The sequence below is a fragment of the Paenibacillus sp. Y568 genome, from assembly GCF_059445545.1.
Genome location: NZ_JCAIUM010000023.1, coordinates 1 through 57,099 on the forward strand (window position 1 = coordinate 1; position 57,099 = coordinate 57,099).

Below are 57,099 nucleotides of genomic sequence, written 5' to 3' on the forward strand. Positions count from 1 at the left end.
CCATCCCGAACACGACCGTTAAGTCCTCCAGCGCCGATGGTACTTGGACCGCAGGGTCCTGGGAGAGTAGGACGCCGCCAAGCACAAGAACCACTATTGATTTCAATCAATGGTGGTTTTTTTTGTCTCGATTGATCACATTTACTGAGTATAAGGAATACTCATTTCAGACTTATCAACATTGGAGTGTATTAGTTAAACCTACATAATGTTAATTGTATTAAAGTAATACACAAATGCTGTCTACTTATACACCATCTGTGCACTAACTGTGAATGGTTTGATAATTAATGTAACTTACCCACATAGTTACTCACAATTGTGCAATAAAAAAGATTAAACAATAGAAGAATATTTTTGTATCCACAGGTCCACACTAAAAATAATCTCACCCCTTGGCAAAATAAAAGAATATGATATAATATTAACAAAGTCAAAGAAAGTCAAAGTCAACAGAAGGTATAACCCTTCGTACAAAGGGTACCCACATAGGACTTAACATTGCAAACTGGTTATTAGTGGTTTGTCGTAACAAAGCTTCGTGATTAAAAGGTTTGGTTAAGATCTTGTGTAAGTATGCATATGTTGTTACCGTGGGTACATCGTTGGCTTAACGTTTCAAATAGTGGAGGATGAGTGATGCGTAATATTTCCGATATTATTGAACAATATCTGAAGAATATTCTGCATGAAAGTCCCGAAGGAACAGTGGAAATTCAGCGCAATGATCTGGCCGAGAAATTTGTCTGTGTTCCTTCACAGATCAATTATGTCATAAGTACTCGCTTTACGTTAGAGAAGGGCTATCTTGTGGAGAGCAAGAGAGGTGGCGGAGGGTATATTCGTATTCAACGAATTGATCTTCCTCAACACTCAGATCTTCATACTCATCTCCGACAGATGATTGGCGAAGGCATCGACCAGACGACAGCGGAAGGGCTGATCTATCAACTGGAGGGATCCTGTTTCCTAAACAAACGCGAAGCAAATCTAATGCGTGCAGCGATATCCAGGGAATGCCTCATGATCAAACTTCCTTACAGGGATGAGATTCGTGCCAGAATGATGAAAGCGATGCTGATCTCTTTATTAGGTAAATGACCTACGAAGAAAAAGGAGGTACATCGACGTGCTTTGTCAAGAATGCGGAACCAAACCGGCAACTCTTCATTTTACGAAAATAGTGAATGGGGAGAAGACGGAATTTCATATTTGTGAATCATGTGCAAGGGAAAAAGGTGAAGTTCTTCCTGGGGCTTCTGGAGGGTTCTCGATTCATAGCTTATTGTCTGGACTTATTGATTTCGACACAGCTAGTAAGGTTCAATCGGGTGCTACGAAGGCTGCTCAACCTCTGCGTTGCGAAGAATGTGGAATGACTTATACACAATTTAGTAAGGCAGGACGTTTTGGATGTAGTTCATGTTATAAATATTTCAATGATCGTTTAGATCCTTTATTTAAAAGAGTACATGGAAGTACAGCTCACGTGGGTAAAATCCCTAAAAGAAGTGGCGGCCAAATACAGGTTAAGCGCCGATTAGATGATCTCAAAGCCGAACTGCAGCAACGAATTATACAAGAAGAATTTGAAGAAGCAGCAACACTTCGTGATCAGATTAGGGAGATTGAGAAGGGATTACCTGAACAGTAAAGTTCTTTCAAGAAGGAGGAATGCGTGATGCCAAATCTCCGGTTTACCGAAAAGGCACTTAGTGACTGGATGCTCGGTAACGCAAATGATTCCGATATAGCCATAAGTAGCCGTGTTAGAGTAGCGCGTAATTTACAGCATATTCCTTTTCCTTTGCTTGCATCGAATGAGCAATCTGTAGAAGTGCTGGACCGCCTTACTGACATGGGTAAATATGATGATCTACAATCATTTGGTGCTTTTCATATGCTTAATTTAAATGATATTTCACCTTTAGATAAAAAAGTTCTCGTTGAGAAACATTTGATAAGTCCTAGTTTAGCTGATGAATCACATTATGGTGCAGTCATACTTAGCGAAGATGAGTCAATAAGTATCATGATTAACGAAGAAGACCACCTTCGCATTCAATGTTTATATCCAGGATTCCAAGTACGGGAAGCATGGGAGAAAGCAACAGCAATTGATGATATATTTGAAGCACATATCGATTATGCTTTTGATGATGTACGAGGGTACTTAACAAGTTGTCCTACGAATGTAGGAACAGGGCTTAGAGCATCAGTTATGATGCACTTACCAGCCTTGGTTATGACGCAACAAATCAATCGTATTTTGTCTGCTGTTTCCCAAGTAGGATTAACCGTAAGAGGAATATATGGAGAAGGAAGCGAAGCAGTAGGTAATATATTTCAAATTTCCAACCAAATCACACTAGGGCAGACGGAGAATGAAATTATTGATAATCTGCATAGTGTCGTATTACAAATCATCGAACATGAGAAAAATGCTCGTGAACGATTGCTTAGCGAATCTAAATTGCGTATGACCGATCGAATAAAGCGATCTTATGGAATTTTAACATATGCTGAAATTATTGATTCGAAGGAAGCCGCACAACGCTTGTCTGATGTTCGCCTAGGTGTAGACCTTGGCATTATTGAGGGTCCATCGACACCAATTATGAATGAACTGAATGTTATGACACAGCCAGGTTTTCTTCAAAAAACATTTGGGGAAATGATGGGGAATGAGGAACGTGATGTCTGTCGAGCGAGATTGATTCGAGAGAAGTTAGGTTCGTAACAAAGATAATGCACAGTCATTCAATATAAGAGAGTTACAAAAATCATGGAGGTGTAGGAGAATATGATGTTCGGGAGATTTACGGAACGTGCACAAAAGGTGCTAGCTTTGGCTCAAGAAGAAGCGGTTCGTCTAGGACACAATAATATAGGTACAGAGCATATATTGCTTGGTCTTATTCGTGAAGGTGATGGCATTGCGGCTAAGGCATTAATCGGTCTTGGTCTAGGACTAGAGAAGATTCAGGATGAAGTTGAGACGTTGATTGGACGAGGACAAGAACAACCAACGAATATTGCCTATACACCTCGTGCCAAGAAGGTAATTGAACTTTCAATGGATGAAGCACGCAAGCTTGGACATACCTACGTAGGAACAGAACATATATTGCTTGGCCTGATTCGTGAGGGCGAAGGTGTTGCCGCACGAGTACTGAATAACTTAGGAATTAGTTTGAACAAAGCACGTCAGCAAGTGCTGCAATTATTAGGTAGCAGCGAAGCTGTATCTAGCCATAATGGTGCACAGGCTAACGTAAATACACCTACATTGGATAGCTTAGCACGTGATTTAACGGCTTACGCTAAAGAAGGTAATCTTGACCCAGTGATTGGTCGTAGTAAGGAAATTGACAGAGTTATTCAAGTCCTTAGTCGCCGTACCAAGAATAATCCAGTTCTGATTGGGGAGCCTGGGGTTGGTAAAACAGCCATCGCCGAAGGACTTGCTCAGAAAATTATTAATAATGAAATTCCAGAGACACTTCGTGACAAACGTGTCATGACACTTGATATGGGCTCGGTTGTAGCCGGCACTAAATATCGTGGTGAATTTGAAGATCGTCTTAAGAAGATTATGGATGAAGTTCGTCAAGCAGGAAATATTATTCTCTTCATTGATGAATTGCATACACTAATTGGTGCTGGTGGGGCAGAAGGGGCAATTGACGCTTCTAACATTCTGAAACCATCCCTTGCACGTGGAGAATTGCAATGCATAGGGGCAACAACACTTGATGAATACCGTAAATATATTGAGAAGGATGCTGCCTTAGAGCGTCGTTTCCAACCGATTACAGTTGATCAACCATCTCCGGAAGAAGCTATTCAGATTTTATATGGTTTACGTGATCGTTATGAAGCACATCACCGTGTAAAGATCACAGATGAGGCAATTATAGAGGCTGTTAAATTGTCGGATCGGTATATTCCAGATCGGTTCCTACCGGATAAAGCGATTGATTTGATCGATGAAGCTGGTTCGAAGGTAAGGTTGCACTCCTATACGATTCCGCCAAATTTAAAAGAATTAGAAAGCCGTCTTGAAGATATTCGTAAGGAAAAGGACGCTTCGGTCCAAAGCCAAGAATTCGAAAAGGCAGCTGCTCTCCGAGATACTGAACAAAAAATTCGTGAAGAGTTGGATGTTACGAAAAATCAGTGGAAAGAAAAACAAGGTAGTACTGATTCTGAAGTCACACCTGATGATATTGCACAAATCGTTGCTAGCTGGACAGGAATTCCAGTAAATAAGCTTAAAGAAGAAGAAACACAACGACTTCTGAATATGGAAGCCATTCTACATGAACGTCTCGTAGGGCAAGAAGAAGCAGTTAAAGCCGTAAGTAGAGCAGTTCGTCGTGCTCGTGCAGGACTCAAAGATCCTAAACGACCTATTGGTTCATTTATATTCTTAGGACCTACAGGTGTCGGTAAGACAGAATTAGCTCGCGCATTGGCTGAAGCCATGTTTGGTGACGAGAATTCCGTTGTTCGAATCGATATGTCTGAATATATGGAGAAGCATTCAACATCTCGTTTAGTAGGAGCACCTCCAGGATATGTTGGTTTTGAAGAAGGAGGTCAATTAACAGAAAAGGTACGTCGTAAACCTTATTCTGTTGTACTTTTGGATGAGATTGAGAAGGCTCACCCTGAGGTATTCAATATATTGCTACAAGTTCTTGAAGATGGCCGTCTTACAGACTCTAAAGGTCGCGTTGTCGATTTCCGTAATACATTAATTGTTATGACATCCAATGTAGGTGCGGAAGCAATCAAGAAGAACTCGACACTAGGTTTCACGGCTGCACAAGATGGTGGTGCAGATTATAGCAATATGAAAGATAAAGTAATGGGAGAGCTTAAGAAGAGCTTCCGTCCTGAATTCCTGAACCGTATTGATGAAATTATCGTATTCCATTCGTTGGAACAGAAGCATATTGCAGAGATTGTAACGTTAATGTCTGAAGAACTTCGTAAACGTCTACGGGAATATGATGTAGATTTCATCTTAACAGATGAAGCCAAAGCATTCTTAGCCAAAGAAGGATATGATCCTGCGTTTGGTGCACGTCCACTTCGTAGAGCGATCCAGAAACATATTGAAGATCGTTTATCTGAAGAACTACTTACGGGCACTATTAGCAAAGGTGATTCTTTAATCATCGATAAGGGTGAGGACGGGTTAACCGTAGAGAAGAAAGATCTCTCAGTAACTCCTGAACAATAACGTAAACAAGTTATGAGTTGAATCTTCAAATGGTGCCCTTCATATATGAAGGGCACCATTTTTTTGATAGGGAATATTACCTATTTTGATGTATTGTAAGAAGTGATGTAAACTTTTCACCTATACTATACGATAAATCTTAATAGATGGTAATTTTATCGGAAGAATAGGGAGAATGATCTGAATAATCGAGGAAGTGAATGAAACATGAAGAAGAAAACAATATATAAGTGTACCAGTTGTGGTCATGAGCATATCAAATGGCAAGGTTCATGTAATGATTGTCGAGAGTGGAATACACTCGTTGAAGAAGAGGTTGGTGGCGATGTTAACGGGGGGCAAAAGAGCATCGCTAAGAAGAAAAATGTGAAAGTAAACCGTTTAACAGATACCGTATCACAGAACAGTGATAGGATCGTTACGAAATATAATGAATTTAATCGTGTGATGGGCGGAGGAATTGTAAAAGATTCTATTACAATTATTACTGCCATTCCAGGAGCAGGGAAATCAACGCTTTTGTTACAGATATCCGATGATATGGCGAAACAAGGGTTAAAAGTGTTATATGCTTCTGGTGAGGAAAGTGACTCACAGATAAAAACGAGAGCAGAGCGTGTTCTGCAAGATATGCATAAAGATGTTTGGGTATACTCAGACAATAGCTTGAATAATGTCTTAGGTTGTATTGATCAAGTTGATCCAGATGTGATTATTATTGATAGTATTCAAACCTTTGTATTGGAAGAATATCCTCAAAGACCCGGCTCTCCTACACAAACTATGGAATGCGCTAATACGCTCTTAAAAGTTGCAAAAAATGCAGAAAGACCCAGAGCGATTATTATGGTGGGGCAGATGACCAAGGATAATGAATTAGCCGGGTTGAGAGCATTAGAACATTTGGTTGATACAGTTCTGATTCTAGAGGGAGAAGAAGGCGAAGAGTTAAAGATGCTATTTTCGTCCAAAAATCGTTATGGAAGTTCTGGAGAAATAGGGTTTTTCTCTATGGGTGAGCAAGGAATGGTCGCTGTTGACAATCCATCAGAATTCTTTATGACGCAAAGAGAAGAAAATGATGTGATTAGTGGAAGTGCACTAACCGTTGTTAAAGAAGGAACACGCCCCATCATTCTTGAGATAGAAAGTTTGGTATCATCCACATTCATGCCGTACCCAAGTCGAATTGCTGAATGTCTAAAGAAAGACCATGTAAATACACTTATAAGTATCATGGAACAAAGAGCCAGCATCCCTTTGCACGATAAGAATGTTGTAGTGAAGACTACGGGTGGTATTCGTTTAAAAGAACAATCCTCTAACTTAGCAGCGATTATGAGTATTGTATCTTCTTACAAGAATAAAGGAATACCTAATGATACCGTTTTTATCGCCGATATAGGATTAACGGGTGAATTAAAGAAAGTACCTACGTTAGAGTTACGCATCAGAGAACTTGAGCGAATGGGATTCAAACGTGTATACGTTGCACTTAATGGATTGAAGAGTACTACGACATTTTCTACAATAAAGGTTATTCCATGTAAAACACTGAGCCAAGTTATTCAATCTGTATTTGGCAGTTCACCTTCTAAAGATAGTAATCAACGAGCTCCATGGGACGAGGAAGAATAATAATAATTCCGTAAAGCTACTTGAACCTTGCCTGAGGGGTTAACAAAAAACCTACAATTGCAGGGGTCATCTTCTTTTAAAGGAAAGAGCTTTCCGTTATACTTAGTTGTAAGGATTTAGGAAGTCCGACGTTATAATGAGTTGGGTCACGGAAGTAATTTAAAATAGCATGAATTGAGATTGGGAAATATATCATATAATATATGATTCCAGTAAGCAGCTGGAGTTTTTTAAAGGGGTGCTAGTGCAACATCCCACATGAATAAGCTTATTGGTGTAACTATTGTGGCACAAGCACTTGCTGTTGCGTTAGATTAGGGGGCATATAAAGATGAAAGAGGCTAATCAAATAGATATCATGAATGATTTATTGAGGCTTGTTGCACCTGGTACAGCTTTCCGTGATGGTCTGGAGAATGTTCTGCGTGCAAAGACTGGAGCTCTAATTGTTGTTGGCTATAGTCCGGAGGTTATGGAGGTTGTCGATGGTGGATTCTCGATCAATTGTGATTTCTCTCCCAACTATTTATACGAATTGGCTAAGATGGATGGAGCCATAATATTGAGTGAGGATCTGAAGAGGATCTTGTATGCAAATACGCAGTTGATACCGGATTCGTCTATTTCATCTTCGGAAACAGGCATTCGACATAGAACGGCAGAACGTGTTGCGAAGCAAACAGGCAAGTTAGTTGTTTCCATCTCACAGCGCCGGAATATCATAACTCTTTATCAGGGTTCATTGCGTTATTCTCTAAAAGAAATCGGTGTTATTCTAACCAAGGCGAATCAAGCCATTCAGACTCTGGAGAGATATAGAGCAGTTCTGAATCAGTCACTTACGAATTTATCGGCATCTGAGTTTGAAGAACTTGTAACGATCCCCGAAGTGGTTAATGTGATTCAGCGGGTGGAGATGGTACTCCGTATTAAGACAGAGATTAAGCGGTACATTACAGAATTGGGTAATGAAGGACGCCTAATTAGTATGCAGATGGAAGAGCTCGTCAGCAATATGGAAGTAGAGGCTTGGTTGTTATATAGAGACTATGCTCGTGTAGACGACGAAGATAAGATTAGAGAAATCATTGCTGGACTTAAAAAAGCAACGGATGAGGAATTGTTGGATATTCTCTATATTACTCGCTTACTAGGGTATCCTTCATCTGCTGCGACGTCGGAGGAATCGATCGTACCACGTGGTTATAGAGTCTTGAATAAGATTCCTAGATTGCCAAATGTGATCATACACAATCTGTTAGAACGGTTCGAACAATTACCTCAAATTATGACAGCAACGGTGGAACAATTGGATGAAGTGGACGGAATTGGTGAAGTTAGAGCTAGGCATATCAAGGAAGGCCTCAGCCGTTTACAAGAGCAAGTATTCATTGACAGGCAGGTTTAAATGCCATACAATCAATTGATGATACGGGGTATAATGAACTAATTGAGGTGAATAAATGATAACGAAGTCAATTCCGAACATGTTTACTTTAGGAAATCTGGCTCTCGGCATGATTGCAATTATGATGGCACTGAATGATAAATTCAGTATGGCTGCGATCATGATTATTATTGCGATGCTTCTCGATGGCCTTGATGGCCGTGTCGCAAGAGCACTTCATGTGCAAAGTGAATTCGGGAAAGAGCTTGATTCCCTTTCTGATGTAATTTCTTTTGGTGCAGCACCTGCACTTATAATGTATATGGTAACATTGCAAGGAATGCCAGATCCAATCGCTTGGAGCGCTACAGCTATTTTTCCTATGTGTGGTGCACTTCGCTTAGCACGGTTTAATGTTCGAAAAGGGATTCCAGGTTACTTTGTTGGATTACCCATTCCTGCAGCAGGTGGAGTACTAGCCACATTATCGCTTTTTCATAATGAAATTTCTGATACTTTTATGATTATTACCATGCTTTTGCTATCATATTTAATGATTAGTACGGTAAGGTATCCCAATTTCAAAAAAGTTGGGCTACCGAAAAAAGTCGTTATAGGCGCACCTTTGGTTATTGTGGTGGCTGTTGCGATAGCTGTAATCTTTCCAGATCAAATATCCAAGTTGATCTTTATACCACTTGTCATATACGCCATATATGGTGTGAAGCAGAGTATCAGTAGATCTATAAGACGTCGTAACAAGAAAAAGGATGAAGATCCACTTCATTCTGATCAATAAATAATGATTCAACCTAGGATACACAAATAAAAAGCATTTATTTCATGCCTTCATGGCCCTGAGATAAATGCTTTTTTTGTTTGATTATACAAAATATTGTTAAGACATATTAAATAGTCCGAGCGTGGAACATTTCTTCGACTCATCTCGAACTACGTCGTCCATATTAATCTCAAGCAGATTGCAAAGAGCAGACAGGTAGAACATATTACGGCCTAATTCAGTACTAATAATCTCTTTACAGTTCTCACACAGTTGCCCATGTACATGACTTCCAACGACTTCTTTCGTGGAGGCTAGGTCTAATTCGGGTTCAAAGGTTTGCTTGGTAGCGTGGAGTTCGATACAGCCACAATCAGTAATAGCTTTGGCGACAGCCCTGTTCAATGAGGCGCTACTCTGTCCATTCTTAGACATTACATCAAGTAGGCTGCGGTGACGGAGCAGTAGGTCGGATATTTGATTCTGGAATTCTTGTAAACTGACTGTACTCATTTTTTCCAATCACCTCTATATTTATGAATTGCTTTCATTATATGTCAGTGGAATGTCTATTTTCAACCTCAAAAGAAACATAAGCCCAAAACAGTGGAGCGTCAAAGCACTTATTTTAAAAAATTGGAGAATATAGGGTTATGTCCACTTGAATTGGATCATACTGGATAAAGATATCTATAAAAGCTATATATTTTGAAGGAGATGTGGGATTTATGATAAAAAAGGCTATTTTAGCATTCATTGGACTATGTGGAGCGTGGTTCGGATATTCGCTACATCAAACGTTAGTAAGTTCATTTCCTGAATGGGTAACCCTATTTGGTGAGAATGATAGCGTTAGAGGAGGTCTAATCTTTGCAGCTTTAGGAGCTATTGTCTTTATGCTTATAGGCTCAATGATTACAAAACCCGTGATTACAAAAGTACAGGTTTTTGTGTCGAATTTTTCAAAAATGCCTATGAGTGAACTAACTGCGGGAACGGCTGGACTAATAGGGGGGCTTCTATTGGCTCTGTTACTGTATCCTAGCCTCGCCTGGCTTGGGAAAGCGGGACAGCTGATAGAAGTAGGGATTACTCTAACATGTGCTTATATGGGCCTTAGAATCGGTATGGAGAAGAAGGATGAATTAGCAACATTATGGACATCGGGAAGATGGAGTCGTGCAGAATTATCAGACGAGAGAAAACTGGAAGAACACAAGATTCTTGATACAAGTGTTATTATTGATGGACGGATTGCAGATATATGCAAGACTGGTTTTATTGAAGGGACCATTGTTATTCCTGAATTCGTACTTGAAGAGCTCCAACATATCGCGGATTCCTCTGATTTACTCAAACGTAATCGTGGACGAAGAGGGCTAGATATTCTTAATAAAATCCAGAAAGAATTAGACATTAAAGTACTGATCTATGAAGGTGATTTTGAAGATATCTCCGAAGTGGACAGTAAACTTGTTAAGCTAGCTAAAGTATTGCAGGGAAAAGTGGTTACGAACGACTTTAATTTAAATAAAGTGTGTGAACTACAGGGCGTATCGGTTCTGAATATTAATGATTTAGCAAATGCAGTTAAACCAGTCGTTCTTCCAGGTGAGGAAATCATGGTACAAGTGATCAAAGATGGTAAAGAGCATGGACAAGGTGTAGCCTATCTTGATGATGGTACGATGATTGTTGTGGAAGGCGGACGTGAATATATCGGTTCTCTTATGGAGGTATTGGTCACCAGTGTTCTTCAGACGTCTGCGGGTCGAATGATCTTCGCGAAACCGAAACTGTTGGAAAAAGCTCAGTAAAAACGGTATGATGGAGATAACTATTTCCTTATACTTGGGATGAAGACAGGGGTATAAACTATGGACAACAGTTTGGGAATCGTTATTGTATCAGCAGGTAAAGGTTCTCGTATGGGTACCCTTGAAAGTAAACAGTACTTGTTACTACAAGATAAGCCCATCATTATTCATACATTAGAAGTATTTAGCCGAATGCCTCTCGTTAAGGAGATTGTTCTTGTCACCGGGCAGGAGGATGTTGAACGTGCGCAGGAATGGGTGCAGCAATATCATTTGGACAAGGTGTGCAAGGTGATCGCTGGGGGAAGTGAGAGACAACATTCTGTATATAAGGGCTTGTTAGAGCTACAAACGGAATGGGTTATGGTGCATGATGGTGTACGACCTTTTGTAGACCCTGTTGATATTCAGGAATGCTATGAGGTGGCACTCCGCACTGGAGCTACAGTATTAGCAGTACCTGTGAAGGATACAATAAAAATTGTTGATGAATCTGGTATTATTGTAGAAACACCAGATCGTCAAAGTCTGTGGGCTATTCAAACCCCACAGACTTTTCGTGTTTCAGATCTGCTCTGGTCTCATCAAGAGGCACAGAAAAGTGGCTTTCTAGGCACAGATGACTCCATGCTTGTGGAACGGATAGGTATACCCGTGACTGTCGTTAAGGGAAGCTATTCGAACATCAAGATTACTACGCCTGATGATTTAGAATATGCCGCTTTTGTAGAGAAACGTAAGGGAGAGGGAAAATGATGATAAGAATAGGACAAGGATTTGATGTTCATCAACTAGTAGAAGGAAGGCCGTGTATTATTGGTGGAGTTACTATTCCTTACGAATTAGGATTAGTTGGACACTCGGATGCAGACGTGCTTCTTCATGCTATAACAGATGCCATCTTAGGTGCATTAGGACTCGGTGACATTGGAAAGCACTTTCCAGATACAGATCCTGATTATAAAGATGCTGATAGTCTCAAGTTACTTGAACAGGTCTGGAAGCTTGCCAAAGAGAAGGGCTATAAACTTGGTAATATTGATTCCACGATTATTGCTCAGAAACCCAAAATGGCACCGTACATTCCTCAAATGATGGAAGTCATTGCAAAGGTGCTTGAAGCAGATCTGTCTCAAGTCAACGTAAAGGCAACAACGACGGAGCAGTTAGGATTCACAGGCCGGGGCGAGGGTATTGCCGCGCAGTCTGTTGTATGCTTAACCCAAGATATGCTATCATCTTGAAATATAAGTAACGGTTAGATATATATGAAGCGGAGGGATTAGATATGACCAGTGGAGTACGCGTGCGTTACGCACCGAGTCCAACAGGACATTTACATATTGGTAACGCAAGAACAGCTCTTTTCAACTATTTATTTGCCCGTCATCATGGGGGACAGTTTATTATTCGAATTGAGGATACAGACCTGAAGCGTAATGTTGAAGGTGGAGAAGAAAGCCAATTGAAATATTTGAAATGGCTGGGCATGGATTGGGATGAAGGAATAGATGTAGGGGGCGCATATGGACCCTATCGTCAGACCGAACGACTCGATATTTATCGGACGTACTGGCAGGAACTTCTAGATAAAGGCCTGGCATATCGTTGTTACTGTACAGAAGAGGAATTGGAAGAGGAGCGGGAGTCACAGATCGCTCGTGGAGAAACCCCTCGTTATACAGGTAAGCATCGTGATTTAACACCAGACCAATGCAGTGCTTTTGAAGCTGAAGGTCGTGTTGCAAGCATACGTTTCCGTGTACCAGAGGATAAGACTTTTACCTTCGATGATATCGTTAAAGGCTCGATTTCCTTCAATACACATGACACAGGTGATTTCGTTATTGTGAAGAAAGACGGTATTCCAACGTATAACTTCGCTGTAGCGATCGATGATCACTTGATGGAAATTTCTCATGTATTACGTGGTGAAGATCATGTCTCCAACACGCCTCGTCAATTGATGATCTATGAAGCGCTGGGCTGGGAAGCTCCACAGTTCGGACATATGACATTGATTGTGAATGAAAATCATAAAAAGCTTAGCAAGCGAGATGAGTCTATTATCCAGTTTATTGAGCAATATGATCAATTGGGTTATTTGCCTGAAGCTTTATTTAACTTCATATCCCTGCTTGGATGGTCACCTGAGGGTGAGGAAGAGATGTTCGTGAAGGATGAACTTATCAGCATTTTCAACGCTGAGCGGTTGTCTAAGAGTCCAGCAGTATTCGATACTCAAAAACTGGCTTACCTGAACAATCATTATATTAAGCATGCAGATCCAGAGCGGATTGCTAAGCTTGCGATTCCACATCTACAACGGTCAGGTTGTCTACCTCAGGAGTTGAATGTAGAACAAGAAGCATGGGCGAATTCACTGGTTGCTCTTTATCAAGAACAATTGAATTCGGCTTCTGACATTGTTGAATTGTCTGAGATGTTCTTCCGTTCTGATATAGAATTGGATGAAGAAGCCAAGGCTATTCTAGCTGAAGAACAGGTGCCAACTGTTTTATCTGCATTCCTTGCCAAAGTGGAGAATACAGATGAATTTACTGCAGCTAATATGGCTGTTCTTATTAAAGAAGTACAGAAGGAAACAGGATTCAAGGGCAAACAGTTATTTATGCCGATTCGTGTAGCTTTAACAGGGCAGACACATGGCCGAGATTTGAATCAGACGATTTACCTTCTTGGATTGGATCGAGTTAAGAATAGACTGAAAGCACAAATCTAAGAGACTTAGCATACGTTGTGAAAAGATAATTGTCGTTCAGACTCCTTGTCAGTTCCTTATCTTTTCGATATAATAACACCCAAATCACTTTATATGTCCTGGTCTTATAGAATATCGTGAGACCTATCAATAATGTTAATAGCTAAGATCAGGAAAAGTACGTTACTTTGGCATTTTTCAGAGAGGATAACCGGGGAGTTTATTATTAACCCCTTGGCTGTGAGTTATCCATATGTCGGTAATCGAAAATGCACCTGTGAGCTGCGCGACCGAGCGAATGAGTCAGCATGATTTTCTTTATCGTTAGGTTGTGCCGGATCGTCTTCCGTTATAGAACGTAAGAGGAGATATAAGCCATGTTAAATGTTAACATGATTAAATATCTCAAGCAGAGTGGAACCACGGTTGAACGTCTCTGCAGCGTATGCTGCAGGGGCGTTTTTTGAGTTCTAAGGCAGATATCCTATAACATTATAAATCTTTTAGAATGTGGAGTCCTACAGTAGGTTAGTAATGAGCTGATTCAATGGGGTCATGACAAGAATTTCGGTGTTATGAAGAGCACTAGGAGAGCTGAAAAGCGTCGAAGAGGAGAATAATATGTTTAAGAACATGAAATCAGATATCCAAGCGGTATTTGAGAACGATCCTGCAGCTAGACGATTATTTGAAGTCATCTTCACCTATTCGGGACTCCATGCTATATGGGCACAACGAATCGCCCATACGTTCTACAAACGTCGTTGGTTTACACTAGCGCGTATCATCTCACAGTGTAGTCGCTTTATGACAGGGATCGAAATCCACCCGGGTGCTAAAATAGGAAAAAGATTATTCATCGACCACGGGATGGGCGTCGTCATTGGGGAAACTTGTGAAATCGGAGACGACGTGGTGATTTACCAAGGGGTGACTCTTGGAGGAACGGGGAAAGAAAAAGGTAAACGTCATCCTACTATTGGGAATAATGTTGTTATTGCATCAGGGGCAAAAGTATTGGGTTCTTTTACAGTAGGTGATCAGTGTAATATTGGTGCGAATTCCGTCGTTCTGAAAGAGGTTCCACCTAATAGCACCGTTGTGGGTATTCCCGGTAGGATTGTTAAAAGAGATGGAAGACGTATTGACCGCCTAAGTCATCAATTACCAGATCCAGTCGTCGATGCCATGCGGTTAATTCAGAATGAAATTGAAGAACTTCGTATGGAACTTGATCTTGTGAAACGTGAAAAATATCAGCGTGAACAAGAGTTATCTGCCAAAGGCGAATAATGAATAGTGAGTTAAGAACAAACGAGAGGATTTGAATACATGGCTCTTAGAATATATAATACGCTAACCCGAAATAAGGAATTGTTTGTTCCACAGGTACCCGGAAAGGTGAAAATGTACGTATGTGGACCAACCGTTTACGACTATATTCATATTGGGAATGCCCGTCCGATGATTGTTTTTGATGTGGTTCGAACCTACCTAGAACAATTGGGTAATGATGTGAACTATGTCGTTAACTTTACAGATGTAGATGACAAGCTAATTCGTAAAGCAGAGCAAATGGGTACCACAGTACCAGAAGTAGCCGATACCTTTATCGGTGCTTATTACGAAGATTTAGAAGGGCTTGGACTAACCCGTGCAACGCTAAACCCACGTGTAACAGAGAATATGGATTCTATTCTTGAGTTTATAAAGGAACTTGAGGAGAAGGGATTTGCCTATGAGAATGGTGGGGACGTATTTTACCGTACTCATAAATTTGAAGAATACGGAAAGCTGTCTCATCAGAATCTAGAGGAGTTACAATTCGGTATTCGAATTGGAGTGGATGAGCGTAAAGAGCATCCAGAAGATTTCGTGCTTTGGAAAGCAGCCAAGCCGGGAGAGATATCTTGGGATAGCCCTTGGGGTAACGGAAGACCAGGATGGCATATTGAATGTTCAGCAATGGCTCGTAGATATTTGGGAGATAGCATTGATATTCATGGCGGAGGCCAGGATTTACAATTCCCTCATCATGAATGTGAAGTCGCTCAGACCGAGGCGTTGACGGGTAAAAAATTCGCAAATTATTGGATGCATAATGGATACATTAATATTAATAATGAAAAAATGTCCAAATCATTGGGTAATGGTATATTGGTAAAGGATCTACGTAAACAGTACAAGTGGGAGTCTATTCGCTACTTTATGCTCTCCAGCCAATATCGTAATCCACTTAACTTTAACGATGAGACGATTGACCAGGCAGAGAAAAGTACAGAACGCATTCGAAATGCCGTGGACAATATTAAACATCGATTGACTGCAATGGTAAATGATGAGACAGTTTCCATCAATGAAGGGTTACAAGCCAAATTAACTGAGATACTAGCATCTTATCATGCCAAAATGCAGGATGACTTCAATACACCGGATGCCATTACGGCTATGTTCGAATGGGTTAATGAAACGAACAGTTTATTGCAGGAACCCGTTGTGAAGGCTAACGATTTACATGCCTTGCTTGAAGCTTTTAATGAGATGAATCAAGTATTAAGACTTTATGTCGACCATGAGGGCGAACTAATCGATGAGGAAATTGAAATGTTAATTGTCGAAAGAGTTAATGCTCGCAAGGACAAAAATTGGAGTCGTTCAGATGAAATTCGTGATCTTCTGGCATCTCGTGGAATTGTATTAGAGGATACTGCGCAAGGCATGCGCTGGCGGCGCAAATGACAGGCGGGCATGATGAAAAGCTAATTGGAGGAGAAAAGGAACTGTGGTTTCCTTTTCCACCTTCCAAGAAGCCCAATTTGATTCCACCGATCGTATTAGCCTATATTGGAGATGCTCTATATGAAGTTGCTGTTCGTCAATATCTGATCTCTAAACCTAATCTTCGACCCCATCATCTTCATCGTTCAGCAACACAAATGGTTTCCGCCAAAGCGCAAAGTAGAATTGTTACACATCTGGATTCCGTATTAACAGAAGATGAACGTGATGTGGTAAGACAGGGACGAAATGCAAAATCGGGTAGTATACCCAAAAATGCGGATGTACTAGAGTACCGTCATGCTACAGCATTTGAAGCACTAATTGGGTATTTGTACTATACGCAACAGACCGAAAGAATGGATGAAATTATTGAATTAAGCATTCAATTTATAGATAAACAAATTTAACTGCAATTCAGAAGGAGAAATAGTCATGGAAGAAGAAATGATCGCAGGTAAGCACTCAGTAACTGAAGCTCTTCGCTCAGGGAGAAGCATCAATAAAATATGGATATCAGAAAATGCACAAAAACACTTAACATTACCAATTATGGCAGAAGCCAAAAAACGTGGGGTTGTTATTCAACAAGTAGACAAACGCAAGTTAGATCAATTGGTTCCAGACGTACAACATCAAGGTGTGGTTGCACAAGTTGCACCCTACGAATATGCAGAAGTCGATGATATCATTGCCATTGCAGAACAAAAGGGTGAAAAGCCATTTTTACTATTATTAGATGAAATTGAAGATCCACATAATTTAGGCTCGATCCTGCGTACAGCGGATTGTACAGGGGTCCATGGTGTCGTTATTCCTAAAAGAAGATCAGCCCAAGTTACGGCAACGGTATCCAAAACTTCTGCGGGAGCAGTTGAATATGTACCTGTCGCACAAGTGACAAATTTAGGACAAACCATTGATAAATTGAAAGAAATGGGTGTGTGGGTAGTTGGTACGGATGTAGAAGGTGTACAGGAAATCTATGATACCGATGTATTTGAAGGTCCCTTGGCTGTAGTTATAGGAAATGAAGGAAAGGGAATGGGACGTCTGATTAAAGAGAAATGTGACGTACTAGTAACGTTACCGATGGAAGGTAAGATTAATTCTCTTAATGCCTCCGTTGCGGCTGGCGTGGTGATGTACGAAGTGCTACGCAAACGTCGTATTAAAGGGTAGCCTTGCATGGTAGATTTGCGAGATGTGCTTCTTGTTGATGCATACAATATGATCGGTGGATGGCCTGAACTTGCACAATTAGCGCCAATCAATATGCAGGAAGCAAGGGATCGTCTGCTCGAAAGGCTAGCAGATTATCAGGCATTTTCAGGCAAACATGTCATTGCAGTTTTTGATGCTTATCGTGTCCCAGGATTGGGGAAGTCTTTCTCTCAGAGTAAAGTCGAAGTGTATTTCACTAAAGAAAAAGAAACAGCAGATGAAACTATTGAGCGCCTGGTTGGCGAAATGAGTCGCAAACGGCGCCAGATTTATGTGGCAACGAGTGACTTAATTGAGCAACACGTTATTTTTGCTAAGGGAGCACTCCGCTTATCCGCACGAGAATTACTTATTGAAGTAGAGAATAGCGAACGTGAAATACAGAAACAGATCGAACGAGATAATAGAAAATCAACACGGAATACATTAGATGCTAAATTGAGTCCAGATCAGCGTAAATTATTCGAACGTTGGCGTCGCGAATAACGTCGTAATTTGGGATTCATGATTTGAGTTCTGGGCAGTATTGCATAAATGACAATTATTGGTGAAATTATGGTTGACGTCCATAGGTTACATAATATATACTATTCCTATATTTCACAGAGTAACGATGTACCTTGCGTTGCAGCCGGGGGGATTCTGGTGAGTGTCGACCTGAAGGATTTAACGTTGTCAGAATATGTGTGCCTCAGTGATGAGGACATTGTCGAAGCTTTCCGTTTAGGGGAAAGTGAAGCTCTAGAATTCTTGATCAACAAGTATAGGAATTTTGTGCGCGCTAAAGCCAGGTCTTATTTTCTGATCGGTGCTGATCGTGAGGACATAGTCCAAGAAGGAATGATCGGGTTATATAAATCGATACGGGATTTCAGAGGGGATAAACAGTCTTCGTTTAAAGCTTTCGCTGAGTTATGTATTACAAGACAGATTATTACAGCGATTAAGACAGCTACGAGACAGAAACATATTCCATTGAATTCATATATATCGTTGGACAAGCCCATATACGATGAAGATTCTGATCGGACGTTGCTCGATGTCATTTGTGGGTCTCAGATTTGTGATCCGGAACAATTAATTATTAACAAAGAAGAGTTTGTTGGTCTTGAAGACAAGATGTCGGAAATTCTAAGTGATTTAGAACGTAAAGTTCTTATGCTATATTTAGATGGTCGATCCTATCAGGAAATTTCGGTTGACCTCAAAAGGCATGTAAAATCTATAGACAATGCCCTTCAACGTGTGAAACGTAAGTTGGAGAGATACTTAGAAGTAAGAGATAACTGAACAGACGCTTTATATAAAGGAAAGACTCCCTGATGAGTCTTTTTTTTTCTCACAAGAATGCCAAATGTTTAGTCACTGCAAGAATGAACCATACTAGTAAATGATTGCAGCAGCTTATCATAGAGAAAATAGGGTTTGAGACGGCCTATAATAAGGAATTGTGTATACTTCTATTACCTGCATTCTTTCGTTGACATGGTATGACCCATGTGATAAAGTGTTTTAGGTAGGCCTAAATTCGCGTGGTTTTAATGAATGAGAAAGCAGAAGTCATCACGTATTCTTTCTTATTCATCTCGCAGAGACGGCTTTTTCCTTTCAGCAATGGAGGGTTTAACTGTTTCTAATTGGGATCAATATAGAGTCTTCAGAAGAAGACGTCTACGGGAGGTGTACATCATGCGGGTAATTATCACTTTGGCTTGTACAAATTGCAAACAAAGAAACTACGCAACCACGAAGAACAAGCGGAATCACCCCGACCGCATGGAGATGAAGAAATTTTGCAAGTACTGTAACGAGCAAACTCCTCATCGCGAAACCAGATAAGAAAGTCTTATTGGAGGTGTAGTCGGTCGTGAAACGCAGCTTCAAGTCTCTTTTTTCCTTTTTCTCAGAAAGCTGGGCGGAACTTAAAAAGGTTCGCTGGCCTAATCGTAAAGAACTGACGAACTATACTCTGATTGTTATCGGAACGGTTGCGTTTGTCACAATTTATTTTTGGGTACTAGACATCGGTATTTCCGCTGTGATCGAAGCGATTATTTAAGAAGGGTCCCAGGTGGCTTGATATGGAGAAAAGATGGTATGTCGTTCATACCTATTCAGGGTATGAGAATAAGGTCAAGGCCAATTTAGAAAAACGCGTTGAGTCCATGGGTATGGAAGATAAGATATTCCGTGTTCTTGTTCCAATGGAAGAAGAAATCGTAAACAAGGACGGTAAGAAAAAGACCGTTATGCGTAAAGTTTACCCCGGTTATGTCATTGTCGAAATGATCCAGACTGATGATTCTTGGTATGTTGTTCGCAATACACCAGGAGTTACAGGTTTTGTAGGTTCAACAGGCTCAGGTTCTAAACCTACAGCTCTGCTTCCAGAAGAAATGGAACAGATCCTTAAACATATGGGAATGAATGAACCGAAACCCCAGATCGAATTCGAACTTAAGGAATCCGTTAAGATTAAAGTCGGTCCTTTTGCGAACTTCGTAGGCTCCGTGGAAGAAATCTTGGTAGACAAAAGTAAGGTCAAGGTACACGTTAACATGTTTGGACGGGAAACCCCAGTTGAGTTGGATTTCACTCAAGTGGAGAAGATTGAATAATCTTAGGTTTCTTGTGGGAGGGCAGCGATGTCCGCTTAACCACTATTGATTCAAGGAGGTGTTTTACATGGCTAAAAAGGTAATCAAAATGGTGAAACTGCAGATTCCTGCAGGTAAAGCGAATCCGGCACCACCGGTAGGTCCTGCATTGGGTCAAGCAGGTGTCAACATTATGGCATTCTGTAAAGAGTTCAATGCTCGTACAGCTGATCAAGCTGGACTAATTATTCCAGTAGAAATTTCGGTGTTTGAAGATCGTTCCTTTACATTCATCACCAAAACTCCACCTGCTGCAGTTCTACTTCGCGTAGCTGCTAAGATTGAGAAGGGTTCAGGCGAACCTAACAAGAAGAAAGTTGCAACAGTTAAACGTGCAACAGTTCGTGAAATCGCTGAAACAAAAATGCCTGACCTTAATGCTGCATCCGTTGAGGCTGCAATGCGTATGGTTGAAGGTACTGCCCGCAGTATGGGTATCACGATCGAAGACTAATTTTAGGTTTTTCTGCGACACGCAGGTCTGAATAAGACCGGCATATGTGGGAGGAATTTCCGCTAAAACCACAAAGGAGGAACATTTCATGGCAAAACATGGTAAGAAGTACCAAGAAGCTGCGAAGCTAATTAATAGCGAAACAGTATATGAGCCTGCTGAAGCCGTTCAATTGGTGAAAAAGGCAGCGACTGCTAAATTTGACGAAACTGTCGAAGCAGCTGTTCGCTTGGGTGTAGACCCTCGTAAACAAGACCAAGCCGTTCGTGGTGTAGTTGTCTTGCCTCACGGCACAGGTAAAACACAACGCGTATTGGTATTTGCGAAAGGTGACAAAGCGAAAGAAGCGGAAGCGGCTGGTGCAGATTTTGTTGGTGATGTAGATATGATCAACAAAATTCAACAAGGCTGGTTCGATTTCGATGTCTGCGTAGCGACACCTGATATGATGAGTGAGGTTGGTAAACTGGGTCGTCTACTTGGTGGTAAAGGTCTAATGCCTAACCCTAAAGCGGGCACAGTTACTTTCGATGTTACTAAAGCTGTTCAAGAAATTAAAGCTGGTAAAATCGAATACCGTCTCGATAAAGCAGGTCAAATTCACGCGCCTATCGGCAAAGTATCATTCAGTGAAGAACAACTGAATGAGAACCTTAAGTCTTTGCTTGATGCGTTAAACCGTGCAAAACCAGCATCTGCTAAAGGTGTATATTTGAAGGGGATTGCTATTTCCTCAACAATGGGTCCAAGTGCACGTGTAAATTCAGCTTCTTACAAATAATATATATTGACTTGTTCAAATATATTTGTTATTCTGTAAAAGTTGTTGTGAAAGACTTGAGATTGATCTTAAAGTTGAATATGCTTACCGTAGACAGTAGGTGCCAATAGGCTTAATTTCCTACCGAGGTGTTGTGATAGAACGTCAGTAATGGTTGGACGAAAGTCCTTGCACATGATGATATATCAGGCCTTCGTAGATTCTACGGAGGCTTTTTACTTGCCAAAGTAGAATAATTCAGTAGTGTTGAATAACGCTGCTGTATAGCAAACTATCAGGAGGTGTAGAGATTGGCAAATGCAAAAGTAATTCAAGCTAAACAAGAAGCGGTTGATGTTGTTACAGCGAAGTTGCGTGGAAACGCAACAACAGTTGTTGCTGACTATCGTGGATTGAATGTTGCTCAAATCACTGAATTGCGTAAGCAACTTCGTGAAGCAGGGATTGAATTTTCAGTATTGAAAAACTCCTTGTTACGTCGTGCGACTGCTGCTACAGATCTTACTGAATTGGATGAAATTCTTACCGGTCCAACAGTTGTAGCATTCGGTGGAGAAGATGTTGTAGCTCCAGCCAAAATTCTTAACGATTTCGCTAAGAAGAATGATGCATTGAAATTGAAGGGTGCCGTAGTTGAAGGTAAGGTTGTTAGCGTAGATCAAATTAAAGCGCTGGCTGAACTTCCTTCTCGCGATGGACTTCTTTCCATGCTTCTCAGTGTACTTCAAGCGCCTGTGCGTAACTTCGCACTTGCTGTTAAAGCAGTTGCAGACAAAGACGAACAAAGCGCGTAAGCACATTGTTCTTCGAGATTTCCGTAACAAACAAAATATTTTAATATAAAATGGAGGTTCACCCAAATGAGTAACGAACAAATTTTAGAAGCTATCAAAGGTATGTCTGTATTGGAATTGAACGATCTTGTAAAAGCAATCGAAGAAGAATTCGGCGTAACTGCTGCAGCTCCAGTAGCTGCTGCTGGTGCTGCAGCTGCAGTAGCAGAAGAGCAATCCGAGTTTGACGTAATCTTGACAAGCGCTGGCGCTTCCAAGATCAACGTAATCAAAGCAGTTCGCGAAATCACTGGTCTTGGCTTGAAAGAAGCAAAAGACTTGGTAGACAACGCTCCAAAAGCTTTGAAAGAAAAAGTATCTAAAGAAGAAGCTGAAACTGTAAAAGCTAAGTTGGAAGAAGCAGGCGCTAACGTAGAAGTTAAGTAATTTCTTCTCAACTTATTTACAGGAAGCTTTTGCTTTCTTATATTTTAAAAAAACAAACCCCTTGAACTAAATTCAAGGGGTTTGTTTTAATTAATAGATTGATGTCTATATTATAGACAATGGCAAAAATAGAATGGATAGACAGATTCGGAGGATTAGGATGCCGCAGCATTATTATTCGAACCAACCGGATGTACAACATGACCGTAGAACAATTGAGGAACAACTCAAGGGCTCGACTTATCGTTTTATAAGTGACGCTGGAGTGTTTTCAAAAAAAGGCGTTGATTTTGGTAGTAAAGTATTAATTGATGCAATGGAATTGTCGCCTGGATCAGAGATACTTGATGTAGGTTGTGGCTATGGCCCGATTGGGTTGAGCGCAGCACGTATGGTGAAGAATGGTCATGTAACCATGGTGGATATCAATAGTCGCGCCATTGAACTTGCTAAAGAAAATGCTCAACTAAACGGGATTACGAATGTTTCGATTATGGAGAGTGATTTATTTGCGGCGGTCGAAGGTCGAAGCTTTGATGTTATTCTAACCAATCCTCCGATTCGAGCGGGGAAAGAAACGGTGCATGCCATTTTTGAAAAGGCTTATGATCATTTGCGTGAAGGAGGAGCACTATGGGTCGTTATACAGAAGAAACAAGGTGCTCCGTCCGCAAAAGAAAAGTTAGAGAAATTGTTTGGAGAAGTACAAGAAGTCACAAAGGATAAGGGCTATCGCATATTTAAGACTTTAAAACCTTTGAAATAATCCGCAATAGGACTATTGACTTGATATTTCCGATGTGATATTATTATGGAATGTCAGTATTAGGATAGGCTTCTTGTCTTTAGTTTGCGCAAATGTCAAGCATTTTGTTAGTGGTGATTAACATAGTCATACATTACCCATTTGTTGTGCAAATGATTGCAAATCTATTGAAAATGAAGTCCATGTGATGTAAGAAACCACTGTAAGATGCTCTTTGTTCGAAAGAATTCGGGTAAGGGGTATTCTTTATATGTGGAAGAACACTCTGTATGGTTCCATTATAATTGTCCAAACAGAGGTTCGCAATGTATTTTTAAAGTGAGTAGACATGAGGGGTGAGTTAAAGTTGGCAGGACATCTTGTTCAGTATGGTCGACGCACTCGGCGAAGTTATGCACGAATTAACGAAGTACTCGAAATTCCGAACCTGATTGAAATCCAACAAAAATCTTATGATTGGTTTTTGGAGGAAGGATTGCGGGAGATGTTTCATGATATTTCGCCGATCCAAGATTTCACAGGTAATTTAGTGCTGGAGTTTATAGACTACAGCCTAGGTGAACCAAAATACAACATTGACGATGCAAAAGAGCGTGACGTCACGTATGCGGCTCCACTTCGGGTTAAAGTGAGACTCATTAACAGGGAAACGGGAGAAGTCAAAGAACAGGAAGTGTTCATGGGAGACTTCCCACTAATGACGGAGACTGGTACATTTATTATCAATGGTGCAGAACGGGTAATTGTCAGCCAGTTGGTTCGCTCTCCTAGCGTCTATTTCAGCACCAAAATCGACAAAAATGGTAAACGGAATTACACAGCAACTGTAATCCCTAACCGTGGAGCGTGGCTTGAACTGGAAACGGACGCGAAGGACATTATGTATGTTCGTATCGACCGTACTCGTAAAATACCAGTGACTGTATTACTTCGCGCATTAGGTTTCGGTAGCGATGCTGAAATTCTTGATTTGCTTGGTAATGATGAATATATCCGTAACACGTTAGATAAGGACAATACGGATTCGACGGAAAAAGCGCTGATTGAAATCTATGAACGTCTTCGTCCAGGTGAACCACCTACTTTGGATAATGCGAAGAGTCTGTTGATAGCACGGTTCTTTGACCCGAAACGTTATGACTTAGCTAATGTAGGTCGTTATAAAATTAACAAAAAACTACACATTAAGAATCGCTTGTTTAATCAACGTTTGGCTCAAAACCTAGTTGACCCAGAAACAGGAGAAATCCTGGCTGAATCTGGTCAAATGGTAGACCGTCGTTTATTAGATGAATTGCTACCTCATTTGGAGAATGGTGTTGGTCTTAAGACTTACCATGTAGCTAATGGAGCACTGGATGCGGGAGAAGTTCCGTTACAGAGCATCGAAGTATTCTCTCCTATTGAAGAGGGTAAAGTTATCAAAGTGATTGCTAATGCGAATATTGATAAATCAGTGAAAAACATTACGCCAGCTGATATTATCTCATCCATCAGTTATTTCATAGATTTGCTGCATGGTGTTGGTAATACAGATGATATTGACCATCTAGGTAACCGCCGTCTGCGTTCAGTGGGTGAATTGTTGCAAAACCAATTCCGTATTGGTCTTTCTAGAATGGAACGCGTCGTTCGTGAAAGAATGTCAATTCAGGATGCAAATGTTATTACGCCACAAGCGCTAATTAACATTCGCCCGGTTATTGCATCGATTAAAGAATTCTTTGGTAGTTCACAGTTGTCACAATTTATGGATCAGACCAATCCGCTTGGTGAATTGACGCACAAACGTCGTCTATCTGCACTAGGACCCGGAGGTTTGACTCGTGAACGTGCAGGGTTTGAAGTGCGTGACGTCCATCCGAGTCACTATGGCCGTATGTGTCCGATCGAAACACCAGAAGGTCCGAACATTGGGTTGATTAACTCATTGTCGACGTTTGCACGTGTTAACGAATATGGATTTATTGAAGCACCGTATCGTTGGGTAGATCCTAAGACCGGTATTGTTACCGAACATATCGATTATCTAACTGCGGATGAAGAAGATAACTATATCGTCGCGCAAGCGAACGCTAAATTGACAGAAGACAGCAAGTTTGAGGACGATATTGTTGTCGTTCGTTATAATAAACAAGCTGATAACATTCTATCCATGCCTAGCGATCGTGTAGACTATATGGATGTATCTCCTAAACAAGTTGTGTCGGTCGCAACTGCGCTTATCCCGTTCCTTGAAAATGATGACTCTAACCGTGCACTAATGGGATCTAACATGCAGCGCCAAGCGGTGCCGCTTCTAATTCCAAAAGCTCCATTGGTTGGTACAGGAATGGAACACAAAGCTGCGAAAGACTCTGGCGTATGTATTGTGTCCAAACATGACGGTATTGTTGAAAGATCTTCTGCAAATGAGATCTGGGTTCGTCGTGTTGAACTTGTAGATGGAAAAGAAGTTAAGGGTGACCTTGTTAAACATAAATTACACAAGTTTATGCGTTCAAATCAGGGAACTTGCATTAACCAACGTCCGATCGTTAAAAGAGGAGACAGTGTTAAAGTAGGAGACATCTTAGCGGATGGACCTTCAACTGAAATGGGCGAAATTGCATTAGGACGTAACGTTGTCGTAGCTTTCATGACTTGGGAAGGTTACAACTATGAAGATGCGATCCTTCTAAGCGAAAAAATGGTTAAGGAAGACGTATACACTTCGATCCATATTGAAGAATATGAATCTGAAGCGCGTGATACGAAACTTGGACCTGAAGAGATCACTCGCGATATTCCGAATGTTGGGGAAGAAGCTCTTCGCAATCTAGATGAACGAGGCATTATCCGCATCGGTGCGGAGATTAGTGCTGGCGACATCTTAGTGGGTAAAGTAACACCTAAGGGTGTAACTGAACTTACTGCAGAGGAACGCTTACTCCATGCTATCTTTGGTGAGAAGGCTCGTGAAGTTCGCGATACCTCTCTACGTGTTCCACATGGTAGTGATGGTATTATCGTCGATGTGAAGGTATTTACCCGTGAGAACGGTGATGAACTACCTCCAGGCGTTAATCAAATGGTTCGTGTATATATTGCGCAAAAACGTAAGATTTCTGAAGGTGACAAAATGGCAGGGCGTCATGGTAACAAAGGTGTTGTAGCCCGCATTTTACCGGAAGAAGATATGCCATTCCTTCCAGATGGAACTCCAGTACAAGTATGTCTTAACCCACTAGGGGTGCCATCACGTATGAACGTCGGTCAATTACTTGAAGTACACTTAGGGATGGCAGCAATGCTCCTTGGTATTCACGTAGCAACACCAGTATTTGATGGTGCTAACGAGAATGACGTATTTGATACGATGGAAGAGTCAGGTATGAATCGTAACGGTAAGACTAAATTGTATGATGGCCGTACAGGTGATATGTTCGAACGTGAAGTTACCGTTGGTGTCATGCATATGATCAAACTTGCCCACATGGTTGATGATAAAATCCATGCTCGTTCTACAGGTCCTTACTCTCTCGTTACACAACAACCATTGGGTGGTAAAGCTCAATTTGGTGGACAGCGTTTCGGAGAAATGGAAGTCTGGGCGCTTGAAGCTTATGGTGCTGCTTATACATTGCAAGAAATCTTGACAGTCAAATCCGATGATGTTGTAGGTCGGGTGAAGACATATGAATCCATCGTTAAAGGAGAGAATGTGCCGGAACCAGGAGTTCCTGAATCATTCAAGGTTCTAATTAAAGAACTTCAATCTCTAGGTATGGATGTTAAGATCCTTAGCGGTGACGAACAAGAAATCGAGATGAAAGAACTCGATGACGAAGACGAGGCGGCAGGAGATAAGCTGAGCCTCAACTTGGAAGGCGCGGAAGTCGGAGTGGAATAAGAGATTGTGATCGGCAGTAAGGCTTACCTTGCTGCCCGTATCACGTCTTCAAATAATATAGTACTAGATTAAGGAGGGTTGCTCCTTGTTGGACGTTAACAATTTTGAATACATGAAAATCGGGCTCGCTTCTCCCGAAAAGATTAGATCATGGTCCCGCGGAGAAGTTAAAAAACCGGAGACGATTAACTATCGTACGTTAAAACCGGAAAAAGAAGGCCTGTTCTGTGAGAAGATCTTTGGACCAACGAAAGACTGGGAATGTCACTGTGGTAAGTATAAGCGTGTCCGTTATAAAGGCGTAGTGTGCGATCGCTGCGGCGTTGAAGTCACTCGGGCGAAAGTTCGTCGTGAACGTATGGGACATATTGAACTTGCTGCTCCTGTATCTCATATCTGGTATTTCAAAGGTATCCCTAGCCGGATGGGTCTGGCTCTGGACATGTCACCAAGATCACTTGAAGAGATCATTTACTTCGCATCTTATGTTGTAACGGATCCAGGTGAAACTCCACTGGAGAAAAAACAACTCCTATCCGAAAAGGAATATCGTAGTTATCGTGAAAAATATGGCTACGGATTCCATGCTGGCATGGGCGCAGAAGCCGTTAAAAAACTTTTGCAGGATATTGATGTTGAGAAAGAACTTGAATTCCTAAAAGAAGAGCTTCGCACTGCACAAGGACAACGTCGTAATCGTGCGATTAAGCGTCTTGAAGTAATTGAAGCATTCCGCAACTCTGGAAATAAACCAGAATGGATGATCATGGATGTACTTCCTGTTATCCCTCCTGAACTTCGTCCGATGGTACAATTGGATGGTGGGCGTTTCGCAACGTCTGACTTGAATGATCTGTATCGTCGTGTTATTAACCGTAACAATCGTTTGAAACGCCTACTTGATCTTGGAGCACCTGACATTATCGTTCAGAACGAGAAACGTATGCTTCAAGAAGCAGTAGATGCTTTGATTGATAATGGTCGTCGTGGACGTCCTGTTACAGGTCCTGGTAATCGCCCTTTGAAATCACTTAGCCACATGCTAAAAGGTAAACAAGGCCGTTTCCGTCAGAATCTACTTGGTAAACGTGTCGATTATTCAGGTCGTTCTGTTATCGTTGTTGGACCTTACCTTAAGATGTACCAATGTGGTCTTCCTAAGAAAATGGCGCTTGAATTGTTCAAGCCTTTCGTTATGAAGGAATTGGTTAACAAAGGTCTTGCTCATAACATCAAGAGTGCTAAACGTAAGGTTGAACGCGTGAGCCCTGAGGTTTGGGATGTACTTGAAGAAGTCATTAAAGAGCATCCTGTACTATTGAACCGTGCTCCTACGCTTCACCGTCTCGGTATCCAAGCGTTTGAACCGATCTTAGTAGAAGGTCATGCTATTCGACTTCATCCACTCGTATGTACGGCTTACAATGCCGACTTTGATGGTGACCAAATGGCTGTGCACGTTCCGTTGTCTGCTGAAGCTCAAGCTGAAGCACGTATTCTTATGTTGGCATCAGGCAACATTCTGAATCCGAAAGACGGTAAACCGGTTGTTACACCATCACAGGATATGGTTCTTGGAACTTTCTATCTGACGATGGATAACAAAGAAGAAAAAGGATCAGGAATGATTCTTCGTACTGTAAATGATGCTATATCTGCTTATCAACGTGGAACAGCGGGTCTTCATGCTCGTGTGGCTATCCCTGCTAAGGCTTTGGGTAAAACTAACTTTACAGAGAAGCAACAAGGCGCGATGCTGATTACAACGATTGGTAAAATTATTTTCAATGAAATCTTCCCAAGTAGTTTTCCTTATATTAACGAAGCAACTCGTGAGAACCTATTCCAAGGGACACCTGAGCGGTACTTCATTTATGAAAAGGGTGCGAATGTTACTGAGATCATTGAAAGTCTTCCAGTTAGTGGTGCGGTAGGTAAGGAATATCTTGGACAAATTATTGCTCGTTGTTTCGAGACATACCATACAACTGAAACATCAATCATTTTGGATAAAATTAAACAACTCGGATTTACGTACTCTACACGTGCGGGTATCACAGTAGCTGTATCAGACGTAATCGTACCTGTGGAGAAGGGTGAGATTCTACACGCATCTGATGCTAAGGTTAGTGTAGTTACGAACCAATATCGTCGTGGTTTGATTACCAATGAAGAACGTTATGACCGAGTTATTGACATTTGGTCCAAGACTAAAGATGAACTTACAGAAGTGCTTATGAAATCCATGGATCGATATAACAATATTATGCTCATGGTTGATTCTAAAGCGCGTGGTAATAAATCGCAGATCACACAGTTGGGCGGCATGCGCGGTCTGATGGCCAATCCATCAGGACGTATCATAGAAATGCCGATTAAATCTAACTTCCGTGAAGGTCTAACCGTACTCGAGTACTTCCTATCGACTCACGGAGCGCGTAAAGGTCTTGCCGATACAGCGTTACGTACTGCCGATTCAGGATATCTAACGCGTCGTCTCGTTGACGTAGCACAAGATGTTATTGTTCGGGAAGAGAATTGTGGTACTGATAAAGGCTTTACAGTGGCTAAGATTCAAGACGGTAAAGAAGTTATCGAGGATCTGTATGACCGTATTGAAGGTCGTTATTGCTTTGAAACGGTTCGTCATCCAGAGACTGGTGAAATTATCGTTAACCGTAATGAATTGATCGACTCTGATAAAGCGAGTGCTATTATCAAAGCTGGAGTTGAAAAACTACAAATTCGTTCTGTACTTAGTTGCCGTGCTCGTCATGGTGTATGTAAAACTTGTTACGGTCGAAATTTGGCGACGGGTAAACACGTTGAGATTGGTGAAGCGGTTGGTATTATCGCAGCACAATCCATCGGTGAACCAGGAACACAGCTTACAATGCGTACCTTCCATACCGGGGGTGTTGCAGGAGACGATATTACACAAGGTTTGCCGCGTATTCAAGAGCTATTCGAAGCTCGTATTCCGAAAGGGCAAGCTACAATCAGTGAAATTGATGGTGTCGTTAAAGAAATTCGTGAAACGAAAGATCGTCGTGAGATCGAAGTACAGGGTGAAGCAGAGACTAAAACTTATTTAGTCACTTATGGATCTCGTCTTCGTGTCAGTGAAGGCCAAGAAATTGAGGCTGGTGACGAACTTACAGACGGTTCAATCGATCCGAAAGAAATTCTACGTATCAAGGGTATTCGCGGCGTACAGAACTACATTCTGCAAGAAGTACAACGTGTATACCGTAACCAAGGTGTAGAAATTAACGATAAGCACATTGAAGTTATGGTTAAACAAATGCTTCGTAAGATTCGAATTGTCGATGCTGGAGAGACCACTCTTCTTCCAGGCGCATTCTCGGATATTCATGAATATGAAGCTGCAAATAAAGTTGCAATATTGGCAGGAAAAGAACCTGCAGTTGCTAAACCTGTTCTTCTTGGTATCACAAAAGCATCTCTGGAGACTGATTCATTCTTGTCTGCAGCTTCTTTCCAAGAAACGACTCGTGTATTGACAGATGCAGCTATTAAGGGCAAAGTCGATAAACTACTCGGATTGAAAGAAAATGTAATCATTGGTAAGTTAATACCAGCGGGAACAGGCTTGAATCGTTATCGTAGTGTAACTTACGCTGATCCAGAATTGTTGAATAAGGAACCTAAAGAGCTTGAACCTGTAACTGTAGAATAATTAAGAAGGACGCTGTGGAATCATACTTATAAGGGTTTGATTTCACAGCACCAACTTGATTTATCTAGTAAATGCACCAAATCTCTTGACATCAATGATGTGGGATGCTAATATATCATAGGTGCGTGAGTGATTTAGTTATTCCTGTTCTTTTGGAGGAATCGTAATGATGTCTAATGATAGAGGATTACAGGATGCTCATGTTAGAATAGGCACCAAACAAACCATGCGAGCAGTTGAGTGTGGTCAAGCTACTGAAGTATATGTAGCCTTAGATGCAGATCAGCGGCTTATTTCAAAAATTGTAGCACTATGCGACAAGCATAGCGTCAACATAACGTATGTGGATACCATGACTGAATTGGGCGAAGCATGCAGCATTGAAGTGGGTGCAGCGATGGCTGCCGTCATTAAACCATAGTTTTAAAGGGATGTTTTTGTGAGAAAGATGCAAAAATCTTTCGGCAAAGGCTTTTCATTTGTCCTTTTATGAACCGCCTGGGTCTGTGGACTTGGAAGGTATAATTGGACAGTAATATTGGGAAGGGGGTGGCAACAACATGCCAACAATTAATCAGCTAGTTCGTAAAGGACGTCAATCTAAGATTTATAAGTCTAAATCCCCAGCACTACAAAAAGGGTATAACGCTTTGAAGCGTGAAGAGACTGGATTGAGCGCTCCACAAAAACGTGGTGTATGTACACGTGTAGGTACTATGACTCCACGTAAACCAAACTCCGCACTTCGTAAATATGCTCGTGTTCGTTTAACGAATCGCATAGAGGTGACTGCTTATATTCCAGGAATCGGACACAACTTGCAAGAGCACAGTGTCGTATTGGTTCGTGGAGGAAAAGTAAAAGACCTTGCAGGAGTACGTTATCACATCGTTCGCGGTGCTCTTGATACTGCAGGTGTTAACAACCGGATGCAAGCTCGTTCCAAATATGGTACGAAACGTCCTAAGGTTAAAAAATAATAGTGAATTCAATAGAATTCAATTGATTTAAGAAAGGGGGATATCCATGCCACGCAAGGGTCCAGTTACTAAAAGAGACGTATTACCAGATCCGTTGTACAATAGCAAGCTAGTTACTCGTCTAATCAACCGCATTATGTTGGATGGTAAGAGAGGTACTGCTGCAACAATTCTATATAACGCGTTCAAGCTTATTCAAGAACGTACGGAGAAAGATCCGATGGAAGTGTTTGAAACGGCGATCAAGAATATCATGCCAGTTCTAGAAGTTAAAGCACGTCGTGTAGGTGGTTCAACCTACCAGGTACCACTAGAAGTGAAACCTGAAAGACGTACAGCTCTAGGTCTACGTTGGCTTGTAAACTACTCCCGCAACCGCGGTGAGAAGACGATGGAAGAACGTTTGGCAGCAGAGATTATCGATGCTTCAAACAACACAGGCGCTTCTGTTAAGAAACGCGAAGATACACACAAGATGGCTGAAGCGAACAAAGCGTTTGCTCACTACCGTTGGTAGAATTAGCTTAAATATAACTATGTTATTGAAGGGAGACTATTTTCATGGCAAGAGAGTTCTCCTTAAACAATACACGTAATATTGGGATCATGGCTCATATTGACGCTGGTAAAACAACTACCACGGAGCGCATCTTGTTCTACACAGGCATAACGCACAAAATCGGTGAAGTTCACGAGGGTGCTGCGACTATGGACTGGATGGAACAAGAACAGGAGCGCGGAATTACGATTACTTCCGCTGCTACGACTGCTTCTTGGAAAGGTCACCGCGTTAATATCATTGATACCCCGGGACACGTTGACTTCACTGTTGAAGTTGAACGGTCCCTTCGTGTATTGGATGGGGCAGTAGGTGTGTTCAGTGCAAAAGAGGGCGTAGAACCTCAGTCTGAAACCGTATGGAGACAGGCTGACAAGTATGGCGTACCGCGTATTGCATATGTGAACAAGATGGATATTATCGGTGCTGATTATCTTAATGTTATTGAAACAATGCGTGATCGCCTTAAGGCAAACGCAGTAGCAATTCAACTTCCGATTGGTGCTGAAAATGACTTTACTGGGATTATTGACCTTGTTGAGCGTAAAGCTCACATGTACAAAGATGACTTGGGTCAAAACATCGAAGTTGTTGAAATTCCAGAAGAATTCAAAGTGAAAGTTGAAGAACTTCGCGCAGAACTAATTGAAAAAGTTGCAGAGTTAGACGAAGAATTGACTATGAAATATCTTGAGGGTGAAGAAATCACCATTCCAGAATTGAAAGCAGCTCTTCGTAAAGGTGTTGTTCAGACTAAGATCTTCCCAGTAATCTGTGGATCATCTTATCGTAACAAAGGCGTTCAGTTAATGATGGACGCAGTTGTTGATTATCTTCCAGCTCCTACAGACGTTCCAGCTATCATTGGTCATCTTGATGATGGTACTGAAACAATCCGTAAGTCTGATGATAAAGAACCTTTCGCTGCACTTGCATTTAAGATCATGACTGACCCTTACGTTGGTAAACTTACGTTCTTCCGTGTATATTCTGGTGTACTACAATCCGGATCATATGTACTGAATGCAACAAAAGGTAAACGCGAACGTATCGGACGTATCCTGCAAATGCATGCTAACAGCCGTCAAGAAATCTCTGAAGTTTACTGCGGAGATATCGCTTCAGCTGTTGGTTTGAAAGACACAGGTACAGGTGATACGCTATGTGATGAGAAACATCCAGTTATTCTTGAATCTATGAATTTCCCGGATCCAGTTATCTCCATTGCAGTTGAACCTAAGACTAAAGCTGACCAAGACAAAATGGGTGTCGCTCTCGGTAAATTAACTGAGGAAGATCCTACACTTCGTGCTCACACAGATGAAGAGACTGGCCAGACTATTCTTGCAGGTATGGGTGAGCTTCACCTTGATATCATCATCGACCGTATGCGTCGTGAGTTCAAAGTGGAAACGAATGTGGGTAAACCACAGGTTGCTTATCGTGAAACATTCCGTTCTGCAGCACGTGTAGAAGGTAAGTTCGTACGTCAATCTGGTGGTCGTGGACAATACGGTCACGTATGGGTTGAATTCGAACCTCTTGAAGCAGGTACTGGTAATACTTTCGAAAGCAAGGTTGTCGGTGGATCTGTTCCTAGAGAATATGTTGCTCCAGCACTTGCAGGGATTGAAGAAGGAATGAAGAGCGGTGTTATCGCAGGCTTCCCGCTTGTTGATGTCAAAGCTACTATCGTTGATGGTTCATACCATGATGTCGATTCCAATGAAATGGCATTTAAAGTTGCAGGTTCTCTAGCACTTAAAGCTGCTAAAGACAAGTGTAAGCCTGTACTTCTTGAGCCAATCATGAAAGTTGAAGTAACCGTACCGGAAGAATATATGGGTGATGTTATGGGTATGCTGAATTCCCGTCGTGGACGGATTGAAGGTATGGATACTCGTGCAGGAGCTCAAATTATTCGTGCTAAGGTGCCTCTATCTGAAATGTTCGGATATTCGACAACACTTCGCTCTGGTACTCAAGGTCGCGGTGTGTTCTCGATGGAACTATCTCACTATGAAGAAGTTCCGAAGAGCATTGCTGAAGAAATTATCTCCAAGTCAAAAGGCGGAGAATAATTATCATTTTCTTTACAGGATGGAGTGAAAGGGAATATCCTTTTACTTTATGCTGTATGAACATAAACAATTTATTTATTGAAGGAGGAAGTGTTTAAAATGGCAAAGGCTAAATTTGAACGCAATAAAACACACGTAAATATCGGTACTATTGGTCACGTCGATCATGGTAAAACGACTCTTACTGCAGCAATTACAACTGTATTGTCCAAAACTTACGGGGGTGCTGCTATAGCATTCGATCAAATCGATAAAGCTCCAGAAGAGCGCGAACGTGGTATCACAATCTCTACTTCTCACGTTGAATATGAAACTCCTAACCGTCACTATGCACACGTTGACTGCCCAGGACATGCCGATTACGTTAAAAACATGATCACTGGTGCTGCTCAAATGGACGGAGCTATCTTGGTTGTTTCTGCAGCTGACGGCCCTATGCCACAGACTCGCGAACATATCCTATTGTCTAAACAAGTTGGTGTTCCATACATCGTAGTATTCTTGAACAAATGTGACGTTGTTGAAGACGCAGAACTTCTTGAATTGGTTGAAATGGAAGTTCGTGATTTGTTGAATGAATATGATTTCCCAGGCGATGATACTCCAATCTTCCAAGGTTCAGCTCGTGAAGCATTGGCTAACCCAGATGGCGAATGGGCTAAGAAAATTGTTGAAATGTTCGAAGTTATCGACACTTATGTGCCAGATCCAGTTCGTGACACTGACAAACCTTTCTTGATGCCTGTTGAGGATGTATTCTCTATCACTGGTCGCGGTACCGTTGCTACAGGTCGTGTAGAACGCGGAACTGTTAAAGTCGGAGAAGAAGTTGAAATCGTTGGTATCACTGAAGAAGCTAAGAAATCAGTAGTTACGGGCGTTGAAATGTTCCGTAAATTGCTTGATTCTGCACAAGCTGGGGACAACATCGGAGCATTGCTTCGTGGTGTTGACCGCACAATGATCGAGCGTGGCCAAGTACTTGCTAAACCAGGTACAGTTAAACCACACACAGATTTCGAAGCACAAATCTACGTTTTGACAAAAGAAGAAGGCGGACGTCATAAACCTTTCTTCACTGGTTACCGTCCACAGTTCTACTTCCGTACAACTGACGTAACTGGAGTTATTACTTTGCCAGAAGGTACTGAAATGGTTATGCCTGGTGATAACATCACTGTAACTGTTGCATTGATCAACCCAATCGCGATTGAAGAAGGTACTAAATTCTCAATCCGTGAAGGTGGACGTACTGTTGGTGCTGGTTCAGTAGCAACAATCACTAAATAATAAAGACTTTGGTCTTGAATCATAAGCAACAATGTACTGTAACGAGCAACAGTGTGATGTGAACGCAAGTAATAGAGGGTTCTATCCATTAAAGATAGAGCCCTCTGTTTTTGATTTAATGGAAAATTTGGATGAAATTACTGCGAAGTGATTCCTTATAATTGATAGTTTAAGGTTGCCTAGTTAGAAAATAAAGTGTAATATATAGACTTAGCCAAGAGGTAATATATTAACTTTTTATTTTATACTTGCATTATATTCAAGTATTCTATATAATAATGAATGTTGTTCTGAGACGTTGCGATGAAGCGAGAGGTTACTGACACACCTGGCCCCTTTGCCATGGAGCGGTTGTCTAGAAAATTTTCGTGGAGTATGTCCGATACCAAATTGGGCGATAGAAGGAGGGACTAAAATGGCAAAGCAAAAAATTCGTATTCGTTTGAAAGCTTACGATCACAGAATTCTTGATCAATCCGCTGAGAAAATTGTTGAAACTGCAAAACGTTCAGGTGCTAGTGTTTCTGGACCGATTCCACTTCCAACTGAAAAACAAATCATTACCATTCTCCGTGCGGTACACAAGTATAAGGATTCGCGGGAACAGTTCGAACAACGCACTCATAAGCGTTTGATCGACATTGTGAACCCGACTCCACAAACTGTGGATGCCTTAATGCGCTTGGACCTGCCGTCCGGTGTAGATATTGAAATTAAATTGTAATATTGATTACTAGTAAGGAACTTTGAAAGGAAAAGAGGTGTCAACATGAAAGGTATCTTAGGAAAAAAACTCGGAATGACTCAAGTATTTACAGCTGAGGGTAATGTAATTCCTGTAACGGTAATCGAAGCAGGTCCTTGCGTTGTATTGCAGAAGAAAGATCTAGAAAACGATGGCTATGAAGCGATCCAACTAGGTTTCTCCGATAAGAAAGAAAGAAACGCGATCAAACCTGAAATAGGTCATGCGAAAAAGGCAAATACTGCGCCTAAGCGCTACGTTCGCGAAATTCGCGGGAATGACTTCGCTAGTGTTGAGGTAGGTCAGGAATTGAAGGCTGACGTTTTCGCTGAAGGCGAGTTTGTTGACGTAACAGGTACTTCAAAAGGTAAAGGATTTCAAGGTGTAATTAAACGTTGGGGACAAAGCCGCGGACCAATGGCTCACGGATCACGTTATCACCGTAGACCGGGTTCCATGGGTTCCATTCAAGCGAACCGTGTTGCTAAAGGCAAACGCCTTCCAGGACATATGGGACATACGCTAATTACAGTACAGAAACTTGAAGTTATCAAAGTGGATGTTGAACGTAACGTTTTACTTATAAAAGGTGCTATTCCAGGACCTAAAAACAGCTTTGTGAAAATCAAAGAAACGGTGAAGAAATAATCACCAAAGGAAGGAGGAAAAACAATGCCTAAAGTAGTTCTTTTTAATGTTACTGGAAGTGAAGTAGGAGAAGTTGAACTAAATGACAATGTATTCGGTATCGAACCGCATGTACATGTTATGAATCAAGCTGTCTTGCTACAAAGAGCTTCTCTACGTCGTGGTACTCACAAAGTTAAAGGACGTTCTGAAGTACGTGGCGGAGGACGTAAACCTTGGAAACAAAAAGGTACAGGTCGTGCTCGTCAAGGATCTATTCGCTCTCCACAATGGAAAGGCGGCGGAGTGGTATTTGGACCAACTCCACGTAGTTATACATTCAAATTGCCTAAAAAGGTTCGTCGCTTAGCGATTAAATCTGCGTTGTCATCCAAAGTACTTGATAACAATATCATTGTTCTTGATGCTCTAACGTTGAACTCGCCAAAAACGAAAGAATTTGCAGCAATCTTGAACAACTTAAAAGTCGAACGTAAAGCTCTAATTGTAACACCTGCCTTTGATGATACAGTAGCTCTAGCTGCTCGTAATATTCCTGGTGTTAAATTTGTAGCAGCAGACGGCATTAATGTCCTTGACGTACTATTGTACGACAAGTTGATCATTACGAAGGAAGCAGTTCAGAAGGTAGAGGAGGTGTTCGCGTAATGAAGGATCCTCGCGATGTGATTAAACGTCCGGTTATTACGGAACGTACGGCCGACTATATGAGCGACATGAAATACGCTTTTGAAGTTGAACTCCGTGCCAATAAAACCGAAATCAAACAAGCTATCGAAGCTATTTTCAAAGTTAAAGTTACAAATGTAAATACAATGCGTGTTCCACAAAAGCCTAAACGTTATGGTAAATATAACGGTTATACTTCTGAATGGAAAAAGGCTATAGTTACATTAAGTAAAGATAGCAAGCCGCTTGAATTTTTTGAAGCAGTAGAGTAGTGAAATCGCTAAAGTAAGGAGGGAAATTCAGTGCCAATTAAAAAGTATAAACCAACATCCCCGGCTAGAAGACATATGTCAGTGTCTACGTTTGAAGAAATCACAACAAACGAACCGGAAAAATCCTTGTTGTCTCCCCTTTTCAAACATGCGGGACGTAATAACCAAGGTAAAATCACCGTACGTCACCACGGCGGCGGACACAAACGTAAATACCGTATCATTGACTTCAAACGGACTAAAGACGGCATACCAGGTCGCGTTGCTACGATTGAATACGATCCGAACCGTACTTCCAATATTGCTTTGATCCACTATGCTGATGGAGAGAAACGTTACATTATCGCTCCACAAGGCCTAAAAGTAGGAGATCAAATTGAATCAGGACCAGCTTCTGATATCAAGATTGGTAATACACTTCCTATGGAGAACATTCCAGTAGGTACAGTTATCCACAACATCGAATTACAACCAGGTAAAGGTGGACAATTAGTACGTGCAGCAGGTACTGAAGCTCAACTTCTTGGTAAAGAAGAAAAATACGTATCCGTACGTTTGTCTTCTGGTGAAGTTCGTAAATTGTTGAAGGTTTGTCGCGCTACAATCGGTTCTGTTGGTAACGCAGACCACGAACTAATTAAGATTGGTAAAGCAGGACGTAGCCGCTGGATGGGTCAACGCCCAGAAGTCCGCGGGGTAGTCATGAACCCTAACGATCACCCACACGGTGGTGGTGAAGGACGCGCTCCAATCGGTCGTAAATCTCCATTGTCTCCTTGGGGTAAACCAACTCTTGGATACAAGACACGTAAAAAAGGAAAAGCTTCTGACAAATATATCGTTCGCCGCCGCACAAAATAATGCACACTGTGCATAACGTTGTGAAGTGCCGAAAGTAACGAGAAGATTTGATGAAGGGAGGATTCACATATGAGTCGCAGTTTAAAAAAGGGACCTTTCATTGACGGTTACCTGTTGAAAAAAGTTGAAGTTATGAACGCATCGGAGAAAAAGGCTGTTATTAAGACTTGGTCCCGTCGTTCCACTATTTTTCCACAGTTCATCGGACTTACTTTTGGTGTGTATGATGGACGTAAACACGTTCCAGTATACGTAACGGAAGATATGGTAGGACACAAATTGGGCGAATTCGCTCCAACTCGTACCTACAAAAGTCATTCGGATGATGATAAGAAAACAAGAAGATAATATTTTAAGCTCTTTGTCTGAGAGGAGGTAAAACAATGGAAGCAAAAGCACATGCTAAATCTATTCGGATTTCTTCTCGTAAAGTTCAACTGGTTGTTGACTTGATTCGTGGTAAAGAAGTAGGCGCTGCAATCGCAATTCTTCGCCACACTCCGAAAGCCGCTTCCCCGGTTGTGGAAAAGTTGTTGAACTCAGCTATCGCAAATGCTGAACACAACTATTCACTAGATGTTAACAAGTTGTATGTTAGTGAAGTTTATGTCAACCAAGGACCGACGATGAAACGTTTCCGTCCTCGTGCGATGGGACGCGCTAGCAAGATTAACAAGCGTACTAGCCACATCTCTTTGGTGGTATCTGAGAAATAAGGAGGGATAACGAGTGGGCCAAAAAGTAAATCCAATAGGACTACGAGTAGGTATTATTCGTGATTGGGAATCTAAATGGTTTGCAGGAAAAGAGTTCGGTACTCTTTTAATGGAAGACGTTAAAATTCGCGAATACGTTAAAAATAAATTAAAAGATTCAGCTGTATCGCACATTGAAATTGAACGTGCAGCTAATCGTGTGAATGTTACTATTCATACTGCTAAGCCAGGAATGGTAATTGGTAAAGGTGGCGCTGAAGTAGAAGTACTTCGCAGTCAAATTACTAAGATTTCTGCTGGTAAGAAAGTTCACATTAATATTTCTGAAATCAAACATCCTGAACTAGATGCTATTCTCGTTGCAGAAAGCATTGCACAACAATTGGAACGTCGTGTTTCCTTCCGTCGTGCTTTGAAACAAGCAATGCAAAGAACTATGCGCTCTGGTGCAAAAGGAATTAAAACACAAGTTGGCGGACGTCTTGGCGGTGCTGAGATCGCTCGTTCGGAAGGCTATAGCGAAGGAACTGTTCCACTTCATACGCTTCGTGCTGATATTGACTACGGTACGGCTGAAGCGGCTACTACTTTTGGTCTAATCGGAGTAAAAGTATGGATCTATCGTGGAGAGGTTCTTCCTACGGCTAAGAAACAGGCTGCGCAGGAAGGAGGCAACTAATCATGTTGGTACCAAAACGTGTAAAACACCGCAAGCAACAACGCGGACACATGAAAGGCCAAGCTAAAGGCGGAACTGAATTGAATTTCGGTGAATTCGGTCTAGTAGCTCTTGAGCCATCATGGATTACTAACCGTCAGATCGAGGCTGCGCGTATTGCTATGACTCGTTATATCAAACGTGGTGGTAAAGTATGGATTAAAATTTTCCCGGATAAGCCAATCACACAGAAGCCTCTAGAAGTACGTATGGGTAGTGGTAAAGGTAACGTGGAAAAATGGGTTGCAGTAGTAAAACCAGGTAAAATCATGTTTGAACTTGGTGGAGTGCCGGAAGAGATCGCTCGTGAAGCGATGCGTCTTGCTGCTCACAAACTACCAATCAAAACTAAGTTTATCAAACGTGAAGAAGTGGGTGGTGAAGCAAATGAAAGCTAGTGAACTTCGTAACCTAACCTCTGCTGAGATAGAACAAAAGGTATCCGGATTTAAAGAAGAACTCTTTAACCTTCGTTTTCAACTGGCTACTGGTCAGCTTGACAATCCGACACGGATTCGTGATGTTCGTAAAGAAATAGCTCGTGCTAAAACTATTATCCATGAAAGATTACTTGGAATTAGTTAATTGAATTGGACTGAACCTGTCTATATTCAGGAAGGAGGCTTACAATGACTGAAGAACGTAATGCACGTAAAGTGCAAGTCGGTAAAGTAGTCAGTGACAAAATGGATAAAACTATTGTTGTTGCTGTTGAAACTCATAAAAAGCACAATTTGTATCACAAGCGCCTTAAACATACTAAGAAATTTAAAGCGCATGATGAAAACAATACTGCGAAAATCGGGGATATCGTTAAAGTTATGGAAACCCGTCCGCTATCCAAGGATAAACGCTGGAGATTAGTCGAAATCGTGGAAAAAGCGATTATCCTCTAAACCCCTTGATAGTTTTTTTCGAAAGGAGGAAATTTAAATGATTCAACCATTTACTCGTTTGCATGTAGCTGACAACTCCGGAGCGAAGGAACTTATGTGTATCCGCGTTTTAGGAGGAACTGGTCGTCGTACAGCAGCTATTGGTGATATGATCGTATGTTCTGTCAAAGCTGCAACACCAGGCGGCGTTGTCAAAAAGGGTGATGTAGTAAGAGCTGTAGTGGTTCGTACTAAACGTACTGTTCGTCGTAAAGACGGTTCGTATATCACATTTGATGAAAATGCTGCAGTTGTTGTTAAAGATGATAAGAGCCCACGTGGAACTCGTATTTTTGGACCTGTTGCTCGCGAACTTCGCGACAGAGACTTCATGAAAATCGTTTCCTTGGCACCGGAAGTTATCTAATTCAAATAACCTTAAACTTGCAAGGAATAGCAAGCAGCAGGAGGTGTAACAAATGCCAAAAGTGAAAAAAGTTCTAGAATCCCATAGCAATAAGCTGCATGTCAAAAAAGATGATACAGTCATGGTGATTAGTGGTAAAGACAAAGGTAAAAAAGGTCGTGTCATTGCAGCCTACCCTCGTCAAAACCGGGTCTTGGTTGAAGGTGTTAACATGATGAAGAAACATCAAAAGCCTAACCAATCTAACCCACAAGGCGGTATCATTGAGCAGGAAGCAGCTATTCACGTTTCAAACGTGATGCATATCGATCCAAAGAGCGGAACAGTAACTCGTATCGGATACAAAGTATTGGATAACGGACAAAAGGTTCGCGTAGCGAAAAAGTCCGGAGAAGTTATCGACTAATTTATTAGTGAAGAAAGGAGGTTTGTGATTCATGGCAGTAAGATTAAAAGAACGTTACTTGAACGAAATTACACCTGCTTTGATGCAGAAGTTTAATTATACAACAGTAATGCAAGTGCCTAAGATTGAGAAAGTTGTTATCAACATGGGTGTTGGTGAAGCTGTTTCTAACTCTAAAGTTCTTGATTCCGCTGTTGCTGATATGCAACTGATTTCGGGTCAAAAACCAATTATCACTCGCGCTAAGAAATCTATCGCTGGTTTCAAACTACGTGAAAACATGCCGATCGGTGTTAAAGTTACACTTCGTGGTGAACGCATGTATTATTTCTTAGATAAATTGTTCAACATCACTCTTCCTCGTGTTCGTGACTTCCACGGTGTATCTGCTAAGGCTTTTGATGGCCGCGGTAACTACACACTTGGACTCAAGGAACAATTAATTTTCCCTGAGATTGAATATGACAAGGTGGATAAAGTTCGCGGTATGGATATCGTTATTGTAACGACAGCTAATACTGATGAAGAGTCCCGCGAGCTACTTGCTCAAATGGGAATGCCTTTTGCAAAGTAATTTCGCAAATCCATTTCTCCGAAAATTATTAGGAGGTGTCAGTCTAAGTGGCAAAAACTTCGATGAAAGTAAAACAACAACGTACGCCTAAATACAAAGTTCGTGCATATACACGTTGCGAACGTTGCGGTCGTCCACATTCGGTACTGCAAAAGTTTAAAATTTGCAGAATTTGTTTCCGTGAATTAGCTTATAAGGGCCAGATTCCTGGCGTGAAAAAAGCAAGCTGGTAAGAAGTCCATAAACGGGAAGGAGGTTTACACACATGACTATGTCTGATCCAATTGCAGATATGCTAACTCGTATTCGTAACGCTAATACAGTACGTCACGAAACGGTAGAAATGCCTGCTTCAACGATGAAGAAACAAATCGCTGATATTTTGAAGCGTGAAGGATTCATCCGCGACGCAGAAGTTGTCGCTGATAACAAACAAGGGATTATCCGTATTTTCTTGAAATATGGACAAAACAACGAACGTGTTATCACAGGTTTGAAAAGAATTAGTAAACCAGGCCTTCGCGTGTACACGAAGAGCAACGAAGTTCCACGTGTACTAGGCGGTCTAGGTATCGCGATTATCTCTACTTCAAAGGGAGTTATGACCGATAAAGAAGCGCGTCAATCTAAATCTGGCGGAGAAGTTGTCTGCTACGTTTGGTAATATAAAGTCACAAGACAAGGAGGTGCAACATATATGTCTCGTATTGGTCGCAAACCAATTACAGTACCAAGTGGTGTAGAAATCACTTTGAACAATACTGTTATTACTGTTAAAGGTCCTAAAGGAACTTTGACTCGTGAACTTCATAAAGACATGAAGGTAACAGTAGATAATAATGAAATTCTTGTTGAACGTCCATCTGACAACAAAACGCATCGTTCTCTTCACGGCACGACCCGCAGCGTTGTCAACAATATGGTGACTGGTGTAACTGAAGGATTCTCGAAATCTCTAGAATTGGTTGGGGTCGGATATCGTGCAAGCAAATCCGGAGATAAGATCGTTCTAAACGTAGGTTACTCACACCCTGTTGAAATCACTCCAGAACCAGGTATTGAATTTGAAGTACCTGTGAACACAAAGATCCTTGTTAAAGGCATCGATAAAGAACGCGTAGGAGCTTATGCTGCTAATATCCGTTCGGTACGTGAGCCTGAACCTTACAAAGGTAAAGGGATTAAGTATGAAGGTGAACGCATTATCCGTAAGGAAGGTAAAGCTGGTAAGAAAAAATAAGTTATTTTTTCTTAATCCAGATTTATCCTGTGCGTCTTAACTTGAAGCTTTGAAGGCAAACTGAAAGGAGTGAAAAGGAATTCATGATTACAAAACAAGATAAGAACAAAGCGCGTGTACGCAGACATCTTCGTGTTCGTAAGAGAATTACTGGAACAGCTGAACGTCCTCGTCTCAACGTTTTCCGTTCTTCCAAACATATCTATGCTCAGTTGATCGATGATGTTGCTGGTGTTACATTGGTATCAGCATCTACTGTCGATAAGGAATTGACTGAAGGGATCACTAACGGTGCTAATGTTGAATCAGCTCGTAAAGTGGGAGAATTAGTTGCTAAACGTGCGAAAGATAAGGGCTATGCTTCCGTTGTTTTTGACCGCGGAGGATACTTATATCACGGACGAATTCAAGCACTTGCAGATGCTGCTCGTGAAGCAGGCTTAGAATTCTAAGATATTTTTTAAAAAGGAGGTTAACGACTTGCGTGTAGATCCGAATACTTTAGAACTGACTGAAAGAGTTGTAAATATTAACCGCGTAGCAAAAGTTGTAAAAGGCGGACGCCGTTTTAGCTTTAGCGCGTTGGTAGTTGTCGGCGATGGCAAAGGTTATGTTGGCGCCGGTATCGGTAAAGCGGGCGAAGTACCTGATGCGATTCGCAAAGGTATTGAAGATGCTAAGAAAAATCTAATTCATGTTCCACTTGTTGGAACATCGATTCCTCACACTGTAACAGGTAAATTCGGAGCTGGTCGGGTCTTTATGAAACCAGCATCAGAAGGTACTGGAGTTATTGCTGGCGGTCCTGTACGTGCTGTACTTGAACTTGCTGGTGTGGGCGATATCTTGACAAAATCTCTGGGTTCTTCGAACTCCATGAATATGGTCAACGCAACTTTAGAGGGATTATCCCGTCTGAAACGCGCTGAGGATGTTGCGAAATTACGCGGCAAATCCGTCGAAGAATTGCTCGGTTAAGGGAGGGAATGTCATGACAAAGCTTCAAATCACCCTCGTTCGTAGCTTGATCGGTCGTCCTGAAGATCAACGTGCGACTGTCAACACACTTGGTTTGAGAAAAATCAACAAAACTGTTGTTCATAACGACAATCCTGCGATTCGCGGAATGATCAATAAAGTATCCCATTTAGTATCAGTAACAGAAATCGAAGGTTAATCTACAAAGATTAACCTACAAATCTTAAGGAGGTGCAACGAACGATGAAATTACATGAGCTTTCCTCTGCCCCTGGTTCCCGTAAAGAACGCAAACGTGTTGGACGCGGAACATCAAGTGGTACAGGTAAAACATCAGGTCGTGGCCATAAAGGTCAAAACTCTCGTTCCGGCGGTGGAGTTCGCCCTGGTTTCGAAGGTGGACAAAACCCGTTGTATCGTCGCTTACCTAAACGCGGATTTACTAATCCAACGCGTAAAGAATATGCGATCGTGAACATCGAAGATCTTAACAACTTTGCAGCAGATACAGAAGTAACACCAGAATTTTTGTTCGAAAATGGAATCGTGAAAAATGCTAAAAGCGGAATCAAGATTCTTGGCAACGGCGAAGTTACAGTTAAGCTGTCTGTCAAAGCGAATAAGTTTTCTCAATCTGCGGTAGAGAAAATCGAGGCTGCCGGCGGTAAAACCGAGGTGATCTAATGATTAAGACGATCAAAAATATTTGGCATATTGAGGATCTACGTAAACGAATCCTATTCACACTGTTTGTATTATTCATTTATCGCATAGGTAGCTTTGTTCCAGTACCTGGTGTCGATAAGTCCGTTCTTATGAATAACAGCGGTGCGGGTGCAGATTTGTTTGGTCTCCTCAATACGTTCTCGGGTGGCGCATTACAGAATTTCTCTATATTCGCCCTCGGGATTACGCCATATATTACAGCATCCATCATAGTGCAATTGCTCTCCATGGATGTTATACCCAAGCTTGCCGAGTGGGCCAAACAAGGCGAACACGGTAAGAAAAAATCAGCACAATTGACACGCTATGGTACGATTGTATTGGGATTAGTTCAGGCGTTTGCTATGTCTATCGGTTTCAACCGTATGTATGGTACACAAATGGTTCCTAATGCAAGTTTCGTTAAATATGCATTGATCGCTCTTGTGTTGACAGCAGGTACTGCTTTTCTGATGTGGTTGGGTGAGCAAATTACGGAGAAGGGTATAGGAAACGGGATTTCGATGCTTATCTTTGCAGGTATCGTAGCCAACATTCCACAATATATCACTACTACGGCTCAATCTTCCTTCATTCAGGATAATCAAGCATTTATGAATTCATTGAAGACGATTCTTTTAGTTGTTGTTGTTGTACTGATTGTTATTGGTGTTATATACATCCAACAAGCGATTCGTAAGATTCCAGTACAATATGCTAAACGTGTCGTTGGAAATAAAATGTATGGAGGACAAAATACGCATATTCCGCTTAAGATCAATGCAGCGGGCGTAATTCCAGTCATTTTCGCCATATCATTGCTTCAATTTCCAATCATTCTAGCTAACTTCTGGTCCACACATACTTGGGCTAAATGGGTTAGTACTAACTTTAATACTGATCAACCATTGGGTATGGTCTTGTATGTTATCTTGATTATTGGATTTACATTCTTCTATACATTTGTACAGATGAATCCTCAACAAATGGCTGATAATATGAAGAAAAACGGTGGATATATTCCAGGGATTCGTCCAGGGAAAGCAACTGAGAAATATATGACCCGCGTTATGTCTCGTTTGACAATGTCCGGTGCAATATTCTTAGCGGTTATATCGCTAATGCCGATCTTCTTAGGTAGCTTGGCTGGATTGCCTAAATCCGTGCAAATCGGGGGAACTGCTCTCCTCATCGTTATCGGTGTTGCATTGGACACTATGAAGCAAATTGAAGGCCAATTGATCAAACGTCATTACAAAGGTTTCATTAATAAATAAGAGGACCGGTGAAGTTGTAGAACTTCCCGGCACCTATATTTCAAGCAATAGGAATTCTTGGGGGAGTGATAATCGTGAACATTCTTTTCATGGGACCTCCTGGGGCAGGTAAAGGTACACAAGCAGCGGCTGTAGTTAACGAATTTGGTATTCCTCACATATCCACAGGCGATGCATTTCGTCTGGCGATTAAACAGGAAACACCGATCGGAATGAAAGCCAAAGAATATATGGATCAAGGTTTACTAGTACCGGATGATGTAACGATTGGCATTGTGGGTGAACGTCTACAGCAGTCCGATTGCGAAAAAGGTTTTTTATTGGATGGTTTTCCAAGAACCCTTTCGCAAGCGGAAGCGCTAGAAGAAATTCTGTCCCGCTTGAATACCAAATTGGATCATGTCATTAATCTGAAGGTTGATCGCGATAAATTAATGGCGCGTTTAACTGGACGTCGTATTTGTAGAGACTGTGGAGCCACATATCATGTGATATTTAATCCGTCTAAACAGGAAGGTGTATGTGATATTGACGGAGGGGAGTTATACCAACGCTCTGATGATAACGAAGAGAGTGTAGGAAAACGCCTTGACGAATATATCAACAAAACAGCACCACTCCTAGAGTTTTATGATAACAAAGGTTTATTGCGTCAGATCGATGGTGAAAAGGAAATTGATTCGGTTTCAGCTGAGATCGTGTCAATATTGCGAGGTTAGGTGTAATGATCATTAGTAAGTCCGAAACAGAACGTGGGCTTATGAGCGAAGCAGGGCATGTTGTGACTACAAGTCAACTTGCTGAACCATTCATTCGTAGTCAAGCTTTAGTATCGTCTGATAAAGATTACAATGGTTTCCTTACTAGCATTTGCACTTCGGTCATAGTCCCTGGATCCTCCGGTAAACGCAAATTAAACGAAGACCACATTGTTAAGTTAGACATCAGAGCGCAGGACTGTGGTTTCCATGGAATCTACGCTTAGATATATCCCGTGTTCTAGATTTCTGGAGAGTGCTCAGCCATGGTTGAGTGTTCTGAAAGAATGGACATTCACGGGAGTTGCACTTGTCACACCGGTTGTATGCCTGTTTGCAATGTACTCCGGAAGGTATAATTTATTTCACAAAACTGAAGTGGTAGGTGATGGTCATTGAATAACCAATCCATACCGCATATTGGTCAAATTGTGAAGATACTGAGAGGCAAGGATGCCGGACAGGTAGCAGTAGTCCTCTCCCATGCCGATAACAAGTTCGTCTATATTGCGGATGGGGATAAACGAAAGTTTGACCAAGCGAAGAAGAAAAACCTTCTTCATTTGGAAACCCAATCGTACATTAGCAGTGAGGTTGTAAACAGTTTAATGGAAAACGGTCGGGTCACAAACGGAAAACTGCGTTATGCAGTGATGAAGTTTAGACAATCTACCGAATCACATGCTGAACAGAGAGGAGACTAATTGTGGCTAAAGAAGACGTAATTGAAGTAGAAGGTACGGTACTTGAACTGCTTCCAAATGCAACGTTCAAGGTTGAACTTGAGAACGGTCATCAAATACTGGGTCATGTTTCAGGAAAGCTACGGATGCACTTTATCCGTATTCTGACAGGAGACAAAGTGGTCGTACAGTTATCACCTTATGATCTAACCAAAGGTCGTATAACTTACCGTAAATAGCAGTACAACAAGAATTAGCGTAACACCTGTTTTGCCCGGCAAAACGGAGCTGATCCTTATCAGGGAAGATTAATAATATTAACTTTCCAACGCTTTCGATGTCAGTTTTGCTTTGCAAAACTTGGTATATGCTTTCGAAGTCAGTTTTGCTTCGCAAAACTTTGAGGAGGTAATTAACATGAAGGTAAGACCTTCTGTAAAACCCATGTGCGAAAAATGCAAAGTCATTCGTCGTAAAGGGACTGTAATGGTGATTTGTGAAAATCCGAAACATAAACAAAAACAAGGTTAAGAAGGGGGTGTAGCGTAAAATGGCTCGTATAGCTGGTGTGGATTTACCACGTGATAAGCGCGTTGAGATCGCCTTGACTTACATTTTCGGAATCGGTAGAACGACTTCCAAGAAAATTCTAGAAGATACAGGCATTAGTTCAGAGACTCGTGTTAGAGATTTGACTGAAGATGAAGTTAGCAAATTGCGTGAAACGATCGATAAGAGTGTTAAGGTTGAAGGTGACCTACGTCGTGAAATTTCCTTGAATATTAAACGTCTAGTTGAAATTGGTTGCTATCGTGGTGTGCGTCATCGCCGTGGGTTGCCGGTTCGCGGACAACGTACTAAGACGAATGCACGTACACGGAAAGGCCCTCGTCGTACGGTAGCGAACAAGAAGAAATAATAAGGGGGGATAAAAGACAATGGCTAAACCAAAAAAAGTCGTACGTACTAAACGTCGCGACCGTAAAAATATTGAATCTGGCGTGGCTCATATTCGTTCCACGTTCAACAATACAATCGTAACGATCACTGACCCACACGGTAATGCAATCTCATGGGCTAGTTCAGGTGGACTAGGTTTCAGAGGTTCCCGTAAATCAACTCCATTTGCTGCACAAATGGCTGCTGAAACAGCTGCTAAAGCTGCAATGGAACATGGTATGAAATCGGTAGAAGTTATGGTTAAAGGTCCTGGTGCTGGTCGTGAAGCAGCGATTCGTTCTTTGCAAGCTGCTGGTCTGGAAGTCAACCTAATTAAGGATGTAACTCCAGTTCCACATAACGGATGCCGCCCACCAAAACGTCGTCGTGTCTAATTAAGTCAACCAGAATATATGTAGTATAAAACTGTAATAATCTGCTAACAATGGTTGTTTAGGGATACTACATGGATATGTAAGACAAGGTGACTGGTTTATATAGGAGCGACGTTTGAAGGAGGGTACATGCGTGATTGAAATCGAAAAGCCGAAAATTGAGACCATTGACGTCAATGAGAATGGTACTTACGGTAAATTCATTGTAGAACCACTGGAAAGAGGCTATGGTCAGACTTTGGGGAATTCACTTCGTCGAATCTTACTATCTTCACTACCAGGTGCAGCCGTTACATCGGTTCAGATTGACGGTGTTCTACATGAGTTCACAACAGTACCAGGAGTAATGGAAGACGTAACGGAGATTATTCTGAATTTGAAAGCTCTATCCCTCAAAATTCATTCTGACGAAGAGAAAGTGTTCGAGATTGATGCTGAAGGGGAAGGCGTTATCACAGCTGCAGACATTCGTGCCGACAGTGATGTTGAAATTCTTAATCCTGATCTTCACATTGCTACATTGGGTCCTGGATCCAGACTACACATGCGTATTTTTGCGAGTCGTGGCCGTGGTTATGTTCAAGCAGATCGGAATAAACATGATGACCAACCGATCGGCGTCATTCCGATTGATTCCATCTATACCCCGATCTCACGCGTTAATTATGGCGTAGAGAACACACGTGTTGGTCAAGTGACTAACTACGACAAGCTTACGATGGAAATCTGGACAGATGGAAGCATCAGACCAGAAGAAGCAGTGAGTCTTGGAGCTAAAATTTTGACTGAGCATGTTAACTTGTTTGTGGGTCTCACAGACGAAGCTAAAGATGCTGAAATCATGGTCGAAAAAGAAGAAGACAAAAAAGAAAAAGTGCTTGAGATGACGATCGAAGAGCTCGATCTATCAGTCCGTTCTTACAACTGCCTCAAGCGTGCTGGAATTAATACAGTACAAGAACTTACAACCAAGACCGAAGAAGATATGATGAAGGTTCGTAACTTGGGCCGCAAATCTTTGGAGGAAGTGCAAGAAAAACTCGAGGAACTCGGTTTGGGACTTCGGACAGAAGAATAGCTTCTTAGATTGTTAGTGAAGGAGGGAAAAACATGGCATACCAAAAGTTGGGCCGCGATGCAAGCGCACGTAAAGCATTATTTCGTGACTTAGTAACGGACCTATTCTTATACGAACGCATCCAAACAACGGAAGCGAAAGCAAAAGAAGTTCGTTCTATTGCTGAAAGATTGATCACCAAGGCTAAAAAGGGAGATCTTCATGCACGTCGTCAAGTAGCTGCATTCGTACGTCGTGAAACAGTGGATGGCGAGCAAGATGCTATTCAAAAATTGTTTACCGATTTGGCACCTCGTTACTCAGAACGTCCAGGTGGATACACTCGTATCCTTAAACTAGGACCTCGTCGTGGCGATTCTGCGCCAATGGTTTACTTGGAATTAGTAGACCGCGCGTAAACTATCGAAATGTTGAAAGGGTAAGCAGTAATCGTTGATTCTGTATTAACCCTTTTTTCACTTCATTTCGGAATAGAGGAAGCTCCGAAAGGAGCTTCTTTTTTAAATGATAAGAAAGTGTAAGTTCACACCGACCTTTACTTATCAATCAAGTAATGTAAATCGTAATTATTTACGATGGCCATTTAACCTTGATGATGTAGATTTGCTAAATGAGGTGATGTAACTTTGCGCAACTTATGCATGAAGGTCAGTTATGATGGGACGAACTATAACGGCTTTCAAACACAGCGTGACGGTAGGACGATTCAGGATCACCTTGAGAAGGCTATTAACATGCTTACAGGTGAAGATGTGAAGATAATAGCATCAGGTCGTACAGATGCAGGTGTGCATGCTTACGGTCAGGTCTTTAACTTCTTGTCTCTATCTTCGATTCCGGTTCAACGGTGGCCTATGGCTCTTAATACAAGACTACCTGCGGATATTGTAGTTAGAGAGGCAGTTGAAGTGACAGAACTCTTCCATTCTCGTCGTTCAGCGAAACGCAAAACGTACCGTTACACAGTAAATGCTAATCAATTCATTGATGTATTTCAGCGTCATACTCAATTTCATCATCATGGGAGATTGGATATCGTTGCAATGAAGAGTGCTATAAAGTATTTTATCGGAACTTATGACTTCACATCATTTGCTTCACGTCGATCTACGAAAACATCACATGTACGCACATTATTTGACGCTTATATTGAAGTGGATGAATCCATGTGTCGTTCATCTTCCAATGATCAAGGTGTTATCCATGCATATATAACGGGTAGTGGCTTTCTTCAGCACATGGTTCGTATTATAATGGGCACTTTATTGGAGGTTGGGGAAGGTAAGAAGTCTCCGGAGGACATACCAGGCATTATAGCAGCCTTAGATCGATCACAAGCCGGTCCTACTGCGGAGGGAAAAGGCCTTACACTTTGGGATGTAGAATATAGCGACAATATGAAAAAAACTTTATAAATCTCTTGCGGTTTACTCGTGAATACTGTACAATAAAAATTGTGTTTTCTTAATGGCTTTCCCACAGCCCCAAATAAGACAATCACAATTTGCTTCAAACTTAATTGATAATATTAGATAACTACTATGATCGAAGATAAATGTAATATGTTTGATTTTCGGACGATAACAAGGAGGAACTATTTATGCGTACCACCTATATGGCTAAGCCAAATGAAGTAGAGCGCAACTGGCACATCATCGATGCCGATGGTAAAACGCTCGGTCGTTTGGCAACTGAGGTTGCTGCTCTAATTCGCGGTAAACACAAGCCACAATTCACTACTCATGTTGATTCAGGCGACTTCGTTATTGTAATCAATGCTGAGAAGATTCACTTGACAGGAAGAAAGTTGACTGACAAGAAATACTACCGTCACTCCATGCATAATGGTGGTTTGAAAGTAACAACAGCTCAAGAAATGCTTAAGACTCATCCTGAGCGTGTTATCGAAGCAGCCGTTAAAGGTATGATTCCTAAAACACGTATGGGCGATAAAATGCAAATGAGACTTAAAGTATATGCAGGCACAGATCATCCACATGCAGCACAAAATCCAGAAGTTTACGAACTTCGCGGCTAATTTAAAAGGAGGACAGTTTCATGGCACAAGTACAATACTATGGGACAGGTCGTCGTAAACATTCGGTAGCACGTGTTCGTCTTATACCGGGTGAAGGACGCATTGTCATTAATAAACGCGACATTAATGAATATTTCGGTCTAGAAACACTTAAGTTGATTGTTAAACAACCACTTAACCTAACAGAAACACTTGGTAAATACGATGTTCTCGTAATTGCTCATGGTGGAGGAACATCAGGTCAAGCTGGAGCAATTCGTCACGGTATTTCTCGTGCATTGCTTAAAGTAGATCCTGAAATGCGCGGTTCTCTTAAGAAAGCAGGATTCTTAACTCGTGACCCACGTATGAAAGAACGTAAGAAATACGGACTTAAAGCAGCACGTCGTGCTCCTCAGTTCTCAAAACGTTAATATCATTTTTCTTGTGTATCAAGAAATTCAAGTCTTTGGCCCTTGTGGCCAGAGGCTTTTATTTTTATATTCATAGTTTTTGTTATCCACAAAGTGGACCTATTTCATTTATGAAATGGGTCTTTTATATTTTTTTATTACTACAATACAAGATATTAGGTGAATACATATTGACTTTAAACTGGTAATATTTATAATAATAGATAATTCATATTAAAGTAGTAGGTATTATATGTTTTATATTTTTGTACTGTATTGGGGGAGAAAGAAAAATGAATCTGTTAGAGAAAGAGCAACTCATCAAGGAAAAATCCGAAGAATTTGAGCATGCTTTACCTGAAGAAGTCATTCGTTTTGCCATCGATACATTTCCAAACCTTACATTTGCTTGTAGTTTTGGAGCAGAAGATGTCGTACTAGTTGATATGATTCAGAAAATTAGTCCATCAACAGATATCTTTTATTTAGATACAGACTTTCATTTTAAAGAAACATATGAGACTCGAGATCGTATGGAGGAAAAGTACGGATTAGAATTCGTTAGAGTATCTCCAAAATTAACTCCTGATGAACAGTCACTACAGTATGGAGAAGCATTATGGTCGGTAGATGCCAATCAATGTTGCAACATACGTAAAGTAGAACCACTTACCCGTATCTTATCTAAGTACGATGCTTGGATAACGGGTGTTCGTCGTGATCAGGCACCAACACGTGCTAATACGCGTAAAATCGAATATGATGCAAAATTCGGACTAATGAAATTTAACCCCATTGCTTCTTGGACATCTGATGATGTGTGGCAATACATCAGAACAAATAATGTACTCTATAACCCACTCCATGATCAGAATTACCCTAGTATTGGATGCGAATATTGTACACGTCAAGTGATGCCTGGTGAGGATCCTCGTGCTGGCCGTTGGGCAGGCAATGAGAAAACAGAATGTGGACTTCATAAATAACTATTGAAACGAAATTAAGAAGCAGGGAGCGAAATCAATGACTTCAATATTACCGCATGGCGGCAAATTAATTCAGCAGATTGTATATGGCGAGGAGAGAGACGCGCTTTTGCAGGCGGCTCAAGGCTTTCAACAAATAGCTATCAACACATGGACAATCTCGGATTTAGATCTTATTGGTGTAGGGGCATTTTCGCCACTAACAGGTTTCTTAAATGAAGAAGACTATCGATCTGTTATTTCCACGATGCGTCTTGCCGATGGTACAGTGTGGACTATTCCAATTACACTGGCTGTAGATGGTGCTAGAGCCTCAGATCTTAAACTGGGTGAACAAGTAGCCCTTGTGGGTGAAACAGACGGAGTTGTGTACGGTACGCTGAATGTAGAGAGTATCTATACCGTAGATCAAGATGAGGAAGCACTTAAGGTCTTTAAGACAAATGATCCAGAACATCCGGGTGTCAGAAAACTGATAAAGCGCTCTTCAACCTATGTAGGTGGCGCAATTCAAGTGTTAAATCGACCTGAACCTGCCAAATTTAAAGAATTCTACTATGAACCAGCGGAAACTCGTCAATTGTTTGCGGAGAAAGGGTGGAATACTGTCGTAGGCTTTCAGACTAGAAATCCTGTTCATCGCGCACATGAATATATACAGAAGAGTGCGATGGAGATTGTGGATGCCCTTTTCTTGAATCCACTTGTAGGAGAGACGAAATCCGATGATGTTCCAGCTGATGTGCGGATGAAGAGTTATCTAACTCTTTTGAAAAATTATTATCCTGAAGACCGTGCGTTTCTTGGTGTCTTTCCTGCAGCAATGCGTTACGCAGGACCACGCGAGGCTATATTCCATGCGATTGTTCGAAAGAATTATGGATGTACACACTTCATCGTGGGAAGAGATCATGCAGGTGTAGGAGACTATTATGGTACTTATGAAGCACAGGAAATATTTAAGAATTTCACAGCAGAAGAATTAGCTATTACACCTTTATTCTTTGAGCATAGCTTCTTCTGTACGAAATGCGGTAATATGGCTTCAAGTAAAACATGCCCGCATGGTCGAGAAGACCATATGACCTTGTCAGGAACAAAAGTGCGAGGTTTGTTACGTGAGGGTCTCTGTCCTCCGCCGGAATTTACACGTCCAGAAGTTGCTCAGGTCCTCATTGAAGGTATGGCTGAACAAGTTACATCCATATAACGATCCAAATATATATTGAGTACTATTTGTCCATTTCCGCCCATATAGATGTTTAAGAGTCTATGGGACAGGAGGTGGTCTTTTTTATGTCCAAGCCTAAGTCAGATATCGTTACAGTATGGATTCGGCTGAGCACCCTTAAAAAGCTACTGTTTGGAGTTTGTTTACTGTTTGTCTTTGTAGCAATAGCTACATACGATGTTCCCACTGAGAATACAACGAAGTACTGGAGTTTACCTTTGGCTGGGAAAGTCATTGTTCTTGATGCTGGCCACGGAGGAGTAGATGGGGGAGCTGTAAGTAGACAAGGTGTCATTGAGAAGGATATTAACCTTGCTATTACCCTTTATTTACGTGATTATCTCCAAGAGGCTGGGGCCGTTGTTAGAGTGACACGTGAGGGGGATTATGACTTGGCTTCTCCTGATACTAAGGGTTATTCGAAACGCAAAACGGAGGACTTGAAGCAGCGTGTCAAGGTAATAGAAGATCAGCAGGCAAATCTTTTTGTCAGTGTTCACATGAATAGTATTCCTTCGAACCGCTGGAGAGGTGCTCAAGTATTCTATTATCCTAATCATCCTGATAATCCTAATCTTGCTAACTTGATGCAAGAGGAAATGAAACGGAATTTAGAGAATACAGATCGTATTGCCAAAACAGTGAATACGGTTTATTTACTTCGAGCTTTAAAAATTCCAGCTGCCTTGGTAGAAGTCGGCTTTCTCTCACATGAGGAAGAAGCAACGTTGTTAAAAGATGTTGAGTATCAGAGGAAAGTAGCTGCATCTATTTATAAGGGGATTTTACGATATGCCTCAGGTGAGAAGATCAAAGTGTCGTCAGAATGAGAAGGGTAAGATATAATAGATATATATGCCAATATACGAAGCAGAGGTGCTACTATCATGATATCAAGAGAGTCAGTACAAGAAGTTCTACAATCGATGGCTGAACCTACCAGTGGTAAAAGCTTAATCGAGCTGCAGCTTATTCGAGATATTATAATAAAAGATAACAAAGTCTCCCTTTCAGTAATTGTTCTTGACACAAGTGAAGACTATCAGGAAGAGATGGATAAGGAAATTCGTCATCGATTAGGTAATTTAGGTGCGAATGAAATTCATATCCGCATCCGTGAGGCTACCGATTATGATCGTAAATTAGCCTTTGGGGAACAATTATCTGAAGATGATGAAGCAATCTTAAAAAAGGGTCATGCAGCCGGACTAGAAGATCATGCCCTTATTAAAGAAGATTCGGGCGTACACTTTATTTCTATAGCTAGTGGTAAAGGTGGCGTTGGTAAATCAACGGTAACCGTTAACTTAGCTGTTGCTTTAGCCCGCCAAGGAAAACGTGTGGGTCTGATTGACGCCGACATATACGGTTTCAGTATCCCAGATATGATGGGACTTGAAGAAGGACCGATTGTAGAAGATGATTTGATTCTACCAGTAGAACGATTTGGAGTAAAAGTGATGTCCATGGGTTTCTTTATTCGTGAGAACAATCCAGTTATTTGGCGTGG

Annotated in this window: 71 protein-coding genes, 1 rRNA gene and 1 other annotated feature (1 of these 73 only partly in view); of the genes, 71 read left to right on the top strand and 1 reads right to left on the bottom strand. The window is 41.4% G+C overall.

Annotated elements, in window-relative coordinates; translation table 11 throughout:
• From rrf to pssA, 8 genes are all read left to right on the top strand, one after another.
• Window positions 1–83, top strand: a 5S ribosomal RNA gene (rrf, locus tag AC1D7X_RS22740); the annotation flags it as partial.
• A gap of 556 nt (window positions 84–639) precedes the next feature.
• Complete coding sequence (locus tag AC1D7X_RS22745) at window positions 640–1,101, top strand: CtsR family transcriptional regulator (protein ID WP_495458522.1); 462 nt, start codon at window positions 640–642, stop codon at window positions 1,099–1,101.
• Window positions 1,102–1,129: 28 nt separating this feature from the next.
• On the top strand, window positions 1,130–1,654 hold the full coding sequence (gene mcsA, locus AC1D7X_RS22750; protein ID WP_495458521.1) for a protein-arginine kinase activator protein McsA: 525 nt from the start codon (window positions 1,130–1,132) through the stop codon (window positions 1,652–1,654).
• Between the two features lie 27 nt (window positions 1,655–1,681).
• A complete protein-coding gene (gene mcsB / locus AC1D7X_RS22755) occupies window positions 1,682–2,740 on the top strand; it encodes a protein-arginine kinase McsB (protein ID WP_495458520.1) in 1,059 nt (352 codons plus the stop codon).
• A gap of 63 nt (window positions 2,741–2,803) precedes the next feature.
• A complete protein-coding gene (gene clpC, locus AC1D7X_RS22760) occupies window positions 2,804–5,251 on the top strand; it encodes an ATP-dependent protease ATP-binding subunit ClpC (RefSeq protein ID WP_495458519.1) in 2,448 nt (815 codons plus the stop codon).
• 207 nt (window positions 5,252–5,458) lie between these two features.
• A complete protein-coding gene (gene radA / locus AC1D7X_RS22765) occupies window positions 5,459–6,889 on the top strand; it encodes a DNA repair protein RadA (RefSeq protein WP_495458518.1) in 1,431 nt (476 codons plus the stop codon).
• Between the two features lie 331 nt (window positions 6,890–7,220).
• On the top strand, window positions 7,221–8,297 hold the full coding sequence (gene disA, locus AC1D7X_RS22770) for a DNA integrity scanning diadenylate cyclase DisA (protein ID WP_495458517.1): 1,077 nt from the start codon (window positions 7,221–7,223) through the stop codon (window positions 8,295–8,297).
• A gap of 55 nt (window positions 8,298–8,352) precedes the next feature.
• Window positions 8,353–9,075, top strand: a complete 723-nt coding sequence (gene pssA / locus AC1D7X_RS22775) for a CDP-diacylglycerol--serine O-phosphatidyltransferase (RefSeq protein WP_495458516.1) — start codon at window positions 8,353–8,355, stop codon at window positions 9,073–9,075.
• Window positions 9,076–9,174: 99 nt separating this feature from the next.
• Here the strand turns inward: pssA and AC1D7X_RS22780 are convergent, their stop codons facing one another.
• Window positions 9,175–9,570, bottom strand: a complete 396-nt coding sequence (locus tag AC1D7X_RS22780; protein ID WP_495458515.1) for a nucleoside triphosphate pyrophosphohydrolase family protein — start codon at window positions 9,568–9,570, stop codon at window positions 9,175–9,177.
• Between the two features lie 215 nt (window positions 9,571–9,785).
• Here AC1D7X_RS22780 and AC1D7X_RS22785 point away from each other — a divergent pair, with 215 nt between their 5' ends.
• From AC1D7X_RS22785 to AC1D7X_RS23095, 63 genes are all read left to right on the top strand, one after another.
• Window positions 9,786–10,874, top strand: coding sequence for a PIN/TRAM domain-containing protein (locus AC1D7X_RS22785; protein ID WP_495458514.1), 1,089 nt, complete (start codon window positions 9,786–9,788; stop codon window positions 10,872–10,874).
• A 60-nt stretch (window positions 10,875–10,934) separates the two neighbouring features.
• On the top strand, window positions 10,935–11,630 hold the full coding sequence (gene ispD, locus AC1D7X_RS22790) for a 2-C-methyl-D-erythritol 4-phosphate cytidylyltransferase (protein WP_495458513.1): 696 nt from the start codon (window positions 10,935–10,937) through the stop codon (window positions 11,628–11,630).
• The gene (gene ispF, locus AC1D7X_RS22795; RefSeq protein ID WP_495458526.1) at window positions 11,630–12,118 is read left to right on the top strand and encodes a 2-C-methyl-D-erythritol 2,4-cyclodiphosphate synthase; all 489 of its coding nucleotides are present in this window, start codon (window positions 11,630–11,632) and stop codon (window positions 12,116–12,118) included. Before ispD ends, ispF begins: the two co-directional genes overlap by 1 nt.
• A 44-nt stretch (window positions 12,119–12,162) precedes the next feature.
• Entirely contained in the window at window positions 12,163–13,617 is a 1,455-nt protein-coding gene (gene gltX / locus AC1D7X_RS22800) for a glutamate--tRNA ligase (protein WP_495458512.1), read from the top strand.
• Between the two features lie 573 nt (window positions 13,618–14,190).
• Window positions 14,191–14,889 carry a serine O-acetyltransferase gene (gene cysE / locus AC1D7X_RS22805; protein ID WP_495458525.1) on the top strand — a complete coding sequence of 233 codons (699 nt, stop codon included), beginning with the start codon at window positions 14,191–14,193 and terminating at the stop codon, window positions 14,887–14,889.
• 39 nt (window positions 14,890–14,928) lie between these two features.
• Window positions 14,929–16,335 (top strand): cysteine--tRNA ligase, encoded by a 1,407-nt coding sequence (gene cysS, locus AC1D7X_RS22810; RefSeq protein ID WP_495458511.1) that lies wholly within the window; start codon window positions 14,929–14,931, stop codon window positions 16,333–16,335.
• Window positions 16,332–16,784 carry a Mini-ribonuclease 3 gene (locus AC1D7X_RS22815; RefSeq protein WP_495458510.1) on the top strand — a complete coding sequence of 151 codons (453 nt, stop codon included), beginning with the start codon at window positions 16,332–16,334 and terminating at the stop codon, window positions 16,782–16,784. Before cysS ends, AC1D7X_RS22815 begins: the two co-directional genes overlap by 4 nt.
• A gap of 25 nt (window positions 16,785–16,809) precedes the next feature.
• A complete protein-coding gene (rlmB, locus tag AC1D7X_RS22820; protein ID WP_495458509.1) occupies window positions 16,810–17,556 on the top strand; it encodes a 23S rRNA (guanosine(2251)-2'-O)-methyltransferase RlmB in 747 nt (248 codons plus the stop codon).
• A 6-nt stretch (window positions 17,557–17,562) separates the two neighbouring features.
• Window positions 17,563–18,084, top strand: coding sequence for an NYN domain-containing protein (locus tag AC1D7X_RS22825; protein WP_495458508.1), 522 nt, complete (start codon window positions 17,563–17,565; stop codon window positions 18,082–18,084).
• A 159-nt stretch (window positions 18,085–18,243) separates the two neighbouring features.
• A complete protein-coding gene (gene sigH / locus AC1D7X_RS22830) occupies window positions 18,244–18,888 on the top strand; it encodes an RNA polymerase sporulation sigma factor SigH (protein ID WP_495458524.1) in 645 nt (214 codons plus the stop codon).
• Between the two features lie 399 nt (window positions 18,889–19,287).
• Window positions 19,288–19,437, top strand: a complete 150-nt coding sequence (gene rpmG, locus AC1D7X_RS22835) for a 50S ribosomal protein L33 (protein WP_082865682.1) — start codon at window positions 19,288–19,290, stop codon at window positions 19,435–19,437.
• A 28-nt stretch (window positions 19,438–19,465) separates the two neighbouring features.
• Window positions 19,466–19,657, top strand: a complete 192-nt coding sequence (gene secE, locus AC1D7X_RS22840) for a preprotein translocase subunit SecE (protein WP_495458507.1) — start codon at window positions 19,466–19,468, stop codon at window positions 19,655–19,657.
• Window positions 19,658–19,679: 22 nt separating this feature from the next.
• Complete coding sequence (nusG, locus tag AC1D7X_RS22845) at window positions 19,680–20,216, top strand: transcription termination/antitermination protein NusG (protein WP_495458506.1); 537 nt, start codon at window positions 19,680–19,682, stop codon at window positions 20,214–20,216.
• A gap of 67 nt (window positions 20,217–20,283) precedes the next feature.
• Window positions 20,284–20,709 carry a 50S ribosomal protein L11 gene (rplK, locus tag AC1D7X_RS22850; protein WP_495458505.1) on the top strand — a complete coding sequence of 142 codons (426 nt, stop codon included), beginning with the start codon at window positions 20,284–20,286 and terminating at the stop codon, window positions 20,707–20,709.
• A gap of 88 nt (window positions 20,710–20,797) precedes the next feature.
• Window positions 20,798–21,490: a 50S ribosomal protein L1 gene (gene rplA / locus AC1D7X_RS22855; RefSeq protein ID WP_495458504.1), complete on the top strand. Its 693-nt coding sequence runs from the start codon at window positions 20,798–20,800 to the stop codon at window positions 21,488–21,490.
• A 69-nt stretch (window positions 21,491–21,559) separates the two neighbouring features.
• Window positions 21,560–21,717, top strand: a sequence feature (ribosomal protein L10 leader region).
• Window positions 21,718–21,780: 63 nt separating this feature from the next.
• The gene (gene rplJ, locus AC1D7X_RS22860) at window positions 21,781–22,284 is read left to right on the top strand and encodes a 50S ribosomal protein L10 (protein WP_495458503.1); all 504 of its coding nucleotides are present in this window, start codon (window positions 21,781–21,783) and stop codon (window positions 22,282–22,284) included.
• A 66-nt stretch (window positions 22,285–22,350) separates the two neighbouring features.
• Entirely contained in the window at window positions 22,351–22,710 is a 360-nt protein-coding gene (gene rplL, locus AC1D7X_RS22865; protein WP_495458502.1) for a 50S ribosomal protein L7/L12, read from the top strand.
• Window positions 22,711–22,870: 160 nt separating this feature from the next.
• Window positions 22,871–23,476, top strand: a complete 606-nt coding sequence (locus AC1D7X_RS22870; protein ID WP_495458501.1) for a class I SAM-dependent methyltransferase — start codon at window positions 22,871–22,873, stop codon at window positions 23,474–23,476.
• A gap of 346 nt (window positions 23,477–23,822) precedes the next feature.
• The gene (gene rpoB, locus AC1D7X_RS22875) at window positions 23,823–27,368 is read left to right on the top strand and encodes a DNA-directed RNA polymerase subunit beta (RefSeq protein WP_495458500.1); all 3,546 of its coding nucleotides are present in this window, start codon (window positions 23,823–23,825) and stop codon (window positions 27,366–27,368) included.
• Between the two features lie 85 nt (window positions 27,369–27,453).
• Complete coding sequence (gene rpoC, locus AC1D7X_RS22880) at window positions 27,454–31,068, top strand: DNA-directed RNA polymerase subunit beta' (protein ID WP_495458499.1); 3,615 nt, start codon at window positions 27,454–27,456, stop codon at window positions 31,066–31,068.
• A 169-nt stretch (window positions 31,069–31,237) separates the two neighbouring features.
• Complete coding sequence (locus tag AC1D7X_RS22885) at window positions 31,238–31,489, top strand: ribosomal L7Ae/L30e/S12e/Gadd45 family protein (RefSeq protein WP_495458523.1); 252 nt, start codon at window positions 31,238–31,240, stop codon at window positions 31,487–31,489.
• Window positions 31,490–31,628: 139 nt separating this feature from the next.
• Window positions 31,629–32,048, top strand: a complete 420-nt coding sequence (rpsL, locus tag AC1D7X_RS22890) for a 30S ribosomal protein S12 (RefSeq protein WP_068537339.1) — start codon at window positions 31,629–31,631, stop codon at window positions 32,046–32,048.
• Window positions 32,049–32,094: 46 nt separating this feature from the next.
• Window positions 32,095–32,565 carry a 30S ribosomal protein S7 gene (rpsG, locus tag AC1D7X_RS22895; protein WP_068537335.1) on the top strand — a complete coding sequence of 157 codons (471 nt, stop codon included), beginning with the start codon at window positions 32,095–32,097 and terminating at the stop codon, window positions 32,563–32,565.
• A gap of 44 nt (window positions 32,566–32,609) precedes the next feature.
• A complete protein-coding gene (fusA, locus tag AC1D7X_RS22900; protein ID WP_495476179.1) occupies window positions 32,610–34,688 on the top strand; it encodes an elongation factor G in 2,079 nt (692 codons plus the stop codon).
• A 99-nt stretch (window positions 34,689–34,787) separates the two neighbouring features.
• Window positions 34,788–35,978, top strand: coding sequence for an elongation factor Tu (gene tuf, locus AC1D7X_RS22905; protein ID WP_495458497.1), 1,191 nt, complete (start codon window positions 34,788–34,790; stop codon window positions 35,976–35,978).
• 415 nt (window positions 35,979–36,393) lie between these two features.
• Window positions 36,394–36,702 (top strand): 30S ribosomal protein S10, encoded by a 309-nt coding sequence (gene rpsJ / locus AC1D7X_RS22910; protein WP_036652923.1) that lies wholly within the window; start codon window positions 36,394–36,396, stop codon window positions 36,700–36,702.
• 45 nt (window positions 36,703–36,747) lie between these two features.
• Window positions 36,748–37,371: a 50S ribosomal protein L3 gene (gene rplC / locus AC1D7X_RS22915; RefSeq protein WP_495458496.1), complete on the top strand. Its 624-nt coding sequence runs from the start codon at window positions 36,748–36,750 to the stop codon at window positions 37,369–37,371.
• 24 nt (window positions 37,372–37,395) lie between these two features.
• Window positions 37,396–38,019, top strand: coding sequence for a 50S ribosomal protein L4 (rplD, locus tag AC1D7X_RS22920; protein ID WP_495458495.1), 624 nt, complete (start codon window positions 37,396–37,398; stop codon window positions 38,017–38,019).
• Window positions 38,019–38,312 (top strand): 50S ribosomal protein L23, encoded by a 294-nt coding sequence (rplW, locus tag AC1D7X_RS22925; protein WP_495458494.1) that lies wholly within the window; start codon window positions 38,019–38,021, stop codon window positions 38,310–38,312. Before rplD ends, rplW begins: the two co-directional genes overlap by 1 nt.
• Window positions 38,313–38,342: 30 nt before the next feature.
• Complete coding sequence (rplB, locus tag AC1D7X_RS22930; protein WP_495458493.1) at window positions 38,343–39,173, top strand: 50S ribosomal protein L2; 831 nt, start codon at window positions 38,343–38,345, stop codon at window positions 39,171–39,173.
• Window positions 39,174–39,242: 69 nt separating this feature from the next.
• Window positions 39,243–39,521, top strand: a complete 279-nt coding sequence (gene rpsS / locus AC1D7X_RS22935) for a 30S ribosomal protein S19 (protein WP_495458492.1) — start codon at window positions 39,243–39,245, stop codon at window positions 39,519–39,521.
• Between the two features lie 35 nt (window positions 39,522–39,556).
• Window positions 39,557–39,889 (top strand): 50S ribosomal protein L22, encoded by a 333-nt coding sequence (rplV, locus tag AC1D7X_RS22940; RefSeq protein WP_495458491.1) that lies wholly within the window; start codon window positions 39,557–39,559, stop codon window positions 39,887–39,889.
• Window positions 39,890–39,902: 13 nt separating this feature from the next.
• Window positions 39,903–40,568, top strand: coding sequence for a 30S ribosomal protein S3 (gene rpsC, locus AC1D7X_RS22945; RefSeq protein ID WP_495458490.1), 666 nt, complete (start codon window positions 39,903–39,905; stop codon window positions 40,566–40,568).
• 2 nt (window positions 40,569–40,570) lie between these two features.
• Window positions 40,571–41,005, top strand: a complete 435-nt coding sequence (gene rplP / locus AC1D7X_RS22950; RefSeq protein WP_495458489.1) for a 50S ribosomal protein L16 — start codon at window positions 40,571–40,573, stop codon at window positions 41,003–41,005.
• The gene (rpmC, locus tag AC1D7X_RS22955) at window positions 40,995–41,192 is read left to right on the top strand and encodes a 50S ribosomal protein L29 (RefSeq protein WP_068537312.1); all 198 of its coding nucleotides are present in this window, start codon (window positions 40,995–40,997) and stop codon (window positions 41,190–41,192) included. Before rplP ends, rpmC begins: the two co-directional genes overlap by 11 nt.
• A 44-nt stretch (window positions 41,193–41,236) precedes the next feature.
• On the top strand, window positions 41,237–41,503 hold the full coding sequence (rpsQ, locus tag AC1D7X_RS22960) for a 30S ribosomal protein S17 (protein ID WP_495458488.1): 267 nt from the start codon (window positions 41,237–41,239) through the stop codon (window positions 41,501–41,503).
• A 37-nt stretch (window positions 41,504–41,540) separates the two neighbouring features.
• The gene (gene rplN, locus AC1D7X_RS22965) at window positions 41,541–41,909 is read left to right on the top strand and encodes a 50S ribosomal protein L14 (protein WP_495458487.1); all 369 of its coding nucleotides are present in this window, start codon (window positions 41,541–41,543) and stop codon (window positions 41,907–41,909) included.
• Window positions 41,910–41,961: 52 nt separating this feature from the next.
• On the top strand, window positions 41,962–42,315 hold the full coding sequence (rplX, locus tag AC1D7X_RS22970; protein WP_495458486.1) for a 50S ribosomal protein L24: 354 nt from the start codon (window positions 41,962–41,964) through the stop codon (window positions 42,313–42,315).
• A 31-nt stretch (window positions 42,316–42,346) separates the two neighbouring features.
• Window positions 42,347–42,889, top strand: coding sequence for a 50S ribosomal protein L5 (rplE, locus tag AC1D7X_RS22975; RefSeq protein WP_495458485.1), 543 nt, complete (start codon window positions 42,347–42,349; stop codon window positions 42,887–42,889).
• 47 nt (window positions 42,890–42,936) lie between these two features.
• Window positions 42,937–43,122: a type Z 30S ribosomal protein S14 gene (locus tag AC1D7X_RS22980; RefSeq protein WP_074961883.1), complete on the top strand. Its 186-nt coding sequence runs from the start codon at window positions 42,937–42,939 to the stop codon at window positions 43,120–43,122.
• Window positions 43,123–43,154: 32 nt separating this feature from the next.
• Window positions 43,155–43,553, top strand: a complete 399-nt coding sequence (rpsH, locus tag AC1D7X_RS22985) for a 30S ribosomal protein S8 (RefSeq protein ID WP_068537302.1) — start codon at window positions 43,155–43,157, stop codon at window positions 43,551–43,553.
• Between the two features lie 33 nt (window positions 43,554–43,586).
• A complete protein-coding gene (gene rplF / locus AC1D7X_RS22990; protein WP_495458484.1) occupies window positions 43,587–44,129 on the top strand; it encodes a 50S ribosomal protein L6 in 543 nt (180 codons plus the stop codon).
• Window positions 44,130–44,212: 83 nt separating this feature from the next.
• Entirely contained in the window at window positions 44,213–44,581 is a 369-nt protein-coding gene (gene rplR, locus AC1D7X_RS22995) for a 50S ribosomal protein L18 (protein WP_495458483.1), read from the top strand.
• A gap of 28 nt (window positions 44,582–44,609) precedes the next feature.
• On the top strand, window positions 44,610–45,107 hold the full coding sequence (gene rpsE, locus AC1D7X_RS23000) for a 30S ribosomal protein S5 (RefSeq protein WP_068537297.1): 498 nt from the start codon (window positions 44,610–44,612) through the stop codon (window positions 45,105–45,107).
• 13 nt (window positions 45,108–45,120) lie between these two features.
• A complete protein-coding gene (gene rpmD / locus AC1D7X_RS23005) occupies window positions 45,121–45,306 on the top strand; it encodes a 50S ribosomal protein L30 (RefSeq protein WP_495458482.1) in 186 nt (61 codons plus the stop codon).
• Window positions 45,307–45,350: 44 nt separating this feature from the next.
• The gene (rplO, locus tag AC1D7X_RS23010) at window positions 45,351–45,791 is read left to right on the top strand and encodes a 50S ribosomal protein L15 (RefSeq protein WP_068537293.1); all 441 of its coding nucleotides are present in this window, start codon (window positions 45,351–45,353) and stop codon (window positions 45,789–45,791) included.
• Window positions 45,791–47,089 carry a preprotein translocase subunit SecY gene (gene secY, locus AC1D7X_RS23015; RefSeq protein ID WP_495458481.1) on the top strand — a complete coding sequence of 433 codons (1,299 nt, stop codon included), beginning with the start codon at window positions 45,791–45,793 and terminating at the stop codon, window positions 47,087–47,089. The genes rplO and secY overlap by 1 nt, the downstream gene beginning before the upstream one ends.
• 74 nt (window positions 47,090–47,163) lie before the next feature.
• Window positions 47,164–47,808 (top strand): adenylate kinase, encoded by a 645-nt coding sequence (locus AC1D7X_RS23020; RefSeq protein WP_495458480.1) that lies wholly within the window; start codon window positions 47,164–47,166, stop codon window positions 47,806–47,808.
• Window positions 47,809–47,813: 5 nt separating this feature from the next.
• Window positions 47,814–48,074, top strand: a complete 261-nt coding sequence (locus tag AC1D7X_RS23025; RefSeq protein ID WP_495458479.1) for a hypothetical protein — start codon at window positions 47,814–47,816, stop codon at window positions 48,072–48,074.
• 168 nt (window positions 48,075–48,242) lie between these two features.
• Window positions 48,243–48,551 (top strand): hypothetical protein, encoded by a 309-nt coding sequence (locus AC1D7X_RS23030; protein ID WP_495458478.1) that lies wholly within the window; start codon window positions 48,243–48,245, stop codon window positions 48,549–48,551.
• A gap of 2 nt (window positions 48,552–48,553) precedes the next feature.
• Window positions 48,554–48,769: a translation initiation factor IF-1 gene (gene infA / locus AC1D7X_RS23035; RefSeq protein WP_068537283.1), complete on the top strand. Its 216-nt coding sequence runs from the start codon at window positions 48,554–48,556 to the stop codon at window positions 48,767–48,769.
• 178 nt (window positions 48,770–48,947) lie between these two features.
• Complete coding sequence (gene rpmJ, locus AC1D7X_RS23040) at window positions 48,948–49,061, top strand: 50S ribosomal protein L36 (protein WP_026688601.1); 114 nt, start codon at window positions 48,948–48,950, stop codon at window positions 49,059–49,061.
• Window positions 49,062–49,080: 19 nt separating this feature from the next.
• On the top strand, window positions 49,081–49,449 hold the full coding sequence (gene rpsM, locus AC1D7X_RS23045) for a 30S ribosomal protein S13 (RefSeq protein WP_495458477.1): 369 nt from the start codon (window positions 49,081–49,083) through the stop codon (window positions 49,447–49,449).
• A gap of 19 nt (window positions 49,450–49,468) precedes the next feature.
• Window positions 49,469–49,864, top strand: coding sequence for a 30S ribosomal protein S11 (gene rpsK, locus AC1D7X_RS23050; protein ID WP_068537278.1), 396 nt, complete (start codon window positions 49,469–49,471; stop codon window positions 49,862–49,864).
• A 133-nt stretch (window positions 49,865–49,997) separates the two neighbouring features.
• Window positions 49,998–50,942 (top strand): DNA-directed RNA polymerase subunit alpha, encoded by a 945-nt coding sequence (locus AC1D7X_RS23055; RefSeq protein ID WP_495458476.1) that lies wholly within the window; start codon window positions 49,998–50,000, stop codon window positions 50,940–50,942.
• A gap of 32 nt (window positions 50,943–50,974) precedes the next feature.
• Window positions 50,975–51,340, top strand: a complete 366-nt coding sequence (gene rplQ, locus AC1D7X_RS23060; RefSeq protein WP_495458475.1) for a 50S ribosomal protein L17 — start codon at window positions 50,975–50,977, stop codon at window positions 51,338–51,340.
• A 228-nt stretch (window positions 51,341–51,568) separates the two neighbouring features.
• Window positions 51,569–52,357, top strand: a complete 789-nt coding sequence (gene truA / locus AC1D7X_RS23065; RefSeq protein WP_495476180.1) for a tRNA pseudouridine(38-40) synthase TruA — start codon at window positions 51,569–51,571, stop codon at window positions 52,355–52,357.
• 185 nt (window positions 52,358–52,542) lie between these two features.
• Window positions 52,543–52,980, top strand: coding sequence for a 50S ribosomal protein L13 (gene rplM, locus AC1D7X_RS23070; RefSeq protein ID WP_495458473.1), 438 nt, complete (start codon window positions 52,543–52,545; stop codon window positions 52,978–52,980).
• A gap of 20 nt (window positions 52,981–53,000) precedes the next feature.
• The gene (rpsI, locus tag AC1D7X_RS23075) at window positions 53,001–53,393 is read left to right on the top strand and encodes a 30S ribosomal protein S9 (protein WP_068591195.1); all 393 of its coding nucleotides are present in this window, start codon (window positions 53,001–53,003) and stop codon (window positions 53,391–53,393) included.
• A 272-nt stretch (window positions 53,394–53,665) separates the two neighbouring features.
• The gene (locus AC1D7X_RS23080) at window positions 53,666–54,358 is read left to right on the top strand and encodes a phosphoadenylyl-sulfate reductase (protein ID WP_495458472.1); all 693 of its coding nucleotides are present in this window, start codon (window positions 53,666–53,668) and stop codon (window positions 54,356–54,358) included.
• Window positions 54,359–54,395: 37 nt separating this feature from the next.
• Window positions 54,396–55,568, top strand: coding sequence for a sulfate adenylyltransferase (gene sat, locus AC1D7X_RS23085; protein ID WP_495476181.1), 1,173 nt, complete (start codon window positions 54,396–54,398; stop codon window positions 55,566–55,568).
• Between the two features lie 86 nt (window positions 55,569–55,654).
• On the top strand, window positions 55,655–56,419 hold the full coding sequence (gene cwlD / locus AC1D7X_RS23090) for an N-acetylmuramoyl-L-alanine amidase CwlD (protein ID WP_495458470.1): 765 nt from the start codon (window positions 55,655–55,657) through the stop codon (window positions 56,417–56,419).
• 57 nt (window positions 56,420–56,476) lie between these two features.
• A protein-coding gene (locus AC1D7X_RS23095) for an Mrp/NBP35 family ATP-binding protein (protein WP_495476182.1) crosses the window boundary here: on the top strand, window positions 56,477–57,099 show its 5' portion. Its footprint extends 481 nt past the window's final position; only the first 623 of its 1,104 coding nucleotides appear in the window; it begins with the start codon at window positions 56,477–56,479; its stop codon lies beyond the right edge, outside the window.

Bases quoted from the DNA above. Each gene is read 5' to 3' on its own strand.
- AC1D7X_RS22745 (WP_495458522.1), top strand. From the start codon at position 640: ATGCGTAATATTTCCGATATTATTGAACAATATCTGAAGAATATTCTG.
- mcsB (WP_495458520.1), top strand. From the start codon at position 1,682: ATGCCAAATCTCCGGTTTACCGAAAAGGCACTTAGTGACTGGATGCTC.
- clpC (WP_495458519.1), top strand. From the start codon at position 2,804: ATGATGTTCGGGAGATTTACGGAACGTGCACAAAAGGTGCTAGCTTTG.
- radA (WP_495458518.1), top strand. From the start codon at position 5,459: ATGAAGAAGAAAACAATATATAAGTGTACCAGTTGTGGTCATGAGCAT.
- disA (WP_495458517.1), top strand. From the start codon at position 7,221: ATGAAAGAGGCTAATCAAATAGATATCATGAATGATTTATTGAGGCTT.
- pssA (WP_495458516.1), top strand. From the start codon at position 8,353: ATGATAACGAAGTCAATTCCGAACATGTTTACTTTAGGAAATCTGGCT.
- AC1D7X_RS22780 (WP_495458515.1), bottom strand. From the start codon at position 9,570: ATGAGTACAGTCAGTTTACAAGAATTCCAGAATCAAATATCCGACCTA.
- AC1D7X_RS22785 (WP_495458514.1), top strand. From the start codon at position 9,786: ATGATAAAAAAGGCTATTTTAGCATTCATTGGACTATGTGGAGCGTGG.
- ispD (WP_495458513.1), top strand. From the start codon at position 10,935: ATGGACAACAGTTTGGGAATCGTTATTGTATCAGCAGGTAAAGGTTCT.
- ispF (WP_495458526.1), top strand. From the start codon at position 11,630: ATGATAAGAATAGGACAAGGATTTGATGTTCATCAACTAGTAGAAGGA.
- gltX (WP_495458512.1), top strand. From the start codon at position 12,163: ATGACCAGTGGAGTACGCGTGCGTTACGCACCGAGTCCAACAGGACAT.
- cysS (WP_495458511.1), top strand. From the start codon at position 14,929: ATGGCTCTTAGAATATATAATACGCTAACCCGAAATAAGGAATTGTTT.
- AC1D7X_RS22815 (WP_495458510.1), top strand. From the start codon at position 16,332: ATGACAGGCGGGCATGATGAAAAGCTAATTGGAGGAGAAAAGGAACTG.
- rlmB (WP_495458509.1), top strand. From the start codon at position 16,810: ATGGAAGAAGAAATGATCGCAGGTAAGCACTCAGTAACTGAAGCTCTT.
- AC1D7X_RS22825 (WP_495458508.1), top strand. From the start codon at position 17,563: ATGGTAGATTTGCGAGATGTGCTTCTTGTTGATGCATACAATATGATC.
- rpmG (WP_082865682.1), top strand. From the start codon at position 19,288: ATGCGGGTAATTATCACTTTGGCTTGTACAAATTGCAAACAAAGAAAC.
- nusG (WP_495458506.1), top strand. From the start codon at position 19,680: ATGGAGAAAAGATGGTATGTCGTTCATACCTATTCAGGGTATGAGAAT.
- rplK (WP_495458505.1), top strand. From the start codon at position 20,284: ATGGCTAAAAAGGTAATCAAAATGGTGAAACTGCAGATTCCTGCAGGT.
- rplA (WP_495458504.1), top strand. From the start codon at position 20,798: ATGGCAAAACATGGTAAGAAGTACCAAGAAGCTGCGAAGCTAATTAAT.
- rplL (WP_495458502.1), top strand. From the start codon at position 22,351: ATGAGTAACGAACAAATTTTAGAAGCTATCAAAGGTATGTCTGTATTG.
- AC1D7X_RS22870 (WP_495458501.1), top strand. From the start codon at position 22,871: ATGCCGCAGCATTATTATTCGAACCAACCGGATGTACAACATGACCGT.
- AC1D7X_RS22885 (WP_495458523.1), top strand. From the start codon at position 31,238: ATGTCTAATGATAGAGGATTACAGGATGCTCATGTTAGAATAGGCACC.
- rpsL (WP_068537339.1), top strand. From the start codon at position 31,629: ATGCCAACAATTAATCAGCTAGTTCGTAAAGGACGTCAATCTAAGATT.
- rpsG (WP_068537335.1), top strand. From the start codon at position 32,095: ATGCCACGCAAGGGTCCAGTTACTAAAAGAGACGTATTACCAGATCCG.
- fusA (WP_495476179.1), top strand. From the start codon at position 32,610: ATGGCAAGAGAGTTCTCCTTAAACAATACACGTAATATTGGGATCATG.
- tuf (WP_495458497.1), top strand. From the start codon at position 34,788: ATGGCAAAGGCTAAATTTGAACGCAATAAAACACACGTAAATATCGGT.
- rpsJ (WP_036652923.1), top strand. From the start codon at position 36,394: ATGGCAAAGCAAAAAATTCGTATTCGTTTGAAAGCTTACGATCACAGA.
- rplC (WP_495458496.1), top strand. From the start codon at position 36,748: ATGAAAGGTATCTTAGGAAAAAAACTCGGAATGACTCAAGTATTTACA.
- rplD (WP_495458495.1), top strand. From the start codon at position 37,396: ATGCCTAAAGTAGTTCTTTTTAATGTTACTGGAAGTGAAGTAGGAGAA.
- rplW (WP_495458494.1), top strand. From the start codon at position 38,019: ATGAAGGATCCTCGCGATGTGATTAAACGTCCGGTTATTACGGAACGT.
- rpsS (WP_495458492.1), top strand. From the start codon at position 39,243: ATGAGTCGCAGTTTAAAAAAGGGACCTTTCATTGACGGTTACCTGTTG.
- rplV (WP_495458491.1), top strand. From the start codon at position 39,557: ATGGAAGCAAAAGCACATGCTAAATCTATTCGGATTTCTTCTCGTAAA.
- rplP (WP_495458489.1), top strand. From the start codon at position 40,571: ATGTTGGTACCAAAACGTGTAAAACACCGCAAGCAACAACGCGGACAC.
- rpmC (WP_068537312.1), top strand. From the start codon at position 40,995: ATGAAAGCTAGTGAACTTCGTAACCTAACCTCTGCTGAGATAGAACAA.
- rpsQ (WP_495458488.1), top strand. From the start codon at position 41,237: ATGACTGAAGAACGTAATGCACGTAAAGTGCAAGTCGGTAAAGTAGTC.
- rplN (WP_495458487.1), top strand. From the start codon at position 41,541: ATGATTCAACCATTTACTCGTTTGCATGTAGCTGACAACTCCGGAGCG.
- rplX (WP_495458486.1), top strand. From the start codon at position 41,962: ATGCCAAAAGTGAAAAAAGTTCTAGAATCCCATAGCAATAAGCTGCAT.
- rplE (WP_495458485.1), top strand. From the start codon at position 42,347: ATGGCAGTAAGATTAAAAGAACGTTACTTGAACGAAATTACACCTGCT.
- rpsH (WP_068537302.1), top strand. From the start codon at position 43,155: ATGACTATGTCTGATCCAATTGCAGATATGCTAACTCGTATTCGTAAC.
- rplF (WP_495458484.1), top strand. From the start codon at position 43,587: ATGTCTCGTATTGGTCGCAAACCAATTACAGTACCAAGTGGTGTAGAA.
- rplR (WP_495458483.1), top strand. From the start codon at position 44,213: ATGATTACAAAACAAGATAAGAACAAAGCGCGTGTACGCAGACATCTT.
- rpmD (WP_495458482.1), top strand. From the start codon at position 45,121: ATGACAAAGCTTCAAATCACCCTCGTTCGTAGCTTGATCGGTCGTCCT.
- rplO (WP_068537293.1), top strand. From the start codon at position 45,351: ATGAAATTACATGAGCTTTCCTCTGCCCCTGGTTCCCGTAAAGAACGC.
- secY (WP_495458481.1), top strand. From the start codon at position 45,791: ATGATTAAGACGATCAAAAATATTTGGCATATTGAGGATCTACGTAAA.
- AC1D7X_RS23025 (WP_495458479.1), top strand. From the start codon at position 47,814: ATGATCATTAGTAAGTCCGAAACAGAACGTGGGCTTATGAGCGAAGCA.
- rpmJ (WP_026688601.1), top strand. From the start codon at position 48,948: ATGAAGGTAAGACCTTCTGTAAAACCCATGTGCGAAAAATGCAAAGTC.
- rpsM (WP_495458477.1), top strand. From the start codon at position 49,081: ATGGCTCGTATAGCTGGTGTGGATTTACCACGTGATAAGCGCGTTGAG.
- rpsK (WP_068537278.1), top strand. From the start codon at position 49,469: ATGGCTAAACCAAAAAAAGTCGTACGTACTAAACGTCGCGACCGTAAA.
- rplQ (WP_495458475.1), top strand. From the start codon at position 50,975: ATGGCATACCAAAAGTTGGGCCGCGATGCAAGCGCACGTAAAGCATTA.
- rplM (WP_495458473.1), top strand. From the start codon at position 52,543: ATGCGTACCACCTATATGGCTAAGCCAAATGAAGTAGAGCGCAACTGG.
- rpsI (WP_068591195.1), top strand. From the start codon at position 53,001: ATGGCACAAGTACAATACTATGGGACAGGTCGTCGTAAACATTCGGTA.
- AC1D7X_RS23080 (WP_495458472.1), top strand. From the start codon at position 53,666: ATGAATCTGTTAGAGAAAGAGCAACTCATCAAGGAAAAATCCGAAGAA.
- sat (WP_495476181.1), top strand. From the start codon at position 54,396: ATGACTTCAATATTACCGCATGGCGGCAAATTAATTCAGCAGATTGTA.
- cwlD (WP_495458470.1), top strand. From the start codon at position 55,655: ATGTCCAAGCCTAAGTCAGATATCGTTACAGTATGGATTCGGCTGAGC.